This window comes from Streptomyces incanus (assembly GCF_042656345.1).
In the GTDB taxonomy this organism is placed as follows: Bacteria; Actinomycetota; Actinomycetes; order Streptomycetales; family Streptomycetaceae; genus Streptomyces; species Streptomyces incanus.
In genome coordinates this window covers 33,028-89,150 of record NZ_JBHSPC010000095.1, presented here as the reverse complement: position 1 = coordinate 89,150, position 56,123 = coordinate 33,028, and the positions used below count along the sequence as shown (strand labels likewise).

52 protein-coding genes, 1 tRNA gene and 1 pseudogene (1 of these 54 running past the window's edge) are annotated in these 56,123 nt (G+C 72.1%); 33 read left to right on the top strand and 21 right to left on the bottom strand.

Features of this window, described 5'->3' with window-relative positions; all coding sequences use genetic code 11:
* The 4 genes from tmk to ACFP2V_RS27980 form a co-directional block, all read left to right on the top strand.
* Positions 1 to 730 carry the 3' portion of a dTMP kinase gene (gene tmk, locus ACFP2V_RS27995; protein WP_381218071.1) on the top strand. It extends 2,549 nt beyond the left edge of the window, so 730 of the gene's 3,279 nt are visible here — the last part of the coding sequence; its start codon lies off the left edge, out of view; the stop codon is at positions 728 to 730.
* 253 nt (positions 731 to 983) lie between these two features.
* Positions 984 to 2,189 (top strand): DNA polymerase III subunit delta', encoded by a 1,206-nt coding sequence (locus ACFP2V_RS27990; protein WP_381218069.1) that lies wholly within the window; start codon positions 984 to 986, stop codon positions 2,187 to 2,189.
* A gap of 123 nt (positions 2,190 to 2,312) precedes the next feature.
* Entirely contained in the window at positions 2,313 to 3,908 is a 1,596-nt protein-coding gene (locus tag ACFP2V_RS27985) for an alpha/beta hydrolase (protein ID WP_381218067.1), read from the top strand.
* Between the two features lie 117 nt (positions 3,909 to 4,025).
* Positions 4,026 to 4,099, top strand: a tRNA-Thr gene (locus tag ACFP2V_RS27980).
* Between the two features lie 47 nt (positions 4,100 to 4,146).
* Here ACFP2V_RS27980 and ACFP2V_RS27975 read toward each other — a convergent pair.
* Positions 4,147 to 4,419 (bottom strand): annotated as a pseudogene (locus ACFP2V_RS27975) (tyrosine-type recombinase/integrase); the annotation flags it as partial.
* A 181-nt stretch (positions 4,420 to 4,600) separates the two neighbouring features.
* Between ACFP2V_RS27975 and ACFP2V_RS38735 the strand changes: the two are divergent.
* Positions 4,601 to 4,816 (top strand): hypothetical protein, encoded by a 216-nt coding sequence (locus ACFP2V_RS38735; protein ID WP_461088825.1) that lies wholly within the window; start codon positions 4,601 to 4,603, stop codon positions 4,814 to 4,816.
* On the opposite strand, the gene ACFP2V_RS27965 is transcribed toward ACFP2V_RS38735, so the two are convergent.
* Positions 4,798 to 6,486, bottom strand: coding sequence for a bifunctional 3'-5' exonuclease/DNA polymerase (locus tag ACFP2V_RS27965; RefSeq protein ID WP_381218065.1), 1,689 nt, complete (start codon positions 6,484 to 6,486; stop codon positions 4,798 to 4,800). The genes ACFP2V_RS38735 and ACFP2V_RS27965 overlap by 19 nt on opposite strands.
* Positions 6,487 to 6,577: 91 nt before the next feature.
* Entirely contained in the window at positions 6,578 to 7,339 is a 762-nt protein-coding gene (locus tag ACFP2V_RS27960; RefSeq protein WP_381218063.1) for a Clp protease N-terminal domain-containing protein, read from the bottom strand.
* An 86-nt stretch (positions 7,340 to 7,425) separates the two neighbouring features.
* Between ACFP2V_RS27960 and ACFP2V_RS27955 the strand changes: the two genes are divergently transcribed.
* On the top strand, positions 7,426 to 8,583 hold the full coding sequence (locus ACFP2V_RS27955) for a DUF2786 domain-containing protein (protein WP_381218061.1): 1,158 nt from the start codon (positions 7,426 to 7,428) through the stop codon (positions 8,581 to 8,583).
* A 157-nt stretch (positions 8,584 to 8,740) separates the two neighbouring features.
* On the opposite strand, the gene ACFP2V_RS27950 is transcribed toward ACFP2V_RS27955, so the two are convergent.
* Positions 8,741 to 9,274 carry a DUF4232 domain-containing protein gene (locus tag ACFP2V_RS27950; RefSeq protein WP_381218059.1) on the bottom strand — a complete coding sequence of 178 codons (534 nt, stop codon included), beginning with the start codon at positions 9,272 to 9,274 and terminating at the stop codon, positions 8,741 to 8,743.
* A gap of 101 nt (positions 9,275 to 9,375) precedes the next feature.
* Positions 9,376 to 9,942: a hypothetical protein gene (locus tag ACFP2V_RS27945; RefSeq protein WP_381218057.1), complete on the bottom strand. Its 567-nt coding sequence runs from the start codon at positions 9,940 to 9,942 to the stop codon at positions 9,376 to 9,378.
* 624 nt (positions 9,943 to 10,566) lie between these two features.
* Between ACFP2V_RS27945 and ACFP2V_RS27940 the strand changes: the two genes are divergently transcribed.
* On the top strand, positions 10,567 to 10,866 hold the full coding sequence (locus ACFP2V_RS27940) for a DUF397 domain-containing protein (RefSeq protein WP_381218055.1): 300 nt from the start codon (positions 10,567 to 10,569) through the stop codon (positions 10,864 to 10,866).
* A 117-nt stretch (positions 10,867 to 10,983) separates the two neighbouring features.
* On the opposite strand, the gene ACFP2V_RS27935 is transcribed toward ACFP2V_RS27940, so the two are convergent.
* Complete coding sequence (locus tag ACFP2V_RS27935; RefSeq protein ID WP_381218053.1) at positions 10,984 to 11,484, bottom strand: ATP-binding protein; 501 nt, start codon at positions 11,482 to 11,484, stop codon at positions 10,984 to 10,986.
* 343 nt (positions 11,485 to 11,827) lie between these two features.
* Between ACFP2V_RS27935 and ACFP2V_RS27930 the strand changes: the two genes are divergently transcribed.
* From ACFP2V_RS27930 to ACFP2V_RS27905, 6 genes are all read left to right on the top strand, one after another.
* Positions 11,828 to 12,652: a helix-turn-helix domain-containing protein gene (locus ACFP2V_RS27930; RefSeq protein ID WP_381218137.1), complete on the top strand. Its 825-nt coding sequence runs from the start codon at positions 11,828 to 11,830 to the stop codon at positions 12,650 to 12,652.
* A gap of 196 nt (positions 12,653 to 12,848) precedes the next feature.
* Positions 12,849 to 14,309, top strand: a complete 1,461-nt coding sequence (locus ACFP2V_RS27925) for an aldehyde dehydrogenase family protein (protein ID WP_381218051.1) — start codon at positions 12,849 to 12,851, stop codon at positions 14,307 to 14,309.
* Positions 14,310 to 14,432: 123 nt separating this feature from the next.
* Positions 14,433 to 14,981, top strand: coding sequence for a DinB family protein (locus tag ACFP2V_RS27920; RefSeq protein WP_381218049.1), 549 nt, complete (start codon positions 14,433 to 14,435; stop codon positions 14,979 to 14,981).
* Positions 14,982 to 15,006: 25 nt separating this feature from the next.
* Positions 15,007 to 15,648, top strand: a complete 642-nt coding sequence (locus ACFP2V_RS27915; protein WP_381218047.1) for a PadR family transcriptional regulator — start codon at positions 15,007 to 15,009, stop codon at positions 15,646 to 15,648.
* 117 nt (positions 15,649 to 15,765) lie between these two features.
* Complete coding sequence (locus tag ACFP2V_RS27910; RefSeq protein ID WP_381218045.1) at positions 15,766 to 16,782, top strand: ATP-binding cassette domain-containing protein; 1,017 nt, start codon at positions 15,766 to 15,768, stop codon at positions 16,780 to 16,782.
* 89 nt (positions 16,783 to 16,871) lie between these two features.
* A complete protein-coding gene (locus tag ACFP2V_RS27905; protein WP_381218136.1) occupies positions 16,872 to 17,600 on the top strand; it encodes an ABC transporter permease in 729 nt (242 codons plus the stop codon).
* 30 nt (positions 17,601 to 17,630) lie between these two features.
* Here ACFP2V_RS27905 and ACFP2V_RS27900 read toward each other — a convergent pair whose 3' ends face one another.
* Positions 17,631 to 19,040, bottom strand: a complete 1,410-nt coding sequence (locus ACFP2V_RS27900) for a glutamate decarboxylase (protein WP_381218043.1) — start codon at positions 19,038 to 19,040, stop codon at positions 17,631 to 17,633.
* 178 nt (positions 19,041 to 19,218) lie between these two features.
* On the bottom strand, positions 19,219 to 20,505 hold the full coding sequence (locus tag ACFP2V_RS27895; RefSeq protein ID WP_381218041.1) for an ion channel protein: 1,287 nt from the start codon (positions 20,503 to 20,505) through the stop codon (positions 19,219 to 19,221).
* A 130-nt stretch (positions 20,506 to 20,635) separates the two neighbouring features.
* Here ACFP2V_RS27895 and ACFP2V_RS27890 point away from each other — a divergent pair, with 130 nt between their 5' ends.
* Positions 20,636 to 21,406: a MerR family transcriptional regulator gene (locus tag ACFP2V_RS27890; protein WP_381218039.1), complete on the top strand. Its 771-nt coding sequence runs from the start codon at positions 20,636 to 20,638 to the stop codon at positions 21,404 to 21,406.
* Between the two features lie 61 nt (positions 21,407 to 21,467).
* Here the strand turns inward: ACFP2V_RS27890 and ACFP2V_RS27885 are convergent, their stop codons facing one another.
* The gene (locus ACFP2V_RS27885) at positions 21,468 to 21,833 is read right to left on the bottom strand and encodes a YbjQ family protein (RefSeq protein WP_381218037.1); all 366 of its coding nucleotides are present in this window, start codon (positions 21,831 to 21,833) and stop codon (positions 21,468 to 21,470) included.
* A gap of 133 nt (positions 21,834 to 21,966) precedes the next feature.
* Between ACFP2V_RS27885 and ACFP2V_RS27880 the strand changes: the two genes are divergently transcribed.
* On the top strand, positions 21,967 to 22,917 hold the full coding sequence (locus ACFP2V_RS27880; RefSeq protein ID WP_381218035.1) for a DedA family protein: 951 nt from the start codon (positions 21,967 to 21,969) through the stop codon (positions 22,915 to 22,917).
* An 84-nt stretch (positions 22,918 to 23,001) separates the two neighbouring features.
* On the opposite strand, the gene ACFP2V_RS27875 is transcribed toward ACFP2V_RS27880, so the two are convergent.
* Positions 23,002 to 24,705 carry a threonine/serine exporter family protein gene (locus tag ACFP2V_RS27875; protein ID WP_381218033.1) on the bottom strand — a complete coding sequence of 568 codons (1,704 nt, stop codon included), beginning with the start codon at positions 24,703 to 24,705 and terminating at the stop codon, positions 23,002 to 23,004.
* Positions 24,706 to 24,874: 169 nt separating this feature from the next.
* Positions 24,875 to 25,366, bottom strand: coding sequence for an inorganic diphosphatase (locus ACFP2V_RS27870; protein ID WP_042174359.1), 492 nt, complete (start codon positions 25,364 to 25,366; stop codon positions 24,875 to 24,877).
* A gap of 79 nt (positions 25,367 to 25,445) precedes the next feature.
* On the opposite strand from ACFP2V_RS27870, the gene dacB reads away from it, so the two are divergent.
* The 6 genes from dacB to folE all read left to right on the top strand — a co-directional run bounded on the left by dacB (position 25,446) and on the right by folE (position 33,262).
* Positions 25,446 to 27,080: a D-alanyl-D-alanine carboxypeptidase/D-alanyl-D-alanine endopeptidase gene (gene dacB, locus ACFP2V_RS27865; RefSeq protein WP_381218031.1), complete on the top strand. Its 1,635-nt coding sequence runs from the start codon at positions 25,446 to 25,448 to the stop codon at positions 27,078 to 27,080.
* A 67-nt stretch (positions 27,081 to 27,147) separates the two neighbouring features.
* Positions 27,148 to 28,308 carry a zinc-dependent metalloprotease gene (locus ACFP2V_RS27860; protein WP_381218029.1) on the top strand — a complete coding sequence of 387 codons (1,161 nt, stop codon included), beginning with the start codon at positions 27,148 to 27,150 and terminating at the stop codon, positions 28,306 to 28,308.
* A gap of 272 nt (positions 28,309 to 28,580) precedes the next feature.
* Positions 28,581 to 29,666 carry a tRNA lysidine(34) synthetase TilS gene (tilS, locus tag ACFP2V_RS27855; RefSeq protein ID WP_381218027.1) on the top strand — a complete coding sequence of 362 codons (1,086 nt, stop codon included), beginning with the start codon at positions 28,581 to 28,583 and terminating at the stop codon, positions 29,664 to 29,666.
* A gap of 61 nt (positions 29,667 to 29,727) precedes the next feature.
* The gene (hpt, locus tag ACFP2V_RS27850; RefSeq protein ID WP_055596571.1) at positions 29,728 to 30,288 is read left to right on the top strand and encodes a hypoxanthine phosphoribosyltransferase; all 561 of its coding nucleotides are present in this window, start codon (positions 29,728 to 29,730) and stop codon (positions 30,286 to 30,288) included.
* Positions 30,289 to 30,475: 187 nt separating this feature from the next.
* Complete coding sequence (ftsH, locus tag ACFP2V_RS27845; protein WP_381218025.1) at positions 30,476 to 32,515, top strand: ATP-dependent zinc metalloprotease FtsH; 2,040 nt, start codon at positions 30,476 to 30,478, stop codon at positions 32,513 to 32,515.
* A gap of 141 nt (positions 32,516 to 32,656) precedes the next feature.
* The gene (folE, locus tag ACFP2V_RS27840) at positions 32,657 to 33,262 is read left to right on the top strand and encodes a GTP cyclohydrolase I FolE (protein ID WP_381218023.1); all 606 of its coding nucleotides are present in this window, start codon (positions 32,657 to 32,659) and stop codon (positions 33,260 to 33,262) included.
* Between the two features lie 7 nt (positions 33,263 to 33,269).
* On the opposite strand, the gene ACFP2V_RS27835 is transcribed toward folE, so the two are convergent.
* The 5 genes from ACFP2V_RS27835 to folP form a co-directional block, all read right to left on the bottom strand.
* Positions 33,270 to 33,761, bottom strand: a complete 492-nt coding sequence (locus ACFP2V_RS27835) for a DUF3180 domain-containing protein (RefSeq protein WP_381218021.1) — start codon at positions 33,759 to 33,761, stop codon at positions 33,270 to 33,272.
* Between the two features lie 55 nt (positions 33,762 to 33,816).
* The gene (gene folK, locus ACFP2V_RS27830) at positions 33,817 to 34,428 is read right to left on the bottom strand and encodes a 2-amino-4-hydroxy-6-hydroxymethyldihydropteridine diphosphokinase (protein WP_381218019.1); all 612 of its coding nucleotides are present in this window, start codon (positions 34,426 to 34,428) and stop codon (positions 33,817 to 33,819) included.
* Positions 34,425 to 34,784, bottom strand: a complete 360-nt coding sequence (folB, locus tag ACFP2V_RS27825) for a dihydroneopterin aldolase (protein ID WP_381218017.1) — start codon at positions 34,782 to 34,784, stop codon at positions 34,425 to 34,427. Before folB ends, folK begins: the two co-directional genes overlap by 4 nt.
* A gap of 347 nt (positions 34,785 to 35,131) precedes the next feature.
* Positions 35,132 to 35,653 (bottom strand): nuclear transport factor 2 family protein, encoded by a 522-nt coding sequence (locus tag ACFP2V_RS27820; protein ID WP_381218015.1) that lies wholly within the window; start codon positions 35,651 to 35,653, stop codon positions 35,132 to 35,134.
* Complete coding sequence (folP, locus tag ACFP2V_RS27815; RefSeq protein ID WP_381218013.1) at positions 35,650 to 36,564, bottom strand: dihydropteroate synthase; 915 nt, start codon at positions 36,562 to 36,564, stop codon at positions 35,650 to 35,652. The genes ACFP2V_RS27820 and folP overlap by 4 nt, the downstream gene beginning before the upstream one ends.
* Positions 36,565 to 37,170: 606 nt before the next feature.
* On the opposite strand from folP, the gene ACFP2V_RS27810 reads away from it, so the two are divergent.
* Entirely contained in the window at positions 37,171 to 38,670 is a 1,500-nt protein-coding gene (locus ACFP2V_RS27810; RefSeq protein ID WP_381218011.1) for a hypothetical protein, read from the top strand.
* Positions 38,671 to 38,776: 106 nt separating this feature from the next.
* Here ACFP2V_RS27810 and ACFP2V_RS27805 read toward each other — a convergent pair whose 3' ends face one another.
* Positions 38,777 to 40,111 carry a PH domain-containing protein gene (locus ACFP2V_RS27805; RefSeq protein WP_381218009.1) on the bottom strand — a complete coding sequence of 445 codons (1,335 nt, stop codon included), beginning with the start codon at positions 40,109 to 40,111 and terminating at the stop codon, positions 38,777 to 38,779.
* Positions 40,108 to 40,722, bottom strand: coding sequence for a PH domain-containing protein (locus ACFP2V_RS27800; RefSeq protein ID WP_381218007.1), 615 nt, complete (start codon positions 40,720 to 40,722; stop codon positions 40,108 to 40,110). The genes ACFP2V_RS27805 and ACFP2V_RS27800 overlap by 4 nt, the downstream gene beginning before the upstream one ends.
* A 31-nt stretch (positions 40,723 to 40,753) precedes the next feature.
* On the opposite strand from ACFP2V_RS27800, the gene ACFP2V_RS27795 reads away from it, so the two are divergent.
* Entirely contained in the window at positions 40,754 to 41,905 is a 1,152-nt protein-coding gene (locus ACFP2V_RS27795) for an NADH-quinone oxidoreductase subunit D (protein WP_381218005.1), read from the top strand.
* 453 nt (positions 41,906 to 42,358) lie between these two features.
* On the opposite strand, the gene ACFP2V_RS27790 is transcribed toward ACFP2V_RS27795, so the two are convergent.
* Entirely contained in the window at positions 42,359 to 43,462 is a 1,104-nt protein-coding gene (locus ACFP2V_RS27790; protein ID WP_381218003.1) for an SAM-dependent methyltransferase, read from the bottom strand.
* Positions 43,463 to 43,617: 155 nt separating this feature from the next.
* Between ACFP2V_RS27790 and ACFP2V_RS27785 the strand changes: the two genes are divergently transcribed.
* The 3 genes from ACFP2V_RS27785 (at position 43,618) to ACFP2V_RS27775 (ending at position 46,268) form a co-directional block, all read left to right on the top strand.
* Positions 43,618 to 44,820: a sensor histidine kinase gene (locus ACFP2V_RS27785; protein ID WP_381218001.1), complete on the top strand. Its 1,203-nt coding sequence runs from the start codon at positions 43,618 to 43,620 to the stop codon at positions 44,818 to 44,820.
* A gap of 67 nt (positions 44,821 to 44,887) precedes the next feature.
* Positions 44,888 to 45,559, top strand: a complete 672-nt coding sequence (locus ACFP2V_RS27780; protein ID WP_381218135.1) for a response regulator — start codon at positions 44,888 to 44,890, stop codon at positions 45,557 to 45,559.
* Positions 45,560 to 45,608: 49 nt separating this feature from the next.
* Positions 45,609 to 46,268: an AAA family ATPase gene (locus ACFP2V_RS27775; RefSeq protein WP_381217999.1), complete on the top strand. Its 660-nt coding sequence runs from the start codon at positions 45,609 to 45,611 to the stop codon at positions 46,266 to 46,268.
* A gap of 126 nt (positions 46,269 to 46,394) precedes the next feature.
* On the opposite strand, the gene ACFP2V_RS27770 is transcribed toward ACFP2V_RS27775, so the two are convergent.
* Together ACFP2V_RS27770 and ACFP2V_RS27765 are read right to left on the bottom strand one after the other, a co-directional pair.
* On the bottom strand, positions 46,395 to 47,537 hold the full coding sequence (locus ACFP2V_RS27770) for a DUF5937 family protein (protein WP_381217997.1): 1,143 nt from the start codon (positions 47,535 to 47,537) through the stop codon (positions 46,395 to 46,397).
* Between the two features lie 166 nt (positions 47,538 to 47,703).
* On the bottom strand, positions 47,704 to 48,954 hold the full coding sequence (locus ACFP2V_RS27765) for a threonine aldolase family protein (protein ID WP_381217994.1): 1,251 nt from the start codon (positions 48,952 to 48,954) through the stop codon (positions 47,704 to 47,706).
* A 166-nt stretch (positions 48,955 to 49,120) separates the two neighbouring features.
* Here ACFP2V_RS27765 and ACFP2V_RS27760 point away from each other — a divergent pair, with 166 nt between their 5' ends.
* The 7 genes from ACFP2V_RS27760 to ACFP2V_RS27730 all read left to right on the top strand — a co-directional run bounded on the left by ACFP2V_RS27760 (position 49,121) and on the right by ACFP2V_RS27730 (position 56,084).
* Positions 49,121 to 50,116, top strand: coding sequence for a Rossmann-like and DUF2520 domain-containing protein (locus ACFP2V_RS27760; RefSeq protein WP_381217992.1), 996 nt, complete (start codon positions 49,121 to 49,123; stop codon positions 50,114 to 50,116).
* Complete coding sequence (panC, locus tag ACFP2V_RS27755; RefSeq protein WP_381217990.1) at positions 50,113 to 51,108, top strand: pantoate--beta-alanine ligase; 996 nt, start codon at positions 50,113 to 50,115, stop codon at positions 51,106 to 51,108. The genes ACFP2V_RS27760 and panC overlap by 4 nt, the downstream gene beginning before the upstream one ends.
* On the top strand, positions 51,105 to 52,898 hold the full coding sequence (locus ACFP2V_RS27750) for an L-aspartate oxidase (RefSeq protein WP_381217988.1): 1,794 nt from the start codon (positions 51,105 to 51,107) through the stop codon (positions 52,896 to 52,898). The genes panC and ACFP2V_RS27750 overlap by 4 nt, the downstream gene beginning before the upstream one ends.
* 5 nt (positions 52,899 to 52,903) lie before the next feature.
* Positions 52,904 to 53,893 (top strand): carboxylating nicotinate-nucleotide diphosphorylase, encoded by a 990-nt coding sequence (nadC, locus tag ACFP2V_RS27745; protein ID WP_381217986.1) that lies wholly within the window; start codon positions 52,904 to 52,906, stop codon positions 53,891 to 53,893.
* A gap of 9 nt (positions 53,894 to 53,902) precedes the next feature.
* Entirely contained in the window at positions 53,903 to 54,700 is a 798-nt protein-coding gene (locus tag ACFP2V_RS27740) for a type III pantothenate kinase (protein WP_381217984.1), read from the top strand.
* 437 nt (positions 54,701 to 55,137) lie between these two features.
* Entirely contained in the window at positions 55,138 to 55,821 is a 684-nt protein-coding gene (locus ACFP2V_RS27735) for a hypothetical protein (protein ID WP_381218134.1), read from the top strand.
* Between the two features lie 83 nt (positions 55,822 to 55,904).
* Positions 55,905 to 56,084 (top strand): hypothetical protein, encoded by a 180-nt coding sequence (locus tag ACFP2V_RS27730; protein ID WP_381217982.1) that lies wholly within the window; start codon positions 55,905 to 55,907, stop codon positions 56,082 to 56,084.
* Positions 56,085 to 56,123 lie beyond the last annotated feature (39 nt).

Here is a 56,123-nt window from a genome sequence, read left to right as displayed (position 1 = left end):
GGAGGCACTGCGGCGGGCCGAGGAGTCCCGACGCCTCGCGGAGCAGGCCGCGGCCGCGGCGGAGGCGGGGCCCTCCCCGGTGAGCTGGGCTGACGCGGCGCGTGGTTCGGACGCTTCGCGGGGGTCGGATGCTTCGCGGGGTTCGGACGCGTCTGGCGGTTCGGATGTGCCGCGTGGCGCGGATGCGTCTGGTGGTTCGGATGCTTCGAGCGGGTCGGCTTCGGCGGACGAGACGGCGGTGCTGCCCAGGGTGACGGGCGACGCGGCCGGAGAGGACGGGCCGGGCCCCGGCGATTCCTCGGACCGGTTCCGCAAGGGCCGGCGTGACTCCGCGCGGGGCGGGAGCGAGGGGCAGCCCGGCTGGACCAGGTCCTCCCGGCCGTCCGAGGCCGAGGCGACGACCGAGCTGCCGCAGGTGTCGGTTCCGCCGAGGGCGGCCGACGAGACCGAGGTGCTGCCGACTGTGCCGCCGCCGAGCGCCACGGAGGAGACGGCGGTGCTCCCCGCGATCACCCAGGACGACGTGGCCAGTACGCGCGAGCTGCCGCAGGTCGACCTCGAGAACATGCCGGACCGGCGCAGGCAGCGCTCGGACTGGGCCGAGGAGACCCCGCTGGACGACCTGCCGACCCTGGCGGACGAACTGCTGGGCTCGCGCGACGACGAGCGCGGCGAACCGGGTGAACCCGACGAGGGCGGCCGGGGCAAGGGCAAGGGACGGCGTCGCTGACACGAGCGGCGGTCCACCGAGGTGCCGATGCTGGGCGGGGGCGGAACGACGGCCCCCGCCCAGCATCGTTCTCCCGGGCCGGCGGGTACTGTTCCCGGGCTGGTCCCGCGGCTGGTCCAGGACTGTCAGTGGTCACCCCCACAATGGATTCGGGCAATGGATCCCGGTCATCGGAATCAGTCAATGGACAATGAGTGGCGAACGTGGCGAACGTGGCGAACGTGGCAGACATGACGGAAGGGCGGCGTGACCCATGACCGTGTGGGACGACCTCGTCGGGCAGCAGCGGGTGAGCGACCAGCTCGCCGCCGCCGCGCGGGACGCCGACGCCCTCGTCACGGCCGCGGCGGTCGGCGCCCCACCGCCGGCGGCGTCGAAGATGACCCACGCGTGGCTGTTCACCGGACCGCCCGGCGCGGGGCGCAACCAGGCGGCGCGCGCCTTCGCCGCCGCGTTGCAGTGCGTCAGCCCCGACCGCGCGCTCGGCGGGTCCCCGGGCTGTGGATTCTGCGACGGCTGCCACACCGCCCTGATCGGCACCCACGCCGACGTGAGCACGATCGCCGCCGTCGGCGCGATGATCCTGGTGCGCGACATGCGTGACACCGTCCGCAAGTCGTTCACCGCACCGGCGAACGGCCGCTGGCAGGTGATCCTCGTCGAGGACGCCGAGCGGCTGAACGAGAGTTCCGCCAACGCTGTCCTCAAGGCCGTCGAGGAGCCCGCGCCCCGCACGGTCTGGCTGCTCTGCGCCCCCTCCGTCGAGGACGTCCTGCCGACGATCCGCTCCCGCTGCCGCCACCTCAACCTGAGCACGCCCTCCGTCGACGCCGTGGCCGACCTGCTCGTACGCCGTGAGGGCATCGAGCCGGACGTCGCCGCGGCCGTGGCCCGCGCCACCCAGGGGCACGTCGACCGGGCCCGCAGGCTGGCCACCGACCCGGCCGCCCGCGAGCGCCGTGCCGCCGTACTGAAGCTGCCACTGCGCGTCGAGGACATCGGGAACGCGCTCAAGGCGGCCCAGGAACTCGTCGACGCCGCCGCGGAGGACGCCAAACAGCTGGCCGAGCAGATGGACACCAAGGAGACCGACGAGCTGAAGGCGGCACTCGGCGCGGTGCAGGGCGGCCGGCTGCCGCGCGGCACCGCGGGCGTGGTCAAGGAACTGGAGGACATGCAGAAGCGCCGCAGAACGCGTACCCAGCGGGACAGCCTCGATGTGGCCCTGACCGACCTCACCAGCTTCTACCGTGACGTCCTCGCCCTCCAGCTCGGCTCCCGCGTGGCCATCGCCAACGCGGACGCGGAGGACACCCTGGAACGTCTGGCCCGGGGCAACTCCCCCGAATCCACGCTCCGCCGCATCGAGGCCATCGCGGCCTGCCGCGACGCCCTCGACCGCAACGTGACCCCGCTCCTGGCGGTGGAGGCGATGACGATGGCCCTCAGAGCAGGCTGATCCCGAACCCGGCCTCGGACCCGAACCCGAAAACCGCATCCCGCAGCCCGGAAATCGCGACTCGCACGACGCGTGACACGCACACAGGGCACTCACTCCATTGCGCAGAGTTACGCTCGCAGCATGTACACAAGGCGCACCCTCCGCAGGACCCGTACCGGAGCCACGCTGCTCGTCGTCGCGCTCCTGGTCTCCGGCTGCTCCTCCGGGAGCACGACGAGCACCACGAGTTCCGCGAACTCGGCGGCGAAGGAGGAGAAGGCGGCGGTGCTGGCCGCCCTGCCCCGCTCCACGCCCGAGGCGCTCACGCCGTACTACGAGCAGAAGCCGACCTGGCGCGCCTGCGGAGCGCCCGGCTTCCAGTGCGCCACGCTGAAGGCCCCGCTCGACTACGCGGACCCGTCCGCCGGCGACATCCGCCTCGCCGTGTCCCGCAAGAAGGCCACGGGCCCGGGGAAGCGGCTGGGCTCCCTGCTGGTCAACCCCGGCGGACCGGGCGGGTCGGCGATCGACTACCTCCAGGCGTACGCGGGCATCGGCTATCCGAAGGAGGTGCGCGCCCGCTACGACATGGTGGCCGTGGACCCGCGGGGCGTGGCTCGCAGCGAGCCCGTCGAATGCCTGACCGGCCCCGAGATGGACGCGTACACGCAGACGGACTTCACACCGGACGACGCGAAGGAGGCGGACACGCTGGTCGCCGCCTACCGGAAGTTCGCCGAGGGCTGCGGGGCGGACGCGCCGAAGCTGCTGCGCCATGTGTCCACCATCGAGGCGGCCCGGGACATGGACATCGCGCGGGCGGCGCTGGGCGACGAGAAGCTGAACTTCGTCGGCGCCTCCTACGGGACGTTCCTCGGGGCGACGTACGCAGGGCTGTTCCCGAGCCGGACGGGCCGGCTGGTGCTGGACGGCGCGCTGGACCCCTCCCTGTCCGCGCGGCAGCTCGACATCGAGCAGACGGCGGGCTTCGACGCGGCGTTCACGGCCTTCGCGAAGGACTGCGTACGGCAGAGCGACTGCCCGCTCGGCGGCCGGAACACCAGTCCCGAAGAGGTCGGCAGGAACCTGAAGGAGTTCTTCGCCAAGACCGACGCCCAGCCGGTCCCCACCGGTGACGCCGACGGCCGTGAGCTCACCGAGTCGCTGGCCACCATCGGCGTGATCGCCGCGATGTACGACGAGGGCGCCTGGCCGCTCCTGCGCAAGGCCTTGACGGAGGCGATGAAGAAGAACGACGGCGCCGGACTCCTCGCCCTCTCCGACAGCTACTACGAACGCGACGCCAACGGTAAGTACGCCAACCTGATGTTCGCCAACGCCGCCGTGAACTGCCTGGACCTCCCGGCCGCCTTCGACTCCCCGGACCAGGTGAGGGATGCGCTCCCCGACTTCGAGAAGGCGTCCCCGGTCTTCGGCGAGGGCTTCGCCTGGGCCGCCCTGAACTGCGCGTACTGGCCGGTCGCCGCCACGGGTGAGCCCGAGCGCATCGAGGCCAAGGGCGCCGCTCCGATCGTCGTCGTCGGTACCACGCGTGACCCCGCGACCCCCTACCGCTGGGCGGAGGCCCTGGCCGACCAGCTCACCTCGGCCCGCCTCCTCACCTACGAGGGCGACGGCCACACCGCCTACGGCCGGGGCAGCGAATGCATCGACTCCACGATCAACACCTACCTCGTCGACGGCACCCCGCCCGCGGACGGAAAGCGCTGCTCATAGCGGGTACACCCATCCCGGAGGCAGGCCCCCGGCCCGCCTCCGGGGCAGGTGCGAAGCACCACTCGGAACTGTGTAGACTTACCGTCGTCGCTGATCGCACCATGGTGTCGGCAGCACGCCGCCTTAGCTCAGATGGCCAGAGCAACGCACTCGTAATGCGTAGGTCTCGGGTTCGAATCCCGAAGGCGGCTCTGTGAAAGCCTCAGGACTCACTCGCCGTGACCTGGGGCTTTTGCTTTCAGCGCATACGGCGCAGATGTCGAGCGCGGGTTGCGCGCCGATTCTCGGTCTCGGTCTCAGTTCTGGTCCCGGTCGCGGGTTTTGGCGTCGGCACGAAGGCGTCTTCCCTGCGGCGCGTCGCGTCCTTCGGCAGATGCGATCTTCCCTTCACGTACCGGCGGGTCTGGCTGATCCGGGTGTGCCGCAGGATCTCCATGATCGTGGGCATGTCGACCCCGAGTTCGTTCAGGACCGTGCCGGTGGTGTGGCGGCTTCCGTCGTGCAGGCGGCGGGATGAACGGGGAGAGCTGTGACGATCTCAGCGTCCGCCGTTCCCTCGCCGTCGCCCAGACGCGCTCGCCGCCTCCGCTCGCGGGGCCGGCCGGGACGCGGCCCTTGTCCTGCGCCGCATCGGCGCGTTCGATCCACCCGGATACGGTGCCGCCCGGCCGGCCCGCCTCGCGGGCATCGACGTGCGCCGCGCGGAGGCCGCGCCGGACCGGTTCGTCGAGGTGTCGCTGCTGGAGGGGACCGCATACGGCTGCTACGCCCCGTACGACCTGGTCCGCGACTTCGCCCGCGAACTCACCCGTGAGCCGACTCGGGGACCTGCCTCCGAACCGGCCCCCACCCTCCTCCCCGAGTCCGCCGGGGAGCCCGGCCTCCGTGGTCACTTGGCGTCCGCGTAGCACTCCACCACCGCCGTCGTGAACGGGAACCGCACCGGGGTCGGGCCGAACGTCAGCCGCCCGGCCAGCTCCGCGGCCTCCCGGATCGCCCTCACCACCGTCTCCGCCTCGTCCTCCGGACAGTGCACGATCACCTCGTCGTGCTGGAAGAAGACCAGCTCGGCCGCCATGTCCCTCACCGCCTGCCGCAGCGCGGCGAGCAGCAGCAGGGTCCAGTCGGCGGCGCTGCCCTGGACGACGAAGTTGCGGGTGAAACGGCCTCGCGCGCGGGCGTCGGTCGAGGCGTAGCCCGGTACCCACTGCCGGGCGGTATCGGATTCCTCCTCCGTGAGCGGGATGCCCGCCTCCTCCACCGCGTCGTCCGTCGTGCGGGTCGCGGGCGGACAGGTGCGGCCGAGCCAGGTCCGTACGAGCCGGCCCTCCTCGCCGGCGCGGGCGGCCTCGTCGACGTAGGCCACCGCCTTGGGGAAGCGGCGTCTGAGGGCGGCGAGGTTCTTCAGGCCGTCGCCGGACGTCTGGCCGTAGACCGCGCCGAGGACGGCGAGCTTCGCCTGCGCGCGGTCGCCGGAGAAGGCGCGGTCGGACACCGACTGGTAGAGGTCGGTCTCCCGGCCGGCCACCTCCATCAGCCCGGGGTCACGGGAGATCGCCGCGAGGACGCGCGGCTCCATCTGGTCGGCGTCGGCGACGACGAGCCGCCAGCCCGGGTCGGCGACGACCGCGCGGCGGATCACCTTGGGGATCTGCAGCGCGCCCCCGCCGTTGGTCACCCAGCGGCCGGTCACCGTCCCGCCCGCCAGGAACTCGGGCCGGAAGCGGCCGTCGCGCACCCAGTCCTGGAGCCAGGACCAGCCGTGGGCGACCCGGATGCGGTACAGCTTCTTGTACTCGATCAGCGGTTTCACCGCCGGATGGTCGAGGGACTCGAGCTCCCAGCGGCGGGTCGAGGAGACCTTGATCCCGGCCTGCGCGAACGCCTTGACGACGTCGGCGGGCAGGTCGGGCCGGACCCGGCGGCCGAAGGCGGCGGACACCTCGTCGGCGAGCTCGGCGAGTCTGCGGGGCTCGCCGCCGCCCGCGTACCGCTCGCCGAGCAGGTCATGCAGCACCGCGCGGTGCGCGTCCGCCCGCCAGGGCATCCCCGCGCGGTTCATCTCGGCGGCGACGAGCATCCCCGCCGACTCGGCGGCCACCAGCAGCCGCATCCGGTCCGGGTGCGCGGTGGCCTCGATCCGGCGCTGCTGTTCGGCGTAGACCGCGAGGAGGTCCGCCGGCGGGACGTGGGTGCCCCGGGGTTCGAAGAGGGGCGACTGCGCGCCCGGCTCGGCCGGGCGCTGCGGCGGATCGGGCGGTACGGGGCCGCCGTGGAGCCGCGCCAGGGCGGCCGCGGCCGAACGGGGCTGCCCGTACCGACCCTCGTGGCCGAGCAGGAGCGTCTCGGCGGCCTCGACGTCGTAGCACCGCTCCACTCGCACCCCCGTGGCGAGCAGGCGCGGATGGACCTCGGCGGTGGACCGCCACACCCACCGGGTGACGCCGGGACGGCTCCGCACGGCCTCGGCGGGATCCGCCTCCCGCCGCACCGGACCGGCGGGCAGCCCGTCCGTGCCGAGGGGGGCGACGTCGACGCCGCCGTCCTCGGTCAAAGAGAGTGCCCACCGGTCGGCCATGACGTGAGTGTGGCAGGGGGGTCTGACATCGGAGCCGCGACACCGGAGCCGCGACACCGGGATCCGACAGCGGGGCCGGCGACGGCCGGGATCAGTTCTCCGCCGGGGGTTCCTGCTCCTGGTCGCCCTCCTGCCGTGTCTCCACGACCTGCGCCAGCAGGTCGGCGACGTACCGCTCGGTGGTCGTCTTGTCGACGCCGAGGCCGCTGAGGACGCCCTTGCCGTTCTCGTGCTCCAGGAGGGCGAGCAGGAGGTGCTCGGTGCCGACGTAGTTGTGGCCGAGGCGGAGGGCCTCGCGGAAGGTGAGTTCCAGGACCTTCTTGGCCGCCGGGCCGTACGGCACCAGCTCGGGGGCGTCCTCGACGGCCGGCGGGAGGGCCGCGGTGGCGGCCGCGCGGACCGCGTCCAGGGTGACGCCCTGCTCGGTGATCGCCTTCGCGGCCAGGCCGCCCGGCTCGGCCAGCAGGCCGAGGACCAGGTGCTCGGGCAGGCCCTCGGCGTTGCGCGCGGCCTTGGACTCGTTGTGCGCGGCCATCACCACGGCGCGGGCGCGGGTCGTGTAGCGGTTGAAGCCCTCGTTCGGGTCGAGGGCGGCCGACTCCTTGGGCACGAAACGCTTCTGGGCCGCCTGCCGGGTGACGCCCATGCTCTTGCCGATGTCCGTCCAGGAGGCGCCCGAACGTCGGGCCTGGTCCACGAAGTGGCCGATCAGGTGGTCCGCCACGTCGCCGAGGTGCTCACCCGCGAGCACCGCGTCCTGAAGCTGCTGAAGGGGTTCCTCGTGGACCTTCTTGATGGCTGCGATGAGGTCGTCGAGACGTACGGATGACTTGATGCCGGGGTTCGTCGTCATGTGTCAACGGTAGGTTGACAGCAAGAGGGTGTCAACTGCGGGTTGACACTTGGTGGCGACTTCCCGCGGCATGACACGATCGGCCCGTGAGTACGTCCAGCACCGTCGACCGCGCCTTCCGGGCCGCCTTGTACGCCACCACCGACGACGCCCTCGACACCGGCGCGTCCCTGCTCGCCGTCGACCCGGCGGCGGGCGCCGAACTCGCCCGGCGGGGCGAGGAGTTCCTGGCGAACGCCTGGCGGCGCGGCTGGCAGCCCGCCGATGTCGTACGGATGGTCCGGCGCGAACTGGACGACGTACACCTACGACTCGTCACGGGGCTGATCCGCGCGCAGGCGCCGCACGACCGGCCCCGAGGACCACGCTGGACCGCCCAGCTCGACGCCCTCGACGAACCCGGCGCCGCACCCGCGCCCCCGTCCCGCACCGATCGCTTCTCGCACGCCACGGCCGTACTGGAGCTGTACCGGCTGCTGCTGCGCCTGCCCGTGCTCGAACCCCTCGACGAGGCGGCGGCCGAGGCTGCCGGCGTGGCGGGCCCGGACGCGCGGGACCGGCGTCCGGAGTCCCGCATGCTCGGCCGCATCCGCGCGCTGCTGGCCAAGGCGGAGGCGACCGGATTCCCGGAGGAGGCGGAGGCGCTCACCGCCAAGGCGCAGGAACTGATGGCGCGGCACAGCGTCGACGAGGCCCTGCTCGCGGTGCGGGCACACGCGGCGACGGTGCCGGGCGCGTGCCGGATCGGGGTGGAAGCGCCGTACGAGCAGATCAAGGCCGTCCTGCTCGACGCGATCGCCGACGCGAACCACTGCCGGGCGGTGTGGAACGAACCCCTCGGCTTCTCCACCGTGGTCGGCTTCGACGCCGACCTGGAAGCGGTCGAACTTCTCTACACCTCACTGCTCGTACAGGCCGGTACGGCCATGACGAAGGCGGAGGCGGCCCAGAAGGCGGGCGGACGTAAGCGGACCAAGACCTTCCGGCAGTCCTTCCTCGCGGCCTACGCCCATCGCGTGGGCGCACGTCTCGCGGCTGCCGCCGAAGGCCGGACGAGCGGGTTGAGCGACGACCTGCTCCCGGTGCTCGCCTCCCGCGACGTCGCGGTCACCGAGCGGCTGGACCGCCTGTTCCCGGAGACGACGACCACCCGGCTACGCGGGGTGAGTGACGCGGCGGGCTGGCAGGAGGGCGCGCGGGCGGCGGACAACGCCCAGGTCGAAGCCCGCCGACGGCTCGGCTGAACCGGAGTCCGCACCCTGCGACACCGCGTGGGTCGCGTGGGCCGGAGCCCGCGCGGGTGGGTGGGTTGAGGATCACCCGGCCCCGCGCGGGGCCGGCTGCGGGGCGCGGGCAGCCCCGCTCGGAGGCCGGCAGTCCGTTCGGTCACCCGTCCGCCGGTCAGTCGCCCGTCCGCTGGAAGGCGCCCACGGAGGCGTCGGCCGCGGCCTCGGTCTTTTCCTTGACCGCCACCGGGCCGTACGTCCAGGGGAAGTCCTGGGTGGCGGAGTCGCCGGGAAGGCCGATCTGCAGGGTCTTGGCGTCCAGGCTCTCGCCCGCGCCTTCCGGCCCGCGCACGTAGGTGATCGTGAAGGAAACCGATTCGCCCTCGGCCAGAGTCAGTTTCTGCGCCGTCGCGCCCTCGACCGGTGCCAGCGCGACGAGCTCGCCCCCGGCCACCAGGCTTGCCTCGGGGAAGCCGTCCAGGACGCAGGCGGCACCCTGGTTGACGAGGTTCACAGGGACCTCGCCGGTGTCACCGGCGGCCGGGGCCTCACTCGCGGGGCCGGCCTCCATGTCCACCGTCGCGCTCGAACAGGCCCCGCTCCCCTGCTTCGCGTCGTCCTTCGCCCCGTCACCACCGCCCTCGCCGCCGCAGGCGGTCAGCAGGAGGAGGGCGGTGACAGCGGTGACGGTGATCGGCATGGCGCGCATGAGGATTCCCCTGGGGTCGTGGAGCAGCCCACAGATCATCACACCCCGGGGACCCCTCCCCGTGCATCCGGAGGACCGATGTCCTCACGCGGGGGCAGGTCCTACGACCCCAGCCCCGCGGTCGGAAGACCCGACGGCAGCCGGCCGCCCTTGGCCTTCATGTACGTCTCGGTGCCGAGGGAGCCCTCCCAGGTGACCTTCAGGGTGGTCCCGCTCACCGAGTCGACCGTGCCGCTCGTCCGGTCCTCGTTGCCGTTCGCGCACTTCAGGCTGATCGTCGAGGTTCCGGCGTCCTCCTGTGTGGTGCCACTGCACACGGTGCCGCCCGTGGCGAAGAGGGCCGTCTGCTCACCGGTGAACATCAGCGCCACGGCCTTGCCGTCGGCCGTGGTGAGCCAGCTGCCCTCCAGCTCACCCGCCGGGGCGCTGCTCGTGTCCGAACCGCCCGTCCCGTCCGTCCCGCCGGTGCCGCCGCCGGTGCCGCCGTCGGGATCGGTGGTGGCCGAGGCGGACGGCTCGGCGGATGGCGTGGAGTCGTCGCCGGAGCCGCTGTCGCCGCTGCACCCGGTGAGGACGAGTGAGCCCGCCAGGCCTGTGGCCGCGACCGCGAGCCGTACGCGCCGGCGTGACACGGCGCGCCAGGAGCGCGACGCGGACGAGGTAGTCACCGAAGCCCTCACCGAAGCCCCCTCCGGAGGCGCATCCGGAGCCGCACCCCGAGGCGCCTTTGGAACCGCCCTCGAAACCGCTCCCGAGCCCGCCGGCATCCCCGTACTGCCCTGATCCACCGATGTCACCGCAAGCCCCCTACCTGTAGCCGGCCACGTCGGCCGGAACGACCGCAGACAGCTAACAGGACGTACCCGGCACCCCACCAGCCCCGGTGAGCCACCTCGCACCGCACCGTCACCGCGCGGTGACGGGGACGGCACGGTGGCGAGGACGGCACCCGCCGCACTACCACAGCGGCAGCTCGCGCGGGCGGCCGGGAAGGCCCGGAAGACGGCCCTGCTTCCCCATGGAGACCGTTGGTCGACGAAGAAAAGAGACCGCTTGCGGGACTGATGAGGGAGCGGGAGGACACACGAAGGCAACGAGGGAACAAGAGGGCCTCCGTACGCGTCTCAACCCACACGGGGTTCCGCAGGCCGGGCCGCAGGGCTGTAACTGCGGGAACACCCCGCGTGCACGTGCATCTGCCCATGCATTAGCACTTGAACAAAGCTATGATCCGGGTCAGTTGACCACTGCATCAATGGCCACACCAGCCAGTGCACAACGGGGAGCGACCTGTGGACCACGACGTGTACGACGGTGATGTGTACGACGGCGACGTGTATGGCGGTGTCGGCGCGTCCCGCGTGTTCAACGGTATGGCGGCCACCGGGCTGAACGGCGTGGCCTGGCAGAAGAGCCGGCACAGCAACTCGCAGGGTTCCTGCGTCGAGTTCGCCCGGCTGCCGGGCGGCGAGGTGGCGGTGCGCAACTCCCGTTTTCCCGAGGGGCCGGCACTCGTCTACACCCGGGCGGAGATCGAGGCGATGCTCCTCGGTATCAAGGACGGCGAGTTCGATCATTTGGTCGTCGGCTGACGAAGGCGCCCGCCGCGCCCGCCGCGCCCGCCGCGCCCGCCGCGCCCGCCGCGCCCGGCGGCCCCTGAGTCCTGCGCGACGCGCGTAGAAACGCGGCACCCCAAGGTGCCGCGTTCGTCATGCGCCGCCGGGAGGCCGTAGCAGGAACAGCGCCCAGACCACCTTGCCGCGTCCGCTCCGCATCGGCTGCCAGCCCCAGCCGTCGCTGAAGGACTCGACCAGGAGCAGCCCGCGGCCCGACTCCGCGGAGAAGTCGTCCGCGTCGCGGGTGACGGGACTGTCGTGGCTCGGGTCGCGCACCGCACACACCAGCCGTCCGGTCCACCGCATCAGATGCAGCCGCACCGGAGCTTCCTGCCCCGCCAGCCGCGGCGCGCCGGCCGGCAGGCCGTGCCGCAGGGCGTTGGTGACCAGCTCGGAGACGACCAGGCACACGTCGTCGAAGCGGTGGTCCAGGCCCCACTGGTCGCAGGTCTTCCTGGTGAACTGCCGCGCCTCACGGACCGCTTCGTGGCGGGCGGGGAGGGAGCAGGAGGCGGCGTCGGACACGGCCGCGGGGTCCAGTGGTGGAAGGCCCTGCCGTAACGGCTCGAGCATGGTCGATCCATTCGTCCCCATGCGAGGCACTCCCGGGATTCGCGGTCGTAGCGATACGGCGGTGGTGCGGAGACCATGGTTTCGGATGCGCACGGCAGATGCAAGGGCAGATGCACGTGCAGTTGACCGAAATGAGCCCTGCCGTACCGCTTGTTGGTCAATTTTTCCGCCGTATTCATGTCCCTCCTGTCACTTCCGTGGCCTACTCTCTGCTCCTCCCTGTTCGAAACCTCAGCCCTGATTCCATTTCCGTAACCGGGCGAGTACTGCTCGGAGTGTTTTAGTGGCAGACTTCGGCCCCTGGCAGACGTTGGGGAGGCTGGCGAACGTGAGCGCGGGAGAGCCGGGATCGGTGGTGCGGCGCATGCTGCTCGGATCACAACTCAGGCGACTGCGTGAGGCTCGGGGGATCACGCGCGAGGCGGCGGGCTATTCGATCCGCGCCTCCGAATCGAAGATCAGCCGGATGGAGTTGGGCCGGGTGAGCTTCAAGACCAGGGACGTCGAGGACCTGCTGACGCTGTACGGCATCGGGGACGAGCAGGAGCGCGCCTCGCTGCTCTCCCTGGCCAAGGAGGCCAATGTCGCGGGCTGGTGGCACAGTTACTCGGACGTGCTGCCCAGCTGGTTCCCCACCTATGTGGGCCTCGAGGGTGCCGCCGCGCTGCTCAGGGCGTACGAAGTGCAGTTCGTGCACGGCCTGTTGCAGACCGAGGAGTACGCGCGCGCGGTGGTCCGGCGCGGCATGCGGGGCGCGAGCGAGGCCGACGTCGAACGACGGGTGGCGCTGCGCCTGGAGCGGCAGAAGTACCTGGTCGCGGAGAACGCCCCCGAGTTCCACGTCGTGCTCGACGAGGCCGCGCTGCGCCGGCCGTACGGCGACCGCGGGGTGATGAAGGGGCAGCTCCAGCATCTGATCGAGATCTCCGAGCGGCCCAATGTCCGGCTGCAGGTCATGCCGTTCGGCCTCGGCGGCCACTCCGGCGAGTCCGGCGCGTTCACCATCCTCAGCTTCCCCGAGTCCGACCTCTCGGACGTCGTGTACATGGAGCAGCTGACGAGCGCGCTGTACCTCGACAAGGCCGAGGACGTCGCCCAGTACGAGAAGGCGCTCAAGGAGCTCCAGCAGGACAGCCCGGGCCCTTCGGAGAGCCGGGACCTTCTGCGAGGTCTCCTTCAACTCTCCTGAAACATAAGTACGATGACGCCCAATCAGTCCGTACGGCAGAGGACGAAGCCGCGCCGTGCGACCGAACCGATCGCACGACCGATCGCATGACCGGTCGCCTGCCGATCGCACGCCGATCGCCCGGCCGGTCGGGTGGTGAGGCCGATCCGGGGTGGGCCCGGTTCGGCAGCGAGGGATTGAGGGGTTGAGGGATCACATGTCGTCGTACTTCACCGACCTGGCCCAGCAGTACATCGACGGTGAGTGGCGTCCGGGCACCGGTTCCTGGGACATCATCGACTTCAATCCGTACGACGACGAGAAACTGGCGTCGATCACGATAGCCACCGTCGACGAGGTCGACGAGGCCTACCGGGCGGCGGCCCGCGTGCAGAAGCAGTGGGCGGCGACCAACCCGTACGCGCGCCGCGCGGTGCTGGAGAAGGCGCTCGAGCTGGTCGAGGAGCGCGAGGACGAGATCACCGAGGCGATCATCGCCGAACTCGGCGGGACGCGCCTGAAGGCGGCCTTCGAGCTCCACCTCGCCAAGGAGTTCCTGCGCGAGTCGGTGCACCTGGCGCTGCGCCCCGAGGGCCGGATCATCCCCTCGCCGGTGGACGGCAAGGAGAACCGCGTCTACCGCGTGCCCGTCGGCGTCGTCGGTGTGATCAGCCCGTTCAACTTCCCGTTCCTGCTGTCGCTGAAGTCGGTCGCCCCGGCGCTCGCGCTCGGCAACGGCGTGGTGCTCAAGCCGCACCAGAACACCCCGATCGTCGGCGGGGCGCTGATCGCGAAGATCTTCGAGGACGCGGGTCTGCCCGGCGGTCTGCTGAACGTCGTCATCACGGACATCGCGGAGATCGGCGACGCCTTCCTCGAGCACCCGGTCCCGAAGGTCATCTCCTTCACCGGTTCCGACGCGGTCGGCCGCCATGTGGCCACCGTCTGCGCACGCCTCTTCAAGCGCTCGGTCCTCGAACTCGGCGGCAACAGCGCGCTGGTGGTCCTCGACGACGCCGACGTCGACTACGCGGTCGACGCGGCCGTGTTCAGCCGGTACGTCCACCAGGGCCAGGTCTGCATGGCCGCGAACCGGGTGCTGGTGGACCGCGCGGTGGCCGACGAGTTCACCGAGAAGTTCGTCGCCAAGGTCAAGTCCCTCAAGGCGGGCGACCCGCGCGATCCCGGGACCGTCATCGGCCCGGTGATCAACTCCCAGCAGGCGGACTCGCTGGCCGGTGTCGTGGAGCAGGCGCTCGCCGAGGGCGCGACCGCCCTGGTGCGCGGCACCCGGACCGACAACCTGGTCGAGCCGTCCGTGCTCACCGGCCTCCCCGCCGACTCCGCCCTGCTCCGGCAGGAGGTCTTCGGCCCGGTCGTCTTCCTCGTCCCGTTCGACGGCGAGGAGGAGGCCGTACGCCTCGTCAACGACACCCCGTACGGCCTGAGCGGCGCGGTGCACACCGGGGACGTCGAGCGCGGGGTCACCTTCGCCAAGCAGATCGACACCGGCATGTTCCACGTGAACGACGGCACCGTGCACGACGAGCCGATCGTCCCCTTCGGCGGCGAGAAGAACTCCGGCAGCGGTCGGCTGAACGGCGAGGCGATGCTGGACGCCTTCACCACGATGAAGTGGATCTCGGTGCAGCACGGCCGCAGCAGGTTCCCCTTCTGAGCCGCCCCTTCTGACTCGCTCCTCCTCCCGGGCCCTTGCGGACAGCACCTGACCGCGAGGGCCCGTAGCGTCGTCGGTGTCAGGGAAACCGGGGCGAAGCCTCACCGACGAAAGGCGGCCGTCATGGTCACTCACGTTCCCGCGGAGACCCGGGGCGACGAACGCGGGGCGCTGCTGGCCTTCATCGAGGAGCAGCGTGGGGGCATCCGCCGGTCGGTGCTCGGCCTCACCGACGAGCAGGCCGCGTCGCGGCCCAGCGCGAGCGAGCTGTCCCTGGCCGGGTTGCTCAAGCACGTCGCCGAGGTCGAGCAGGGCTGGATCGCCCGGGCCAAGGGCGAGCCGCCGGCCGTCCACCGGGACGAGTCGAACTGGCACGAGTGCTTCCGGCTGGTCGGCGAGGAAACCGTGGAGTCCTTTCTCGCGTACTACGAGAAGGTGGCCACCGGGACGGAGTCGTTCATCCGCGCGGTGCCCAGCCTCGACGACACCTTCCTGCTGGCGAAGACGTCCTGGAACCCGAAGGACGAGTGGCTCTCGATGCGCTGGCTGTGTCTCCACCTGATCCGCGAGACCGCCCGGCACGCCGGCCACGCCGACATCATCCGCGAGTCCCTGGACGGCGCCACGGCGTTCGAACTGGTGGCGAAGGAGCGGGGCAGCTCCTGGGAGTGACCGCCCGCGGCCTACGCTGGAGCCCATGTCAGCGATCCGTCTCCTCGTGCTCGGCGCGGTGCGCCAGCACGGGCGGGCCCACGGCTACCAGGTGCGCAACGACCTGGAGTTCTGGGGCGCGCACGAGTGGTCCAACGCCAAGCCCGGCTCGATCTACCACGCCCTGAAACAGATGGCGAAGCAAGGGCTGCTGCACGCGCACGAGATCGCGCCCTCGACGGCCGGGGGTCCGCCGCGCGTCGAGTACGAGATCACCGCGGCGGGCGACGACGCGTATTTCACGCTGCTGCGCGAGGCCCTCGTCGCCTACGACCAGAAGATGGACGTGAAGTCGGCGGCCATCGGCTTCGTCGTCGACCTACCGAGGCAGGAGGCGACGGCGCTGCTGAAGGAGCGGATCCGGCGCATCGAGGAGTGGCGGGCCGCGGTCACCGAGCACTACGTGCCCGAGGGCGGCCCCGAGCCGCTGGGCCACATCGGCGAGATCATGAACCTCTGGGTGCACACGGCCGACGCGGAGGCCGAGTGGACCAGGGGTCTGATCGGACGGATCGAGGCCGGCTCCTACACCTTCGCCGGGGAGGGCGAGCCGTTCGTCGGCATCCTGGCCGAGGACCAGGAGAACCCGTACGCGACGGGGGAGCGCCACCCGGGGGACGACCGCTGAGGCGCCCGCGCGCCGATCGGGCGTCCGCCCTCGTGCGTTAATCAAGTTTGACTAATGACTGGGCCGTGCTTACCGTGACCTGCGTAGTCAAGTTTGACTAGCGAGAGGGTCATCCCCATGGCCGACGCGGCGATCACCGTCGAGGACGCACGGAAGACGTACGGCGGAACGAGAGGCGGCAGGAGCGGTGGGAGCGGCAGGCCCGCACTGGACGGGCTCGACCTCACGGTCGGGCGCGGCACGGTGCACGCGGTACTCGGCCCGAACGGCGCGGGCAAGACCACCCTGGTCCGGATCCTGGCCACCCTGCTGCGGCCCGACGCGGGCCGGATCGAGGTCGCGGGCCACGACGTGGTGCGGGAGGCGTACGCCGTGCGCCTGCGCATCGGCCTCCTGGGCCAGCACGCGGCGCTCGACGAGGAACTCGGCGGCCGGCAGAACCTCGAACTGTTCGGCCGCCTGTACCACCTGGGCGCGCGGCGGGCACGCGCGCGTGCCGACGAACTCCTGGCGCGCTTCGGCCTCGCCGACACCGGCCGCAAGGCGGTGGGGCAGTACAGCGGGGGCATGCGCCGCCGCCTGGACCTGGCCGCCTCCCTGATCACCGAACCGGAGGTGCTCTTCCTGGACGAACCGACCACCGGCCTCGACCCCCGCGGCCGCGCGGAGGTGTGGGACTCGGTCCGCTCCCTGGTCGGCGGCGGTACGACCGTCCTGCTCACCACCCAGTACCTGGAGGAGGCCGACCAGCTCGCCGACCATATCTCGGTGGTGGACGCCGGCCGGGGCATCGCCGACGGCACGGCGGACGAACTCAAGGCGGCCGCCGGCGGCGACCGCATCGACGTCGTCCTGCGCGACGCCGGGCAGCTGGGCGCGGCCGTCGCCCTGCTGCCCGTACCGGAGGACGAGATCACCGTGGACACCGACCGCAGGCTGCTCAGCGCCCCGGTGACCGACCGCATGGCGGCCCTGGCCGGGGTCGTCCGCGTCCTGGAGGAGGCGGGCATCCGGGCCGAGGACATCGCCCTGCGCAGGCCCACGCTCGACGAGGTGTTCCTGCGGCTCACCGGACCCGACGACGACCGGGCCGAGGAACTCGTAGGACGTACCCGAGGAGGCAGGTCCGCATGACCACCCACGCGCCGCTCACACACTCGACGGCCGCCCGCGCGCGGACCGGCCGCGTACGGACCGCCCACGCCCTGGCCGACTCCTGGACCATGACCCGCCGCGAACTCTCCCGCTGGCGGCGGCAGCCGGTCGCGGTGGTGGTCGGCCTGGTCTTCCCGGTGATGCTGCTGATGATGTTCGGCTACCTGGTCGGTGGCGGCCGGGGAGTCAGCGGCGACTACCTCGGCTACCTGGTCCCCGGCATGCTCGCGCTCACCATGGCCTTCGGCCTGGAGGGCACCATGGTCGCCGTCACCCAGGACCTCAACAAGGGCGTCGTCGACCGGTTCCGCTCGATGCCCATGGCCAACGGCGCGTTCCTGGTGGGCCGTTCCGCCGCCGACATGCTCCAGTCGGCGCTCGGCCTCGCGGTACTCCTGGCCGTCGCCGCCGCGCTCGGCTGGCGTGCCGACGGCGGCCCGGCCGGCTTCCTGGGCGCCGTCGGCCTGCTCCTGCTGTTCCGTTTCGCCATGCTGTGGATCGGCATCCACCTCGCCCTGGTGGCAGGGAAGCCCGAACTGGTGCAGGCGGTGCAGATCCTGGTCTGGCCGGTCGGCTTCCTGTCCAACGCCTTCGCGGCGCCCGAGTCCATGCCGGACTGGCTCGGCACGGTCGTCCAGTGGAATCCGATGTCGCAGACGGCCACAGCCGTGCGCGAGCTCTTCGGCAGCCCCGGCGGGGAACCGGGGCACGTGTGGGCCGCCGTCGCCTGGCCCCTGGCCCTGCTCGCGGTGTTCTTCCCGCTGGCGGTACGGAGGTTCGCGCGGCTGAGCCGTTAGCCGGCTCCGGTGGTCCGGAGCCGGGTCCGCTCAGTGGTGGAAGCCGGTGGCCGCGTTCCTGTCGTGGGTGAGGGGATGCGGCTGCCGGCGCAGCTCCGGGAGGAGCCGGGCCAGGTCCTCGGCGAACAGGTCGGCGAGGTCCTCGGAGAAGCCGTTGCGGCACACCACCCGCAGCACCGACAGGTCCTGACGGTTGGCCGGGAAGGCGTACGCGGGCACCAGCCAGCCGTACTCCCGCATCCGCCGGGACACGTCGAAGACGTCGAACGCCGTCACCCCGGGCGCGGTGGTGAAGGCGAACACCGGCAGTTCGTCGCCCCGGGTCAGCAGCCGGAAGTCGTCGAGCTCCCCGATCCGTCCGGCCAGCCCGCCGGCCACGTCCCGCGCGGCCTGCTGCACCGCGCGGTAGCCGTCGCGGCCCAGCCGCAGGAACGTGTAGTACTGCGCCACCACCTGGGCGCCCGGCCGGGAGAAGTTCAGGGCGAACGTCGGCATCTCGCCGCCCAGGTAGTTCACCCGGAAGACCAGTTCCTCGGGCAGCATGTCCGCGTCCCGCCAGAGTGCCCAGCCGACGCCCGGGTAGACCAGGCCGTATTTGTGCCCCGAGGTGTTGATCGACGTCACGCGCGGAAGGCGGAAGTCCCACACCAGCTCCTCGTCGAGGAAGGGCGCGATCATCGCGCCGGACGCCCCGTCGACGTGCACCGGGACGTCGAGGCCGGTGCGTTCCTGGAGCTCGTCCAGCGCCGCGCACAGGTCCGCGATCGGCTCGTACGATCCGTCGAAGGTGGAGCCCATGATGCCGACCACCCCGATGGTGTTCTCGTCGCACCTCTCGGCGGCGGCCCGCGGGTCGAGATGGAACCGGTCGCCCTCCATGGGCACCTGGCGGGCCTCCACCTCCCAGAAGGCGCAGAACTTCTCCCAGCAGACCTGGACGTTGACACCCATGACGAGGTTCGGCCGGGCGTCCTTCGACGGGTACCGATCGGCGTTGCGCCGCGCCCAGCGGTGCTTGAACGCCATCCCGGCGAGCATGCACGCCTCGCTCGACCCCGTCGTCGAACAGCCCACGGCCGCGGACGGGTCGGGCGCGTGCCACAGGTCCGCGAGCATCGACACACAGCGCCGCTCCAGCTCGGCGGTGCGCGGGTACTCGTCCTTGTCGATCATGTTCTTGTCCCGGCACTCCGCCATCAGGTGACCGGCCTCCGGCTCCATCCAGGTGGTGACGAAGGTGGCCAGGTTCAGCCGCGCGTTGCCGTCCAGCATCAGCTCGTCGTGCACCAGCTGATACGCCGTCGTGGGCGCCATCGGCGCGTCGGGCATCCGGTGCTTGGGCGGTGCCTCGGTCATGTCCCCGATGGGGTTGGCCGGGCCCAGGAAGGGATTGACGGACAGGGGGCGCTCATCGTGTCGGGGAGCATGGTGCAGCGGCATGGAGACCTCCAGGAGTTCGTACGGGAGCTTGGACGGGTGGGGGCCACGAGGGAGTACGAGGAGGGGGACCACAGGGAGCACAGGGGCCACAGGGGCCACAGGGGCCACAGGGGCCACAGGAGCCATAGGGAACGAGGGGAAGCCATTGCCGGGCCGGGGCGCACAGGCGGCCGGGCGCTCACCGGACCGGTGTCCCGTCCGCCCGCAGCTGCATCTGAGGACGTCCCGTCACCACCAGCCAGGCCGGCAGCGACGCGATGCACAGGAGCGCGAGGATGCCCGGCGAGGAGACCAGGACCGCGGCGACGAACAGGCTCAACCAGCCCTGCCGGGTGATGGCCAGCAGCACCCCCAGCACCCCCGCCGACACACCCACCGCCGGATGCACACCGGGCACCAGGGCGTGGGCGCACAGCCCGAGCGCGGTGCCGACGAACACGGCCGGGAAGATCCGCCCGCCCCGGAACCCGCAGGACGCGGCGACGAGTAGGGCGGCCAGCTTCACCACCGTCATGGTGGCGAACTGGCCCGCCGACCAGCCCTCGGGGTCGGCCGCCAGCTCCGCGATCTCGTTGAGCCCCTTGAACAGCGTCAGATGCCCGCCCAGAGCCGCCAGCGCGCCCAGCACCACCCCACCGGCCGGAAGTATCAGCATGGGATGCCGCAGCCGCCGGAAGGCCCCGTGGACGTAGGGGAAGGCGTGGACGGCGCACATGCCGAGCAGCGCGCCCACCGAGGCGACCGTGAGCGCCGACAGCAGGTCCGCCCAGCCGGGACGGCCGAACGGCGGCAGGTGCAGGTCGAAGCTCGGCTGCGATACCAGGGAGGCGGTGAGCGCACCGGCCCCCGCGGCGGCCAGCGGCGCGAAGAGGCTGTCCCAGAGCTGTCCCTTGATCCGCTGCCCCGCCAGTGCTTCGGAGATGACGAGCGCGGCGGCCACCGGTGTACCGAAGAGCGCGCCGACCGTCGCCGCCTCTGCCAACGCCACCCAGCCACGCTCCGGGGCCCGGGGGAACGCCCTGGTGCCCAGCAGGACCGCCAGGGAGACATGCACGGCGATGATCGGGTTCTCGGGCCCGAGGCTCGGTCCGCCGGCCAGCATCAGGGCGGTGGCCAGCAGCAGCCCCGGCAGCACCGCGGGCGGCAGCACGGGGGCGTCGAGGCCGGTGGTCGCCGGATCGGGGCCGGCGTGGCCCGGCATCTTCCACACCACCAGACCGACTGCGATCCCGGTGGCGACGAGCATCACGAACATCCACAGTACGGAGTACCTGCCGACCCCGAGCGCGTCCGGCAGGTCCTGCCACAGCACGTCCTGGAGCTGCTCTGCCGCCAGGCTCACGCCCACCAGCAGCAGGCTCGCCGCCACCCCCACGATCAGCGCGGGGACGACGGACGGCAGCAGGCCGCGTGCCCGGCGTGCCGGGGCGGCAGAGGGCTCCTGCTGCGCGCTGTCCTGGGTCACGCGCACACGATAGACGGGCCAAGTGGGCAAATAATGACGAAACGGTCATGGTGTCACGAGTGGGAAACCGGCTTGCACCTCACGTGGCGTGAGGTCCCAGGGTGGAGGGCGTACCGAGAAGGGAGCGGAAGTGAGTCATTCCGTGGGACAGGTGGCCGGCTTCGCCGGGGTCACGGTGCGCACCCTGCACCACTACGACGACATCGGCCTGCTCGCTCCGAGCGAGCGCAGCCACGCGGGTCACCGGCGTTACACCGACGCCGACCTCGACCGGCTGCAGCAGATCCTGTTCTACCGGGAGCTCGGCTTCCCGCTCGACGAGGTCGCCGCCCTGCTCGACGAGCAGGCCACCGGAAAAGCGGACCCGCGCGCGCACCTGCGCCGGCAGCACGACCTGCTGACCGCCCGGATCGAGAGGCTGCAGAGGATGGCGGCGGCCGTGGAGCACGCCATGGAGGCACACACGATGGGGATCGGTCTGACGCCCGAGGAACGGTTCGAGGTGTTCGGGGACTTCGACCCGGACCAGTACGAGGACGAGGTCCAGGAGCGCTGGGGCGCCACCGACGCCCACCGGCAGTCCCGGCAGCGGACCGCGTCCTACACCAAGGACGACTGGAAGCGCGTCACCGAGGAGTTCGACTCCCTCCACCTGCGCATGGCCGAGCTGATGTCCGCCGGCACCCCGGCCGACTCCGCGGAGGCCATGGACACGGCGGAGGAGCACCGGCTGTTCATCACGGGCGCGTACTACGACTGCGGGCACGAGATGCACACCTGCCTGGGCGAGATGTACGTCACCGACCCGCGCTTCACGCGGACGTACGAGAACATCCGCCCCGGCCTGGCGGTCTACCTGCGCGACGCGATCGTCGCCAACGCGGCCCGGCACGGCGGCTGAGCCCGGACCGCGCGGAGACCGCCCCGATCCCTTCCCGGGGACCGGGCGGCGTACCGCGCGGTCAATCGCGTACGAGCACCACCGCGGTGCCGTACGCGCACACCTCGGTGCCCACGTCCGCGGCGTCCGTGACGTCGAAGCGGAACGCCAGCACGCCGTTGGCGCCCCGCGCGCGTGCCTGCTCGATCAAGCGCTCCATGGCCTGGTTGCGGGTCTGTACGAGCGTCTTGGTCAGCCCTTTGAGCTCGCCGCCGACCATCGACTTCAGGCCCGCGCCGATCTGGCTGCCGATGTGGCGGGACCGGACGGTCAGCCCGAAGACCTCTCCGATCACCTCCTGCACCCTGTGCCCCGGGACGTCGTTCGTCGTGACCACCAGGACGTCGGTCCCGGGGCCCTGTCCACCGCCGTACTCCTCGATGCCCATGGCCCCAGCTTCGCCGGGGAGGGGGCACGGTGCAATCCTGGGTACGCCCGTGGAACCTGGGCCGGGACGGCTGCGTTGATAGCTTTGGCAGCCAGCCTCGCCCGCCCCCTCAAGCAGCAGGAGCCACACTCCCGTGACCACCCTTGCGCTCGGCCCCGAGTGGCTGAGCCCGAACTATCTGATCGAGACCTTCAGCCTTCCCGGCATCCTGCTGATCGTCTTCGCCGAGTCCGGATTCTTCGCGTTCCTGCCCGGCGACTCCCTGCTGTTCACAGCGGGCCTCTTCGTGGCGGAGGGCAGCTACATCAGCCAGCCGCTGTGGCTGGTGTGCACACTGATAGTGATCGCCGCCGTCCTGGGCGATCAAGTCGGTTACATGATCGGCAAGGTCTTCGGCCCGAAGCTCTTCAGCCGCCCCAACTCCAAGCTCTTCAAACAGGAGAACCTGGAGAAGGCCCACGAGTTCATGGAGAAGTACGGCCCCAAGGCGATCGTCCTGGCCCGCTTCGTGCCGATCGTGCGCACCTTCGCCCCCATCACGGCCGGTGCCGGCCGGATGAAGTACCGCACCTTCCTCACGTACAACCTCATCGGCGGCATGGCCTGGGGCACGGGCGTCACGCTCGCCGGCTACTGGCTCGGCCAGATCGGCTTCATCAAGAGCAACGTCGAGTCGATCCTCATCCTGATCGTCCTCCTCTCGGTGGTCCCGATCATCGTCGAGTACCTGCGGGAGCGCGGCAAGAAGAAGCGCGGTGCAGACGAGAACGCGGACGCTCCGCAGCAGGGCGAGTACGACACGTACGACCGGCAGGCCCCCCCGTACGCCCAGCCGGCCATGGACGACGCCACCACCCAGCTCCGCCGCATCGCCCCGGACGGACCGCGGCCCCAGCAGCCGTACGGCGACCAGGGTCACCCGCAGCAGCGGCCCCAGCAGCCGTACGGCAACGACCAGGGTGGTTACGACCAGGGTGGCTACGACCAGTACCACGGGGGGCAGCACCCCCAGGGGCAGGGCGGCCAAGGGCAGGCCCAGGGCCCGGACCCCCGCCGGCAGCAGCCCTACAACCAGGGCTACTGAACCGCCGCACCGAACCCGTCCCCGGGGCGCGCGACACCCGCGCACCCCGGGGATTCGTGTATCCGGGGGCCGGACGGTCCCGCCTCAGAAACCGCGCGTTCGCTTCGCGGCCCTGCGCTTCTCGGCGGAGCCGATCCGCAGGAACAGCCGGGAGATCTCCGAACCGAGGTTCACCCCGATCGCGATGGCCATGGCGAGCGCCACGGCCTTCGAGAGGGACACCAGACCCGCGTCCACCTCGTTCTGGGCGATCGCCAGCAGACCGAAGTACGTGGCGGAACCGGGCAGCAGGGGCCCGATCGCCGCCGTGATGTACGGCAGCGCCGAGGCGAACCGGTACCGCGACAGCAGCTGCCCGAAGAGTCCCACCAGGCCCGCCGCCGCGGCCGTGGAGGCCACCGGGGAGAGATCGCCCGCGTAGGCCATCGCGCCGTACACCACCCAGGCGACGCCGCCGTTGAGGGTGACCAGGAGCACCGTGGACCGCTCCTGCTGGAGCAGCACCGCGAAGGCCAGCGACAGCCCGAGCGACGCGGCGATCTGCCACAGCGGCCGCTCGGCCAGGACGAGCGCCGCGTCCGGGCTCAGCTTGGCGCCCAGCTGCACGCCGAAGTAGAGCACCACCAGCACGCCGATCACGATGCCCGTGAAGAAGTACAGGACCTCCAGGAGCCGCGCGGCCGCGGTGATGTAGAAGCCCGTCAGGCCGTCCTGCACGCCCGCCACCAGGGCCCGCCCCGGCAGCAGGGCGAACAGGCCGCCGGTGATCACCGCGGACGCCTTCACGTCCGCGTGCGCCAGCGTCAGCGCGACGCCGATCGCGGCCGGCGGCATCGCGGCCATCGTGAACTGGTAGAACTCCGGCAGCCCCCGGTCGGCGCACTTCCACGCCAGCCGGTCGCCGAGCATCGCGCCCAGCGCCGCGGCGACGAACACCAGGGCGCCGCCGCCGACCAGCACCGACGCCGAGCCCGCCAGCAGTCCGCTGGCCGCGTTCAGCACCCAGGTGGGGTAGGGGTGCCGGTTGCGGCGGATCTCCGCGAGCCGCCGGTAGGACTCCTCCAGGGAGATGTGCGTCTCGTCGTCGCTGAGGTCGTCCACCAGCTGATACACGGCCGCGAGACGGGTGTAGTCGGTGCCCCGGCGGCGCACCGTGCGCGACGCGGTCACCGGGTCCTCCACCAGCGACGGCTGGTGGGAGATCGACAGCAGGGTGAAGGTGACGGTCGGCTCGCACCGGTCCAGGCCGTAGGAGCGGCAGACGGCGAACATCGCCCCCTCCACGTCCTCCGCGCCCTCGCCGCCCGCCAGCAGCAGCTCCCCGATACGCAGCGTCAGGTCGAGCACGCGTGGCACGGCGGGCCCGGCGTCGTCGTGCCGGTGCACCTGCTCCGGTGCCGGCCGCTCGGTCACCGGCATGCGCAGCATGGTGCGCATGCGGTCCTGCCAGGGCACGTCCCGGTGCAGGGAGACGGCCGAGGTCCCGCGCGGCGGGGTGAATGCCGACAGAGCCTGCCTGGCGTCGTACGTGCTCGGCGGGTTGAACGCCGAGCCCTCCGTCTCGGCGGGCTGGTGCGGAGCCGCCTCCAGGCCCTGGGGCAGGGCGAACTCGGACGTCGTCTCCGACTCCGTGGGGGCTCTCTGGGCCTTTGCGAGCGCCAGCCCCTCCGGAACGGCGAACTCCGACGTCGTCGACTCCGTATCCACCGAAGCCGTCAGTCCGACCGGAGCGCTGAAGGCGCTCCTCGCCTCATCCGACTGGGGCTTGCGGTCCTCCGCGTCCGTCACCTTCTCTGCGCTCCCTGTCCGAGACGTCCGTTTGTACCTGTACCCCCGTCTGTACCTGCGCCCCCGTCGGGGCCCGGCCGGCAGCCCCAGGGCTCAGTATGCGCACGGACAGCGGAACGGGCCGCACGCATATGCGTGCGGCCCGTTCCACGTCTCGTGCGAAGGGGGCTCAGTGGCCGCCCGTCTCCTTGAAACGCTTGTAGGACCGCTCGATCTCGATCTCGGCGTCCGTCCGGCCGACCCAGTTGGCGCCCTCGACCGACTTGCCCGGCTCGAGGTCCTTGTAGACCTCGAAGAAGTGCTGGATCTCCAGACGGTCGAACTCCGACACGTGGTGGATGTCCCGCAGGTGCTCCACGCGCGGGTCCGTCGACGGGACGCACAGCAGCTTGTCGTCGCCGCCGGCCTCGTCCGTCATCCGGAACATGCCGATCGCGCGGCAGCGGATCAGGCAGCCCGGGAACGTCGGCTCGTCGAGAATGACCAGCGCGTCCAGCGGGTCGCCGTCCTCGCCGAGAGTGTTCTCGACGAAGCCGTAGTCGGTCGGGTAGGCGGTCGAGGTGAAGAGCCGACGGTCCAAACGGATCCGACCCGTCTCGTGGTCCACCTCGTACTTGTTCCGCGAACCCTTCGGGATCTCGATCGTGACGTCGAACTCCACCGGACGCTCCTCCATGATCAGCACATAGTTCTGGTGGTTAAGTGTCCCTCACGCAGGTGTGTGATCGCGAAAGGGGCTGGTGGTCGTGCCGGAGCTGAGGCCTTGGCGGGCCGCGAGACCGCATGTGGCACGGTTCGCGGGCGCCGTACGCCCCCGTCTGGCACGGGTCGCGGCGGCTGTCCGGCCGCGGCTGGCGCGGTTGCGGCCGAGTCGTCCCGTGAAGGTCGCCACGGCCGCCGGGCCCCGGATCACGCGGTCGGTGGCCTGGCCGGGAACCTGGTCGAGGACCTGGCGGTTCACCGTGGTCGCGGCCACCGCCGGGACGATGCTGGCCGCAGGAGCGGTGACCGCCGCCGGTCCCTGGGACTCCACCGGTCAGCGTACGGCCGAGCAGGACCGGGCCGTGGCCATGGAGGCCACGCGTGGCACAGATCACGGTGGCACCCGCGGCAACGCCGGTACACCGCCCCGCGGTCCTCGTACGGCCCCCAGCGCCCCCTCCGTACTCACCGGCCTCGGCGGCGGCGCCACCACCGTGAAGTCGGCGCCCGGCGGCAAGGCCCTCGCGGCCGCCCTCGCCCCGCTGCTGAAGTCCCCGGCGTTCGGCGACCTCTCCGCCTCCGTGGTCGACGTGTCCACCGGCAGGAGTGTGTACGGCGACGACTCCGACGACGCCCTCACCCCCGCCTCCACCACGAAGATCGCCACCGCCGCCGCCGTCCTCACCGCGCTCGGCCCCGACCACCGCCTGACCACCCGCGCCACCTTCGAACCCGACACGAAAGAAGTCATCCTCGTCGGCGGCGGCGACCCCACCCTCACCGCCCGGAAGAAGAATCCCACCGGCTCGGCGAGCCTGCAGGACCTCGCCGGGCGCACCGCCGCAGCCCTCGCCGAACGCGGCGTGCGCGAGGTGACCCTGTCGTACGACACCACCCTCTACGCGGGCGGCGAACGGCACCCGATCGGCGTCAACCCCAATCTCGCCCTCATCACCCCCCTGATGGCCGACGAGGCCCGCAGCGGCGACTCCACCAGCGGCCCCGCGACTCGCATCGACGACCCCGCGGCCGACGCTGCGCGCCAGTTCGGCGCGTTCCTGCAGGAGCACGGCGTCAAGGCCACGCCCCCCGGCCCGTCGAAGTCCACGACCCGCGCCGGCACCCTCGCCACGGTCTCCTCGCCCCCGCTCACCACCCTGGTCGAACGGATGCTCACCAACAGCGACAACGACCTCGCCGAGGCCCTCGCCCGCCAGACCGCGATCGCGACCGGCGAACGGGCCGACTTCGCGGGCGCCTCCGCCGCCGTCCGCGCCCAGCTCCAGAAGCTCGGGGTCCCGCTGAAGGGGGCCGTGTTCAAGGACGGCAGCGGCCTCGACCGCGGCAACCGGCTCACCGTCGGCCTGCTCACCGCGCTGCTCGTCAAGTCCGGCGACCCGGCCCACCCGGAACTGCGCCCGGTCCTCACCGGCCTGCCCGTCGCCGGCTTCACCGGCACCCTCGCCGGCCGCTACGCCGACGGCGCGGCCGGCGTCGTACGGGCCAAGACGGGCACCCTCACCGGCGTCAACGCCCTGGCGGGCACCGTCGTCGACCGGGAGGGCCGGCTGCTCGCCTTCGCCTTCCTGGCGACCGGCACCACCGACCCGACGGCCGCCCAGGCAGCCCTGGACAAGGCGGCCACGGCCCTGGCGGCGTGCGGCTGCCGGTGACCTCCGGCCGCCTGCCGGCTGCCTCGCAGCCCTGCCCCGCGCCGCGCTCCTCACGTACCGTTGCAGCATGACGAGTTTCGGTGGTGCTGCCTCTTCCGGGATGGTCGACTGGGATCTCGCGGTCACGACCGCGACCCGGCTCATGCGGCCGGGCCCCGATGTGAGCCGTGACGAGGCCAGGGCCGTCGTCACCGAACTGCGGGAGCACGCGAAGGCGTCCGAGACGCACGTCCGGGGCTTCACCCGGCTGGGCACCGACGAGATGCACGACACCCCCGTCCTCGTCGTCGACCGTCCCGGCTGGGTCCGGGCCAACGTCGCCGGCTTCCGTGAACTGCTCAAGCCGCTCCTCGACAAGATGCAGGAGCGGCGCGGCACTTCGCCCGGCGGGGTCCTCCTCGGCACCGTCGGCGGCAAGGTCACCGGCGTCGAGGTCGGCATGCTGCTGTCCTTCCTGGCCTCCCGCGTCCTCGGCCAGTACGAGACCTTCGCCCCCGCCGCCCGCGACCTGCCGGCCGGCGGCCCGTCCGGCCCGTCCGGCGCGCCGAACGGCGGAGGCAGGCTGCTGCTCGTCGCCCCCAACATCGTCCACGTGGAACGCGAACTCGACGTGGACCCGCACGACTTCCGGCTGTGGGTGTGCCTGCACGAGGAGACGCACCGCACCCAGTTCTCCGCCGTGCCCTGGCTGCGCGACCACATGCAGGGCGAGATCCAGTCGTTCCTGGGGGAGACCGACGTCGATCCCATGACCGTCCTGGAACGGGTCCGCGAGGCCGTCCAGTCCTTCACCGGCGGCCGGCCCGAGGGCGAGGAGGACGAGGAGGACGGGCGCTCCCTCGTCGAGCTCGTGCAGACCCCCGCCCAGCGGGAGATCCTCGGCCGGCTCACGGCCGTGATGTCCCTGCTGGAGGGGCATGCCGACTTCGTGATGGACGGCGTCGGGCCCGAGATCGTGCCGAGCGTCGCCGAGATCCGCGAGAAGTTCCAGCAGCGCCGCGCGAGGGGCGCCTCCCGCCTGGACCTGGCCCTGCGCAAACTGCTCGGCCTGGACGCCAAGCTCCGCCAGTACCGCGACGGCGAACGCTTCGTCCGCGCGGTGGTCGAGGAGGTCGGCATGGACGGCTTCAACCGGGTGTGGACCTCGCCCAACACCCTCCCCACCAAGGCGGAGATCGCCAAGCCCGCGGAGTGGATCACCCGCGTGCACCGCAAACCCGAGGTGTGAACCGAGCGTGCGCCGCGTGTGCACCCGAACGCCGGGCGTACGCCGCGCGGGTACGGGACGGCACGACGCCCGGCAACGGGGCTGCAAACGGGGCTATATGGGACGACGCGAAGTGAATCCGGCGGACGGGTCCTCAATCACCCGTCCGAGGGACCGTGAGCGAAGAGTAGGCGTGCAATGCTCGGAGAGCGGCCCTTCTCTGTCACCATCTACACACTCTGAGTGACCGATCCCGGGCTCACCCCCCGAAAACTTCATGAAGGGAACCGGACATGGGTCCCCATCCTGCGGTCGCGGCGATACGCCTGGCGGTCCGCCGCGTACTCCACGACATCCTCGACGAATGCACCCGAAACCCCGACGAACGCCCCCGAAACCCCGGCGAACACAGTCGGCCCCCCGCCGGGCCCGGCCGTATCCCCGAGGCCCCGCGCGAGCGTGAACCAGCCCCGCTCGTGCTCGTGGCCTGCTCCGGCGGCGCCGACTCCATGGCGCTCGCCTCCGCCCTCGCCTTCGAGGCTCCCCGCCTCGGCGTGCGCGCGGGCGGTGTCACCGTCGACCACGGCCTCCAGGCCGGATCCGACCTGCGGGCCGCCGAAGTGACCCTGCGCCTGCGCGGCCTGGGCCTCGACCCCGTCGAGGCCGTCGCCGTCACCGTCGGCCGCGACGGCGGCCCCGAGGCCGCCGCCCGCGATGCCCGCTATGCCGCCCTCGACGCCGCCGCCGAACGGCACGGGGCCGCCGCCGTCCTGCTCGGCCACACCCGCGACGACCAGGCCGAGACCGTCCTGCTGGGGCTCGCCCGCGGCTCCGGCATCCGCTCCCTGTCCGGAATGGCCGCGGTCTCGGGGGCCGCCGGCCGCTATCGCAGGCCCTTCCTGCGGCTCGACCGGCAGACGGCCCGCAAAGCGTGCATGGCCCAGTCCCTCTCCGTCTGGGACGATCCGCACAACACCGACCCCGCCTACACCCGGTCCCGGCTGCGCCACGAGGGTCTGCCCGCCCTGGAGAAGGCCCTCGGCAAGGGCGTGGTCGAGGCACTCGCCCGGACGGCCCAGCTCTCCCGCGACGACGCCGACGCCCTCGACGCCTGGGCCGGCCGGGCCGAGGCCGGTGTCCGCGACCCCGACGGCCGTCTGGAGTGCGCGGGGCTGCACGCTCTTCCGCCCGCCGTGCGCCGCCGTGTGCTGCGCCGCGCGGCCATCGACGCGGGAGCCCCGGCCGGTTCGCTGTTCGCCCGGCACATCGAGGAGGTCGACCGGCTGATCACCGGCTGGCGCGGTCAGGGGGCCATCAATCTCCCCGGCCGGGTCGTGGCCCGTCGCCAGGGTGGCAGACTGGTGATTCGGCAAGGCTGAAAAACGTATCCTCGGCAGAGTCGCGGACGGTACGGGACAGCCGGTGGGACGACCGAAAGTGATGCGGGTGGACGCGAAAGACATGGGTGCCGACCTCGAGAAGGTGCTCATCACCAAGGAAGAGATCGACGCCAAGCTGGCTGAGCTGGCCGCGAAGATCGACGCGGAGTACGCGGACAAGGAACTGCTGATCGTCGGTGTTCTCAAGGGCGCGGTGATGGTCATGGCCGACCTCGCGCGGGCGCTGTCCACCCCGGTCACGATGGACTGGATGGCCGTGTCCTCGTACGGGGCGGGCACCCAGTCCTCCGGTGTGGTGCGGATCCTCAAGGACCTCGACACCGACATCAAGGGCAAGCACGTCCTGATCGTCGAGGACATCATCGACTCCGGCCTGACCCTGTCGTGGCTGATCTCCAACCTCGGCTCGCGCGAGCCTGCCTCCCTCAAGGTGTGCACGCTGCTGCGCAAGCCCGAGGCCGCCAAGGTCAACATCGACGTGGAATGGGTCGGTTTCGACATCCCCAACGAATTCGTCGTCGGCTACGGCCTCGACTACGCCGAGAAGTACCGCAACCTCCCGTTCGTGGGTACGCTCGCGCCTCACGTCTACGGCGGCTGAGCAACCGCGGCCGCAGCGCCGTATGTGATCGGGAACCCCGGCGGCGTCCGCGCCGTTGAAGCATGCGTGGACGCGAACGCCGGCTGTCCCTCGCCACCTCGGGGGGCAATGCTGGGGTACCGTCCGAAGAACAGTCTTTATCAAACTCACTATGGCAGGAGGGACGGGGCGGCACCGCTCCGTATGGATGGACGTGAAGCGATACTTCCGTGGGCCGGTCATGTGGATCGTGCTGGCCGTCCTCGCCGTGGTCGTGTTGATGCAGGTCGTCGGCTCTTCCGGCGGCTACAAGACGGTGGACACCGGCGAGGTCGTCCAGGCGATCAACCAGAACAAAGTCGAGTCGGCCAAGCTGACCACCGGCGATGAGCAGATCATCAAGGTCCAGCTCAAGAGCGGCCAAAAGGTCGAGGACAGCTCGAAGATCCAGGCGAGCTACATCGGTGACCAGGGTGTCACCATCGCCAACACGCTGCAGGACAAGTTCCAGAACAAGCAGATCCCGGACGGCTACACGGTCTCGCCGTCGAAGCAGAACCCGTTCGTGAGCATTCTGCTGTCGCTGCTGCCCTTCGTCCTCATCGTCGTGGTCTTCCTGTTCCTGATGAACCAGATGCAGGGCGGCGGCTCCCGCGTCATGCAGTTCGGTAAGTCCAAGGCGAAGCTCATCACCAAGGACACGCCGAAGACGACGTTCTCCGACGTCGCCGGATCGGACGAGGCGGTCGAGGAACTCCACGAGATCAAGGAGTTCCTGCAGGAGCCCGCGAAGTTCCAGGCCGTCGGGGCGAAGATCCCCAAGGGTGTGCTGCTGTACGGTCCGCCCGGTACCGGTAAGACCCTGCTCGCGCGCGCCGTCGCGGGCGAGGCCGGCGTTCCCTTCTACTCGATCTCCGGTTCCGACTTCGTCGAGATGTTCGTCGGTGTCGGTGCCTCCCGGGTCCGTGACCTGTTCGAGCAGGCCAAGGCCAATGCCCCGGCGATCGTCTTCGTCGACGAGATCGACGCGGTCGGCCGCCATCGCGGCGCCGGCCTCGGCGGTGGTCACGACGAGCGCGAGCAGACCCTGAACCAGCTCCTCGTCGAGATGGACGGCTTCGACGTGAAGGGCGGCGTGATCCTCATCGCCGCCACGAACCGGCCCGACATCCTCGACCCGGCTCTGCTGCGTCCCGGCCGCTTCGACCGTCAGATCGCGGTCGACCGCCCGGACATGCAGGGCAGGCTGGAGATCCTCAAGGTCCACCAGAAGGGCAAGCCGGTCGCTCCGGACGTCGACCTGTCGGCCGTCGCCCGCCGCACCCCCGGCATGACGGGTGCCGACCTGGCCAACGTGCTGAACGAGGCCGCGCTCCTGACCGCGCGCAGCGATCAGAAGCTGATCGACAATCACATGCTGGACGAGGCGATCGACCGAGTGGTCGCGGGCCCGCAGAAGCGGAGCCGGATCATGTCGGACAAGGAGAAGAAGATCACCGCGTACCACGAGGGCGGACACGCCCTGGTCGCGGCGGCCTCACCGAACGCCGACCCCGTCCACAAGATCACGATCCTGTCGAGAGGCCGTGCCCTCGGTTACACGATGGTGCTGCCGGACGAGGACAGGTACTCCACCACGCGCAACGAGATGCTGGACCAGCTGGCCTACATGCTGGGCGGCCGCGCGGCCGAGGAGCTCGTCTTCCACGACCCGACCACCGGTGCGGCCAACGACATCGAGAAGGCCACCGGTCTGGCCCGTGCGATGGTCACGCAGTACGGCATGACCGAGCGTCTCGGCGCGATCAAGTTCGGCGGCGACAACTCCGAGCCGTTCCTCGGACGTGAGATGGCTCACCAGCGCGACTACTCGGAAGAGATCGCCGCGCTGGTCGACGAAGAGGTCAAGAAGCTCATCGAGACCGCGCACAACGAGGCGTGGGAGATCCTGGTCGAGAACCGCGACGTGCTCGACAACCTGGTCCTCGCGCTCCTCGAGCGGGAGACGCTGGGCAAGGAGGAGATCGCCGAGGTCTTCGCGTCGATCGTCAAGCGCCCGCCCAGGCCCGCCTGGACCGGGTCCTCCCGTCGTACGCCGTCCACCCGCCCGCCGGTGCTCTCCCCCAAGGAGCTGGCACTGACGAACGGGGTGAACGGCGCGACGCCGGCCATCTCCACCGCGAAGAGCACCGCCGCGGAATCCGTCCCGGCGCCCGAGCCGGCCCCGGAGGACCGCCCCGAGAGCTGACCGGCTCTCCGGGGGACCCACTGGTCCCCGAATGGATGCCGCGCCCCCCAGGTTCTAGCCTGGGGGGCGCGGATTTTTGTGTATCCGCAGTTGAGAGTGCGTGTGTCCGACACGCGCGTAGGCACAGGAACGAGGCATCACATGACCGACCCCGTGACGCTGGACGGCGAGGCCACCATCGGCGAGTTCGACGAGAAGCGCGCCGAGAACGCCGTACGCGAACTGCTGATCGCGGTTGGCGAGGACCCGGACAGGGAGGGCCTGCAGGAGACGCCGGCCCGGGTGGCGCGGGCGTACAAGGAGATATTCGCCGGCCTGTGGCAGAAGCCCGAGGACGTGCTCACGACGACGTTCGACATCGGTCACGACGAGATGGTGCTCGTGAAGGACATCGAGGTGTACTCGACCTGCGAGCATCATCTGGTGCCGTTCCGCGGTGTGGCCCATGTCGGGTACATCCCGGCCACCAGCGGAAAGATCACGGGGCTGTCCAAGTTGGCCCGGCTCGTGGACGTCTACGCCCGGCGCCCGCAGGTGCAGGAACGACTCACCACCCAGATCGCGGACTCCCTGATGGAGATTCTGGAGCCGCGCGGGGTGATCGTGGTGATCGAGTGCGAGCACATGTGCATGTCGATGCGGGGTATCCGCAAGCCCGGCGCGAAGACCCTCACGTCGGCCGTGCGCGGGCAGCTGCGGGACGCGGCGACGCGCAACGAGGCGATGAGCCTGATCATGGCCCGCTGAGCGGGCGTCAGGCCGCCGGGGCCGTGCCTCTGCCGTCGTGGTCGTCGTCGTCCTCCGGCAGCTTGCAGACGCGCTCCAGGAAGAGGGCCGCCGCTATGACGCCGATTCCCGCCAGGACCGAGGCCCCCGCGTAGATGGCCTGGTCGCGGCGGGCGGGGATGTCGAGGGACTCCAGGAGGGAGACGCCCGTGCCGCCGTACATCCCGGCGACGAGGGCGGCGACCAGGGCACTGGCCTGTCCGAAGACGACCGCGCGGGCCGCCATCATCGGGTCGACGCCCTTGGCCCCGGGGCGGCGCTCGCGCTGGTCCTTGAGGCGGGCGCGCAGGGAGAGCGCCGTGGCCGTGAGGACCACGGCGATCAGGGCGAGGACGACGGGCGCCGCCAGCGGAACGCTCGGCAGGGTGCCGAGGGAGTTCCAGAGGCGGGCGCCGGCCCAGGACAGGACTCCGGCCACGACGAAGACGCCGGCCAGCTCCCTGATGCGCAGCTCTCTCACGGTGTCCCTTCGGTTCCCCCGGTGCCCCGGTACGCGGTCCTGTCGACCTTAACGGCTACTCGGGCAGCCGGAGTTCCAGGTCGCCGCGGGACGTGACGCCCTCCCGGGCGACCGTGCCCAGCAGGGCGGCGACGGGTCCGCGTCCGGGGAGTTCGGCCTCGGGGTCGATGTCGTGCCAGGGGACCAGCACGAAGGCGCGTTCGTGGGCGCGGGGGTGGGGGAGGGTCAGCCGCGGGTCGTCGGAGCGAAGGTCCGCGTAGGAGACGATGTCCACGTCCAGGGTGCGCGGGCCCCAGCGCTCGTCGCGCACCCGGTGAAAGGCCTCCTCGACCGCGTGGGCCCGCTCCAGCAGGGAGGACGGGGGCAGGGTGGTCTTCAGGACCACGACCGCGTTGAAGTACGAGGGCTGGCTGCCGGGCTCGACGCCCCACGGCTCCGTCTCGTACACGGGCGAAACCGCCTTGACCCGGATGCCGGGGGTGTCCTCCAGGGCGTCGACGGCCCCCTGGAGGGTCTCCAGCCGGTTGCCGAGGTTGGCGCCCAGGGAGACGACGGCCCGCTTCGGGTTGTGCAGGGTGCTGTCGGCGGCGTCCACCCGCTCGACCACGGAGGCGGGGACGGGCTGAACGGTCGGGTCGGTGTGGCCCTGGGTGGACGGCCTGGTCATGCGCGGCTCCGGATGATGGTGATGGTCACGTCGTCGAAGGGCACGGTGATCGGTGCGTCCGGCTTGTGGACGCAGACCTCGACCTCCTGGACCACGTCGTGCTTGAGGCAGACCTGCGCGATGCGCTCGGCGAGCGTCTCGATGAGGTTGACGGGCTCGCCCCGGACGACCGCCACGACCTCCTCCGCCACGATGCCGTAGTGCACGGTCTTCGTCAGATCGTCGTCGGCCGCGGCCGGCCGGATGTCCAGGCCGAGAACCAGGTCCACGATGAAGGTCTGGCCCTCTTCGCGTTCCTTGGGGAACACACCGTGGTGCCCACGGGCCTTCAGGCCGTGCAGCGCGACACGATCCACACGAATCCACTCCTGCAGTCGTCGGTCCGGCCGGTGCCGTGTGCGGACGGCACCCTTGCCTCGGTCGAATTTACCCGCGGGTACCGGCAGGGCGGACCCCGAGGTGGGCGGGTCCGGTCCGTGCCGGGAGATTTCACCGTGCGTTTCCCCAGGAGGGCCTGGGGTTCACGGACAGGTAGCAGCCCCTACCCGCACGGAGGTGATGCCAACCACTTCCCGGGCGAGGAAGGGGAAGGGCGGGGTCCGGCCGGGTCCTGTGATCACCCGGGTCCGGTCGGTCGGCCGGGTCCGGTCGGTCAGATGGCCGGGTCCGGTCCGGTGGCCGGCCCGGCGGTCGGCCTGTTCGCTCAGGAGGGGTGCTCGGTGTCGTCGGGGACCTCGGAATCCTCGCTCTCGTCGTTCTCGGCGAGGACGGGGGAGGCGTGGTGGGACCAGAGCTTCCAGCCCGAGGGAGTCCGCCGGTACACGTTGGTGGCGACGACCAGCTGGCCGAGCAGGGGGCCGAGTTCCTCGCCGGCCTCCGGGGCGGGGCCACCGCTGAGGATGTTCTCGGTGCAGGTCACGACGGCGGTGTCGCCGGTGACGGAGACGTGCACGTCGGTGAGGAAAAATTGGATGTAGTCGGTGTTCGCCATGATCAGGGCGTACGACCGGAGCACCTCGCCGCGTCCCGTGAGCACCGGCCAGCCGGGGTGCACGCAGGAGATCACGCCGGCGTCCGCCGGGTCGTGGTAGGTCTCGTCGACGCCCAGGTCGGCCGGGGTCAGCCAGAGCGACGAGACCTCTTCGAAATCGCCCTGCTCGAGCGCCTCGTAGAAGGCGGCGTTGGTGGCTTCGACCTGCTCGACATCGGTGTGCGGGGCGCTCACCGGGTTCCCTCGGCATCGTGCGCGCCGGGTACGGAGGGCGTGCCGTCCGGGGTACGCGCCAACTCGACGGCGTGGGCGACCCGTACGGCGTCCGCGGTGGCGCGCACCTCGTGCACGCGGACCGCCCAGGCGCCGCCCTGGGCGGCGAGGGCGGAGACGGCGGCGGTGGCCGCGTCGCGTTCCCGGGCGGGCGGGGGCGCGCCGTCGGGGCCGGCCAGGACGTGACCGAGGAACCTCTTGCGGGACGCGGCCACGAGCAGCGGGTGGCCGAGCGCCCGGAGGCGGTCGAGACGGGCGAGGAGGGCGAGGTCGTGGCCGGCTCCCTTGGAGAAACCGAGCCCGGGGTCGACGATCACGTGGTCGGCGGCGATGCCGCCCTCCAGCACGGCATCCACGCGCGCGCGGAGTTCGTCGACGACCTCGGTGACGACGTCGTCGTACGTGCCTTTCACGTTGCCGCCCTCCAGCAGGCCGCGCCAGTGCATGACGACGAAGGGGGCGCCGGCGTCGGCGACCACGGGGATCATGCCGGGGTCGGAGAGACCGCCGCTCACGTCGTTGACGAGCGCGGCGCCCGCCGCGAGGGACTGCTCGGCGACGGAGGCGCGCATGGTGTCGACGGAGATCGTGACGCCCTCGGAGGCGAGGCCCCGGACCACGGGGATGACGCGTTTGAGTTCCTCGGCCTCGTCGACACGCGTGGCACCGGGGCGGGTGGACTCGCCGCCGACGTCGATCAGGTCGGCGCCCTGGGAGACCAGGTCGAGGCCGTGCTTGACGGCGGTCGTCGTGTCGAACCAGCGGCCACCGTCGGAGAAGGAGTCGGGCGTCACGTTCACGACGCCCATGACCGCACAGCGGCCCCAGTGGGGAAGGCCCGGGACGTGAAGGTGTCCGCTCCTGTTGCTCATATGTTCAGCGTAGGCCCAGGGCGGGGCCGGGAAGCACCTGGATCCGGGGACGCGGCCGGAAGCCGGTTCAGGGGATCTCGTGACCCGGGTCCAGGGTCCAGGGTCCGGGAGCCGGGAGCCGGGAGCCGGACTGCGACCCGGTATTTCCGGCGAGCGTGAGATGGCCGGTGGGCGTATCCGGATTTCGCCGATCATCCCGGAAAACAGCGGGGACGGGATGGGGCGGGATGGGGGCGCCTTGGGATGCGACTCGGGCACGACTTCCTTACCCGGGAGTGGGCGTTTCGGGCGGAAGCCCGGATGGATCAGCGGGTGCCGGAGGAGTGGTGCGGGACGGGCCCGGGCCCGGTTCAGGACGGGCTCGTTACCGGTGCGGGAGACGATCCGGTGCGGGGCGGGGGTGTAACGGAACCGCTTCCCGCCCAGAAAATGATCTTGATAATTGCGGCGCGGGTCTATTCACGGTTCGGCGGAGTTCCCTGATGCCCTGTGAAAGCCTCGGTGTGGCTTTGTTTTTACGGGGCGGGGCTCCACCATTCGCCTACGCGCGGTAAGTTTCTGGCCATGCCACGTGGACGTCACCGTCATTCCCCGCCCCTGCACAGGATGTTGCCCCCGTCGGCGATCGCAGGCGTCTCGCTCGTCTGCGCCTTGGGGCCCTGGGTGTTCACCCAACCGATGACGCTTCGCCTCCTGGCCGCTGCCGCGGCGGCCGTGGCGATCCTCGGTGCGGTCGTCATGCGGCACTGGGACGCCCAGGCCGGCAGGCAGGTCGCCGACCTCGCGCGCGCGCGTGCCAGTGACGAGTGGCGTTTCGAGGAACGGGTCGCCGAACTGGAGTCCGACCTCGAGGAATCGCGTGAACTGCGCGTCAAGCTGGAGCAGCGGCTGCGTGCCAAGCGCACGGAGCTGGCCGGGCTGCGCAATGAGCACGCGGCACTGCTCAGGCGGTACGCCGCGGCGGAGACCGGCCGGGCGACGGTCCTGGAGGAGCGCCGGGTGCTCGAGATCGAAGCGGCGGTTCCGGCGCGCGCGTTGACGGCGGGACCGTCGGCCGCCGAGTCCGGTGCCGGGCCCGACGACAAGGCGACGGTGCCGGCGGCCAGGACCGAGGGCGAAACCGCGCCCGAGTCCGAGGCGCCCGAGTCCGAGGCGATCGCGGACGGCGGGGAGGAGACCGGGCGGCCCGCGGCTCCCCAGGTCTTCTCGCCGGAGGGGCCCGCGCTGTTCCTGCGGGCCAACGCGGCGCTGGCACGGCTCGCCGGCAACGGCGAGGGTGACGACCGCCCCGCGCGGGACGTCACTGACGTGACCGACGTGACTGACGTGACCGACGTGACTGACGTGACCGACGTGACCGACACGACCGACGTGACGGACACGACCGACGTGACGGACGTGACCGACGCGGAGGCCGCGGAGACGACGGCCGACGATGCGCCGACCGACGCCGGCACCCCCCGGAGCGGCCACTCGGCGAAGCACGGTGACTCCGCGTCCGTGAGGGACGACACCCGGCCCGGAAACACCGCCGGGTCCCCTCGGAGCGACGGCACCCCCGAGGACGACGGCCCCGAGCCCCCCAGGACGAGGAAGCCGCAGCAACCGCAGGAGGGCGAGGCTGAGGGGCGGTCCGAGGCGGTTGCCGGGCACGGGCACGAGACCACCTCCTCCGGCTCGGACGCCGGCACCACGTCCGAGCCTCCGGCCCAGTCCGCCCAGTCCGCCCAGTCCGCCCAGTCCGCCCTGCCTGCCCCGCCCGGCAGTTTTGTGCGGCGGCCCGCCGGGCACTTCACCGTGCCGACCGCGGTCGCGGTGGTGCCGCCGACGGAGCCTGTGCGGCGCCCGGTGTCCGACGGCACCTTCGACTTCTTCGGTACGCAGAATGAGGCGGAGGCCGCCGGCGTGGCCGAGGAGGAAACGCCGGCCCCGCACAGGGCCGAGTCCGAGCCGGAGTCCGAGCCGGCCGGCGACGCGCGGGGCGTCGGCCAGGTCATCGACCTGACGGCACACGACGAGCCGGAGCCGGCAGACGCAGACGCAGAGGCAGACGAAGAGGCGGAGTCCGAGGCCGGCACGAAGGGACTGCGCAGCGCGGTCTCCTGACGGCACAGAGAGCGCACGGCAGACCGGCCGCACGCGAACGGGGTCCCACACAGGAGACGTGCGGGACCCCGTTCGCGTGTCCAGGCCGGGGCGCCGGGCGGCCGGGTCAGGCCATCCACCGGTCCGGGCGGGCGTCCCGGCGGCCGGTCCGGGACCGTTCCGCCTGGGCCCGCAGCAGCTCCGCCGCCTCGTCGGCGTCCCGGAGCCGGGCCACCACGGACTTGTTGGCCCCCGTGTCCACATGGACGTCCGCGACGCCCCGGGCGCGCTGCCAGGGCCCCTGGACCAGCCGTACGCTCTGCACCTTGGCGTGCGGCACCAGCGCGACGGTCCGGGACAGCCGGCCGTGCCGCGCGGCGAACACGGTGCCGGTGACGGCGAGTCCGTAGCCGCGCCACCACACCGGCACGCACCACCGCGCGCGCCGCGGCGGCCGGGACAGCTCCGCGTGCGACGGCACGCCGACGCCGGGCAGCACCCGCGCGACGACGGATTCGGCGATCTCGCGCGGAGCGACCGGCAGCAGCAGGGAGTTGGACGAGCCCGCCACGTCGAGCTCCACCCGCACCCAGCCCCGGCGCCGCCACAGCAGCGGCTCCACGATCCGCACGGTCTGTACCCGCCCCGGCGGTACCGTCTCGTGCGCCCGGTCGAGGAGACCGTGGTCGATCCGCAGCCCGTCGGGCGACTCGCCCAGGGTCCAGTCGTACTCGGTGACGAACCGGCCGACGCTGCTCGCGCCCGCCGCGCCGATCATCGGAACGGCGGCGGCGAGGAGCGTCCACAGGCTGTGGGTGGTCATCCACAGCAGCGGCAGCGCGACGACGGCGAGGATCAGCCAGACCCAGTTCGCGCCGGTCAGCACGAGGGAGAGGGCGAGGACGCCGGGCGGCACGCGCAACAACTGCCGGGACGGAGCCTCACCCACCTCGTGCGCCGTCTCGGGTGCGAAACCGGCCGCCCGCGCGAGCAGTTCGGCACGCAGCGCGCGGGCGTCGTCGGCCCCGAGGAAGGCCAGCTCGTCCTTCTTGTCGGTCCCGATGACGTCGAGTTTGAGCTTGGACACGCCCGCGACCCGCGCGAGCAGCGGCTGGGTGACGTCGATGGCCTGGATCCGCTCCAGCCGGATGTGCGCGGTACGCCGGAACAACAGCCCGGTGCGGATGCGCAGTTCGCTGTCGGTCACCGCGAAGTGGGTGAACCACCACGTCAGGAAGCCGTAGAGGGCGGCGGCCGGAATGAGGACGCCGAGGCCGATCAGCAGCGTGGTCGTCGTCAGCCGGGTCAGCTGGCGCTGCGCCTGGTCCGGGTCGTGCAGCGCCCACCCGATGATGACCGCGACGGGCGCCCACGCCCGCCTGAGCGGCGTGACGGGATGCAGCCGGCGCTCGCTCACGGGCCGCCGCTCGCGTACGGCCTCGGGAGCCTGTGGGGCGGTCACAGCCCCGCCGATCGGGCCTCGCCCAGCTCCGTGAGCCGGTCACGCAGTCGTTCCGCCTCGGCCGGTACGAGACCGGGGATGGTGGCGTCGGTCGCCGCGGCCGCCGTGTGCAACTGCACGCTGGCCAGACCGAAGTGCCGTTCGACGGGCCCGGACGTCACCTCGACCAGCTGCATCCGCCCGTACGGCACGATCGTCTCCCGACGCCACAGGACGCCCCGGCTGATCAGCAGGTCGTCGGAGCGCTCGGCGTACCGCCAGGAGCGCCAGTTGCGTTCCAGCATCACCCATCCCCAGGCCAGCAGGGCCAGCGGCGGCAGGGCGAAGGCGGCCCAACGGGGCCCGGCCAGCAGGCCCGGGACCAGCCCGGCGGCCAGCGTGAGCAGCCCCAGCCACACCACCAGCATCAGCCGGCGCACCTTCAGCAGCCCCGGCGGCAGCGCGATCCACTTCGGCTCGGCACCGGGGGCCGACGGCGCGCCGGAAGGGACCACCGGCTCCACCACTTCCGTCGTCGCGGCCGGTCCCGCCGTCGTCCCGGTGGTCGCCGTCGCCTCAGCGGGCCGTTCCGGTCCCGCTGTACCCGTGTCGTGCGGGTTCCCCGTCTCCATGGCCCCAGCGTACGTAGGGGAGACTGTATTCATGACTCCTACGACGGAGACCATGGTCGGCATCGGCGGCGCCGCGGAGAGCACCGACATGGTGCTCAACATCGGGCCCCAGCATCCGTCCACGCACGGTGTGCTGCGGCTGAAGCTCGTCCTGGACGGCGAGCTCATCACCAGCGCGGAGCCCGTGATCGGCTACATGCACCGGGGCGCGGAGAAGCTGTTCGAGGCGCGGGACTACCGGCAGATCATCATGCTGGCCAACCGCCACGACTGGCTGTCGGCGTTCTCCAACGAACTGGGCGTGGTCCTCGCCGTGGAGCGGATGCTCGGCATGGAGGTCCCCGAGCGCGCGGTGTGGCTGCGCACGCTGCTCGCGGAACTGAACCGGGTGCTCAACCACCTGATGTTCCTCGGTTCCTATCCGCTGGAACTCGGTGGCATCACACCGGTGTTCTACGCCTTCACGGAGCGCGAGGAGCTCCAGCACGTCATGGAGGAGGTCTCCGGCGGGCGCATGCACTACATGTTCAACCGCGTGGGCGGTCTCAAGGAGGACCTTCCGGCGGGATGGACCACACGCGCGCGTACCGCCGTCGCCGACGTGCGTTCCCGCATGGACCGCTTCGACGACCTGGTGCTCGGCAACGAGATCTTCCGCGGCCGCACGCGCGGTGTCGGCGTCCTCTCCCCGGCGGCCGTGCACGCGTACGGGGTGAGCGGGCCGATCGCCCGTGCCTCCGGCGTCGATCTCGACCTGCGCCGCGACGAGCCGTATCTCGCGTACGGCGAGCTGGCGGACGTTCTGAAGGTGGTGACCCGCGAGGAGGGCGACTGCCTCGCCCGCTTCGAATGCCTCCTGGAGCAGACGTACCACGCCCTCGACCTCGCCGAGGCCTGCCTCGACCGGCTTGCCGACCTGCCCCCGGGCCCCGTCAACCAGCGGCTCCCGAAGGTGCTCAAGGCGCCCGAGGGGCACACCTACGCGTGGACCGAGAACCCGCTCGGCATCAACGGGTACTACCTAGTCAGCAAGGGCGAGAAGACGCCGTACCGGCTGAAGCTGCGCTCGGCGTCGTACAACAACATCCAGGCGCTCACCGAACTGCTGCCGGGGACGCTGGTCTCGGACATGGTGGCGATCCTGGGGTCGATGTTCTTCGTGGTGGGGGACATCGACAAGTAGGGCAGGAGGGCAGGAGGGCGTGTGTCTCCGCCGGGAAGTTCCGGGCTCTGGCCCGCCTTCGATGGTGACGCATCGTGGCCGTGGTTGCTGACGGTGGAGCACGCAGGCCGGAGGGATGCTCGCGGCTGCCGGGCGGAACTCCCTTCTCCGGACGCAGCCGCCGCCCTCTCCATGAGCTGCGGGATCCGGGCCCCACCGGACGTGACGCACGGTTACCGCCGAAGGTGGGCCAGAGCCAAGTTCCGGCCCCGCCGAAGCGGTGAGAAGTGGCTCCGCCGGGTGTGCGAGCGGCGGGCCGGTGGGTGGTCCGCGCACCAGCGCGACCGGCGAGAAGAGGCCGTCGGGGGCCCGGGTACCCGGTCGTCCGACCGGTCGCGGGGTGGGGCCGCTTCTGCCCCTCCCCCCGGGGCCGGCGAACCCCGTTCAAGACAGGAGTGGACGCGGGGAGCCGTCTCAGACGGCGTCCGCGAGCACGTCCGGGATCCCGACCGGCTGCAGCAGCCATCCGAAGTCGCCGAGCCCGCCCGGCGCGACGAGCTCGGCGGCCTCCGAGGCGGCGGCCAGGGCCCGTACGTAACCCGTGGGGTCGGCGGACGCGAGGGCGAGCGGGGGGCGCGAGCCGGTGAGGCCCAGGGCCCGCAGGGCGGCCCGCTGGGGGAGCAGACGGGCGCCGGGGAGCGCGCAGGCCGCCGCGCAGGCGTCCAGGGCGACGTGCGCGGTGATGTCGCACGACCCGTCCGGTACGGGCGTCGTCCCGCGCCCCTTCCGGAAGCCCGTGAGCGTCCCGAACGGCGGGCGCGCGGTCGCCGTGTGCGCGTAGTCCACCGCGACCGCGAGTCCTCGCGTGAGCGTCCCGACCGCTGACGCCCAGGCCAGATCCCGGGGCAGCCCGATCTCCGCCCGCAGTCCCACCGCGCTCATGGCCTTCGGGGCGGCCTCCCCCTCCGTCGCGGCCTCGCCGTCGTCCGTCACGGGTTGCTCACCTGTGAGGGGCCACCACCGTGCCAGCCACTCCGCCTCCGGGCCCGTGACCGGCGGCCCGAGCCGTTCCGTTCCGTCGTCGCCCACCAGGACCAGCCGAGGGACGCCCTCCGGGCCGACCTCGGCGACCTCCAGGGGCACGTTGTCCAGCCACTCGTTGGCGAACAGCAGCCCCGTGGTCCGCTCCGGGGGCTCGGCCCGCCACTCGATCCGTCGGTCGAGACCGCCGGGACGGCCGGCGAGTTCGACGGCGTACGCACGCGTGCGTGCCGCCACGTCGGCGGGCAGCGCGGCGAGCACACCGGCGGCCAGTTCGCCCCGGCCCGCCGCCATGTCCACGAAGTCGAGCACCGTGGGCCGGCCCAGCGTCTCGTCGACCCGGCACAGCAGACGCGCCACGGCCCCCGCGAACAGCGGTGAGGCGTGCACCGACGTACGGAAGTGCCCGGCGGGGCCCTCCGGCCCGCGGTAGAACCCGGCCGGCCCGTACAGGGCCGCCCGGGTCGCCGCCCGCCACCCGCGCGGGCCGCCTTCCGCCCCTGCCGTCACCGGTTCCCCCCGCTCGTCGTCGCCCATGTCACCGATGCCGCCGGCCCGCTGCCGCCGTCGTCACCGGCCCAGGTTACGTGCGGGGACACGCCGGGCCTCCACCTTGCGGAGTACGCGTGCGGACCGGGGATCGGCCCTCCGGTTGACCCCCGCACGCATTTCGCTTCCCTACGCTGGGTTACGTGCAGCACCTCTATGATTTTCTCCGCAGGCACCCGGCATGGGTCGACGGCTTCTGGGCCGTGGCCCTGTTCGGGATTTCGATGTCCAGCGGAGCGACCGTCGAGGAGGCCGAGGGGACCGGATCGGTAGCCGTGACCGTCCCGGTCATGCTGCTGCTGTCGCTGGTCGTCGCGCTGCGCCGCCGGATGCCGGAGCGGATGCTGGTCCTGGCCGTCGTGGTGGGCCTCCTCCAGGTGGTCCTGGATGTGGCGACGATGCCCGCCGACTTCGCCCTGCTGGTGATCGTCTACACGGTCGCGGCGGTCGGCGCCCGCTGGGCCTCCCGTCTCGCGCTGGGCACCGGCCTGTGCGCGGCGCCGGTGGCGCAGGCGCGCTGGCCGCTCGACAACGTGAGCGTGGCGGTCAACATCGCCCTGGTGGTGTTCCTGACCGTGCCCTTCGTCCTCGCCTGGGTGCTCGGCGACTCCATCCGCACCCGGCGTGCCTACTTCGCGCAGCTCGAGGAGCGTGCCGCGCGGCTCGAGAAGGAGCGCGAGGCACAGTCGAAGGTCGCGGTCGCCGCTGAGCGCGCCCGCATCGCGCGTGAGCTGCACGACGTCGTCGCGCACAACGTGTCGGTGATGGTGGTGCAGGCCGACGGCGCCGCCTACGTCCTCGACACGGCGCCCGACCAGGCCAAGAAGGCACTGGAGACGATCTCCTCCACCGGCCGCCAGGCGCTCGCCGAGATGCGCCGTCTGCTCGGCGTGCTGCGCACCGGCGAGCACCAGGAGGCCGGGGAGTACGTGCCGCAGCCCGACGTGCGGCAGATCGAGGACCTCGTCGAGCAGTGCCGGGAATCCGGGCTGCCGGTGGACTTCAAGGTCGAGGGCACCCCGCGTCCACTGCCCAGCGGCCTCGAGCTCACCGCGTACCGCATCGTGCAGGAGGCGCTCACCAACACCCGCAAGCACGGCGGGCCCAACACGGGCGCCAGCGTGCGCCTGGTGTACTTCGACGACGGTCTCGGCCTGCTCGTCGAGGACGACGGCAAGGGCGCCCCGCACGAGCTGTACGAGGAGGGCGGGTTCGACGGCCAGGGGCACGGACTGATCGGCATGCGCGAGCGGGTCGGTATGGTCGGCGGCACCCTGGACGCGGGCCCGAGGCCGGGCGGAGGGTTCCGCATCAGCGTCCTGTTGCCCCTCAAACCCGCTCATTGACGCCTGAACGCTTGTGCACGCCCTTTATTGACACCTGTAACACCTTCTGGAGATGGAAGAGGCCCCGATGGCGATCCGCGTGATGCTCGTCGACGACCAGGTGCTGCTGCGCACCGGGTTCCGGATGGTGCTCGCCGCCCAGCCGGACATGGAGGTCGTGGCGGAGGCGGGCGACGGCGTGGAGGCCCTCCAGGTGCTGCGGTCCACCGCGGTCGACGTGGTGCTCATGGACGTCCGGATGCCGAAGCTGGACGGGGTGGAGACGACCCGCCGGATCTGCGCGGACACCGACCCGCCGAAGGTGCTGATCCTGACCACCTTCGACCTCGACGAGTACGCCTTCTCCGGGCTGAAGGCCGGCGCCTCCGGCTTCATGCTCAAGGACGTGCCGCCCGGCGAACTGCTCACCGCGATCCGCGCGGTGCACAGCGGCGACGCCGTGGTCGCCCCGTCCACCACCCGCCGGCTCCTGGACCGCTTCGCACCCATGCTGCCGAGCACCACCAGGCAGCCCCAGCACAAGGAGCTGGAGCGGCTCACCGAGCGGGAACGGGAGGTCATGATGCTGGTCGCACAGGGCCTGTCCAACGGTGAGATCGCGGCCCGCCTGGTGCTGTCGGAGGCGACCGTGAAGACCCACGTGGGACGCATCCTGACCAAGCTGGGACTGCGGGACCGGGTGCAGGTGGTGGTCCTCGCCTACGAGACGGGACTGGTACGGGCCGGCGGACAGGGCTGACCTTGCGCACAGGGCTGACCGGGCGTCCCCGCGTCGGTAAGGTCTGCGCATGCTGCTGTGGATCAACGGTCCCTTCGGGGGCGGCAAGACGCAGACCGCACACGAGATACGGCGCCGGTTGCCCGGCAGCGTCATCTGCGACCCCGAGCACCTCGGCTTCGGCCTGCACCGGATGCTCCCGCCGGAACTCCGGGGAGCCCGCGGCCGGAGGCCGCTGATAGACGACTTCCAGGACCTGGCCTCCTGGCGGCAGGGTGTCGTCGAGGTCCTCGACCTCGCGCTGACCCGGCACGACGGCGTCGTGATCGCGCCCATGACGGTCACGGACCCGGACTGCTTCGCCGAGACCGTCGGCCGGCTGGGAGAACTCGGCCACGACGTACGCCACTTCACCCTTCTCGCCGAACGCGGGACGGTGCTGCGGCGATTGCGCGAACGCGGCTTCGGGCGCCTCCTGAAGTACGCCGGCGGGAAGAACGCGGGCCTGCGCGGGGAGAGCTGGGCCGTGCGGCGGCTCGACCACTGCCTGGAGCGGCTGGGCGAGCCGGAGTTCGCCGAGCACCTGTGGACCGACCACACGACCGTCCCGAAGACGGCGGACCGCATCGCCGTCCTGGCCGGACTGACCCTGCGCCCCAACAACGAGGGCCCGCTGCGGACCCGGCTGCGGCAGGCGGGCGTCGGCATCCGCCACATCCGCTTCGACTGACCCGCGTCGTCACCTCCGCTTCGACCGGTCCGCACATCCGGTCCGCACACCCGGTTCCTACGGCCGGTCCGCACACCCGGTTCCTACGGCCGGTCCGCACCGGACGGCCCGGGTCCGGGGCTGCGGTCAGCGCAGAATGCCCTCCAGGAAGTCGCTGCCGAGTCGGGCCACGACCGTCACGTCCAGCTGGTGCAGTACGTACCGGCCGCGGCGGCGCGTGGTGAGCAGGCCCGCCTTCTTCAGCACGCCCAGGTGCCGGGATATCTCCGGGGCCGTCATGCCGTGCACCTGGGCCAGCTCACCCGTGGTGTACGCGCTGCGCGCGAGGTGACGGCACAACCGCATACGGACGGGGTGGGACAATGCAGTCATCCGCAGGGCCAGCTGATCGACCGTCGGCGGCGCCGCGAGCTCGGGGGAGCCGATCGGATAGTGCAGCACCGGCTGCCAGCCGTACCGGTGCAGGACCATCAGGTGCGGCCGGCCCAGACTCGTCGGGATCAGCAGCAGGCCGTCGGCGGCCGTGGCCGTACGGGTGTCACCGAGTTTGTCGACCGTGATCACGCCGGCGTCCAGGTCGACGGTGACCGCGGGGGACACCGCGGCCAGTGCCTCGGCCAGTCCTTTGTGCCGCAGCAGGTCCGTCTTGAGCCGGGTGTCGGCGGCGAGCTGATGGCGCAGCCGGGACCAGGTCCCGGCGAAGAACGCCTCGTCGCAGTCCTGGAAGAACTCCCGCAGCCAGGCCCGGATCCGGGGCGGGTCGGCCAGCAGCCCTTCCGCGAACCGCACCTGCCGGGGCCCCCGCGCGGCGGCCAGCTCCAGCGCCCGGTGGCGCATCCTCGCGTCGGTGAGCGGGCCGGGGCCCGGCTTGTCGTAGGGGAACGCGCAGGTGAACTCCAAGGCGGCGGCCACGAACTGCTCGTCCGACAGTTTGTCCAGCAGCTCCAGCTCCTCGGCGAGATCCGTGCCGGGGAGCGCACCGCCGGGGACGCCCGCGCATGCCAAAAACAGGTCCGAGAACGTCATACGCCACAGGAAGTCGGCCTCGCACATCCGGTCCGCCAGATGCGGGTCCAGGCGCGCGGTCACGCCCGTCACCCAGCTCTGGAGCCCGGGGTGATGGGCCGGCTCGGACAGTGCGTGCAGCGCCATGCCGAGCTCGGCCAGCGGGGACGGCACGACGGCGATCCGCTTCCAGGCCTCCGACTCCGCTCGAGCAGGGGACACCCCCGTCGCCCACAGTCCCGAGACGTCGATGCGCACACTCATGCCCTCATGGTGCACTGCGCCGCTGACAGCGCCGCCCCGATTGACGGCCGCCGTCAATCGGGGCGGCGAGCGGGAGCCCCTGCCCCTGCGACGTCCCTCAGCCCCTGCGACGCCCTCAGTCCCTGCGCCGGCCTCTACGCCTCTACGCCTCTACGCCTCTACGCCTCTACGCCTTCGCTCCCGGGAGCCGCCGTACGAAGTCCGCGGCCGCGGCCCGTACGTCGTCGGCCGTCCACTCCAGGCCCGCCGCCCGCACGTACACCTCGGTGAGGGCCAGACCCGGTCCCTTCGGATCCCAGTGGTTGGCGAACAGCGCGGCCCCCGTCTCCTCGGCCGCCCGGACGGCCGCCTCGGCCAGGACGTCGGCCTCGTACGGCAGCCACACCTGGAAGTCGTGGGTGTGCGGCACCTCGGGGTGGACGCGCGCCCACGGCACCCCGGCCTCCGCCAGCCCCTCGCGCAGGGCGGTGGCCACCACGCGCGCGTGGGTGACGTACTCGGGCAGCCGGGGCAGCTCACGCTCCAGACCGATCAGCGCCGACAGGGCGGTCGGGAACTGCTGGAAGACATTGCCTCCGTACCGGTGCCGCCAGGCCTTGGCCTCCTCCACCAGCGTCGCCGGGCCGGCGAGCGCCGCGCCGCCGAAGCCGTCGAGGGACTTGTAGAACGACACGTAGACGCTGTCCGCCAGGGCGGCGATCTCCTCCAGCGGACGGCCGAAGTGCACCGTGCACTCCCACAGCCGGGCCCCGTCGAAGTGGACCACGGCCTCGCGTTCCCGCGCGGCGTCCACCACCCCGGTCAGCTCCTCCCAGGTGGGCAGCACGAAACCGGCGTCCCGGAGGGGGAGTTCCAGCATCAGCGCGCCGAAGGGCTCATCGAAGTCCCGCACCTCGGCGGCGGTCGGTATCCGGGGCTCGCCGGTCACCCGCACCGGACGCAGGCCGCTGACCCGGCTGAACGCGTTCCGCTCATGGACCTCGGGGTGGCTGAGCCCGTGCAGCGCGACCACCGGGCTGCCGGTACGGCCCGCCCAGCAGCGCAGGGCCACCTGCTGGGCCATCGTCCCGGTCGGGAAGAACGCGGCGGCCTCGGTGCCCAGGAGTCCGGCGACCCGTTCCTCCAGCGCCTCGACGACGCCGTTGCCGTAGATGTCGGCCGTCTCGTCCAGGTCGTACACGCTCGCCGCCGCGTCCAGCAGGGCCAGCCGCTCCCGGAGAGGCCCGAGAAAGCCGAGGCGCGCGAGCGCGCGCGGGGCGCTGCGCCAGGCGGCGATCCGCCGCGCGCGGAGTTTTCGCCCCCGTTCCTGATCCGCCCCCTGATCCGCCCCCTGATCCGGCTCCCGGTCCGGGCCCGGTTCCGCCCCGGTCTGCCGCCCGTCCTGTGTCGCAGTGCCGTTCTCCGCCGTATCACCCATGCCCGGGATCATCCCGCGTACGGAGGCGCGCGGGCACCCGGATTTTCCCTGCGGCACCCACACCCTGTGGACCACTGTGCGCCGGGGAGCCGGCCGCGTTTCGCGTTAACATGACGAAAAATCGTCCGGTACCCCGAGCGGACTGGAACGGGAAGGCCGTCGTCGCGTGAACACAAGCCCACAGCCAGATCCCAGGGACCGCCCCGCGCGGCTCAGCGTCGGTGTGGTCGGCGCCGGGCGCGTCGGACCGGCCCTGGCCGCGTCCCTGCAGCTCGCCGGACACCGTCCGGTGGCCGTGTCCGCCGTCTCGGCCGCCTCCCTCAGGCGCGCCGAGCAGCTGCTCCCCGACGTGCCGGTGGTCGCGCCCGCCGAGGTGCTGGAACGGGCCGAACTGGTGCTGCTGACCGTCCCGGACGACGCGCTGCCCGAGCTGGTGGCCGGGCTCGCCGAGACGGGTGCGGTACGGCCGGGACAGCTCCTCGTGCACACCTCCGGGCGGTACGGCGCGAAGGTGCTGGACCCCGCCCTGCGGGCCGGCGCGCTGCCGCTGGCCCTGCACCCGGCGATGACGTTCACCGGCACCCCCGTGGACGTGCAGCGGCTCGCCGGATGCTCCTTCGGCGTCACCGCGCCCGAGGAGCTGCGGCTGGCCGCCGAGGCACTCGTGATCGAGATGGGCGGCGAACCGGAGTGGATCGCCGAGGAGAGCCGCCCGCTCTACCACGCGGCCCTCGCCCTGGGCGCCAACCATCTGGTCACCCTGGTCGCCCAGTCCCTGGAGCTGCTGCGCACCGCCGGGGTCGAGGCCCCCGACCGGATGCTCGGCCCCCTGCTCGGCGCCGCCCTGGACAACGCCCTGCGCTCCGGCGACGCGGCCCTCACCGGCCCCGTCGCGCGCGGTGACGCCGGCACCGTCTCCGCACATGTCACCGAGCTGCGCCGGCACGCCCCGCAGACCGTCGCCGGCTATCTGGCGATGGCCCGCGCGACCGCCGACCGCGCCCTCGCCCACGGCCTGCTGAAGCCGGAGCTCGCCGAGGACCTCCTCGGGGTACTCGCCGACGGGACGACGAGTCCCGGCGGTCAAGGAAACCGAGGCGACCGAGGCAATCCGGGTGACCAAGGCAATCAAGGCGGCGAAGGCGAAGGGGACCCCCGATGACCACCACCCTGCTGCGCACCGCGGCCGATCTGCACGCACGCGCGCGTACGGGCCGCCGAGCCGTCGTGATGACCATGGGCGCCCTGCACGAGGGCCACGCCGCCCTGATCCGCGTCGCGCGCGAACTCGCGGGTGCCGAGGGCGAGGTCGTGGTCACCGTCTTCGTCAACCCGCTGCAGTTCGGCGAGGGCGAGGACCTCGACCGGTATCCGCGCACCCTGGACGCCGACCTCGAGGTCGCCGGGCAGGCGGGCGCCGACGTGGTCTTCGCCCCGTCGGTCGACGAGGTCTACCCGGGCGGCGAGCCCCAGGTCCGCATCAGTGCCGGCTCCATGGGCGAACGCCTGGAGGGCGCCGCCCGCCCCGGTCACTTCGACGGCATGCTCACCGTCGTCGCCAAACTGCTGCACCTCACCCGCCCCGACATCGCCCTGTACGGCCAGAAGGACGCGCAGCAGCTCGCCCTGATCCGCCGCATGGTCCGCGACCTGAACTTCGGTGTCGACATCGTCGGCGTCCCCACCGTCCGCGAGCCCGACGGACTGGCCCTGTCCAGCCGCAACCGCTATCTCTCCGCCGCGGAGCGGCGCACCGCCCTCGCCCTGTCCGGCGCCCTGTTCGCCGGCCGGGACCGGCACGCGGCGCAGGAGGCGCTGCGCGCGCGGGCCCGCGAAGTGCCCGCCACGCACGCACGCGTCGAGGCGCTGAACGCGCTCGGGGAGTCCCGCGCGGCGGCCGACGCGCACGCCGTCGCCACGGCGGGCGGGCTCGAGGCCGTCCGCGTCGCCGCCCGCCAGGTCCTCGACGGGGCCGCCCGCTTCACCCCGCCGCTCACGCTGGACTACCTGGCCCTGGTCGACCCCTCGGACTTCACCGAGGTCGGCGACGACTTCACCGGCGAGGCCGTGCTCGCCGTGGCCGCCCGGGTCGGCACGACCCGCCTGATCGACAACGTCCCCCTGACCTTCGGCACCCTCGGAGCCGCCTCGTGACCAGCACCGGCATACGACTGCACGCTCCCGCGCCCGGGTGGTCCATCGAGGCGGACGTCGTGGTCGTCGGCTCCGGCGTGGCCGGGCTGACCACCGCGCTGCGCTGCGAGGCCGCCGGACTGGCCACCGTCGTCGTCACCAAGGCCCGGCTCGACGACGGCTCCACCCGCTGGGCCCAGGGCGGCATCGCCGCGGCCCTCGGCGACGGCGACACCCCCGAGCAGCACCGGGACGACACCCTGGTCGCCGGCGCGGGCCTGTGCGACGAGGAGGCGGTTCGCATCCTCGTCACCGAGGGCCCCGACGCCGTACGCCGTCTCATCGACACCGGCGCCCACTTCGACGAGTCCGAAGAGGGCAGCCTGGAACTCACCCGAGAGGGCGGCCACCACCGCCGGCGCATCGCGCACGCGGGTGGGGACGCCACCGGCGCGGAGATCTCCCGCGCGCTCGTGGAGGCCGTACGCGCGGTCAGGAGGAGTGAGCGCGAGACGCTCTCGGGCAAGGGAGGCGGTGGGCGACGGGCGGGGCTGCGCACGATCGAGAACGCGCTCGTCCTGGACCTGCTGACGGACGCCGAGGGCCGCAGCGCGGGCGTGACCCTGCACGTCATGGGGGAGGGCCAGCACGACGGCGTGGGGGCCGTGCACGCCCCCGCGGTGGTGCTCGCGACCGGTGGCATGGGCCAGGTCTTCAGCGCGACCACGAACCCCTCCGTCTCGACCGGCGACGGGGTGGCACTGGCCCTCCGCGCGGGCGCCGAGGTCAGCGACCTCGAGTTCGTGCAGTTCCATCCGACCGTCCTGTTCCTCGGCCCGGACGCGGAGGGCCAGCAGCCCCTGGTCTCCGAGGCGGTCCGCGGCGAGGGTGCCCACTTGGTCGACGCCGACGGCGTGCGCTTCATGGTGGGACAGCACGAGCTCGCCGAGCTCGCCCCGCGGGACATCGTCGCCAAGGGCATCATGCGCCGGATGCGGGAGCTGGACGCCGAGCACATGTACCTCGACGCCCGGCACTTCGGCGCCGACATGTGGGAGCACCGCTTCCCGACGATCCTCGCCGCCTGCCGCGCCCACGGCATCGACCCGGTCACCGAGCCCGTCCCGGTCGCCCCCGCCGCCCACTACGCCTCCGGCGGCGTCCGCACCGACTTCCACGGCCGCACCACCGTCCCCGGCCTCTACGCCTGCGGGGAGGTCGCCTGCACCGGCGTGCACGGAGCCAACCGGCTCGCCTCCAACTCGCTCCTGGAGGGACTGGTCTACGCCGAGCGCATCGCCGCCGACATCGCCGGGAGCCGGGCCGGGAACGCCCTCCACGCGCGTACGCCGCAGCCCCTCCCTCCCGCCGAGCGCCCCGGACACCCCCTCCTCCCCGCGGAGGCCCGTTTCACCATCCAGCGGATCATGACCAGGGGAGCCGGGGTCCTGCGCTCCGCGGCCTCCCTCGAGCAGGCCGCCGACGCGCTCCAGCGGCTGCACGCCGACGCCCGCGACGCCCTCGACGAGCAGGGCAAGACCGCCGAGCCCGGCGTCGACACCTGGGAGGCGACCAACCTCCTGTGCGTCGCCCGCGTCCTGGTCGCCGCCGCGCTCCGGCGCGAGGAGACCCGGGGCTGCCACTGGCGCGAGGACCGGCCCGAGCGCGACGACACCGCCTGGCGCCGCCACATCGTCGTACGGCTGAATCCGGACCGCACGCTGGCGACGCACACCACCGACACCACAGACTTCCCCCCGACCATCCCCGACGCCCCGAACCTCCCGCCCCAGGCCTCCCAGGAGCAGTGACAGCAGTGACCACCCCAGACCTTCCCCTCACCCCGTCCGGTGGCTGCGGCGACGGCTGCGCCTGCGGCGCGGACAGCGACGAGAGCTATGACGAGACCTACCTGGAGTGCGGCCTCGACCCCGCGCTCGCCCAGCTCCTGGCCGACGCCGGTCTGGACCCGGTGGAGGTCGAGGACATCGCCAACGTCGCCATCCAGGAGGACCTCGCCCACGGCGTGGACGTGACGACGGTCGCGACCATCCCCGAGGACGCCGTCGCCACCGCCGACTTCACCGCGCGGGAAGCGGGCGTCGCAGCGGGCCTCAGGATCACCGAGGCGGTCGTCTCGGTGGTCTGCACGGCGGAGTTCGAGGTCGAACGGCACGTGGAGGACGGCGACCGGGTGGAAGCCGGCGACAAGCTCCTCTCCGTCACCACCCGCACCCGCGACCTCCTCACGGCGGAACGCAGCGCCCTGAACCTCCTGTGCCGCCTCTCGGGCATCGCGACGGCCACGCGCGCGTGGGCCGACGTTCTGGACGGCACGAAGGCCAAGGTCCGCGACACCCGCAAGACCACCCCGGGCCTGCGCTCCCTGGAGAAGTTCGCCGTGCGCTGCGGCGGCGGCGTCAACCACCGCATGTCGCTCTCCGACGCCGCCCTGGTCAAGGACAACCACGTCGTCGCCGCGGGTGGCGTCGCCCAGGCCTTCCAGGCCGTCCGGGAACGCTTCCCCGACGTACCGATCGAGGTCGAGGTCGACACCCTGCACCAGCTCCGCGAGGTCGTGGACGCGGGCGCCGACCTGATCCTGCTGGACAACTTCACCCCCGGCGAGTGCGAGGAGGCGGTGGCTCTCGTCGCCGGCCGCGCCACCCTGGAGGCATCCGGCCGGCTCACCCTCGACAACGCCGCGGCGTACGCCGACACGGGGGTCGACTACCTCGCCGTGGGCGCCCTCACCCACTCCTCGCCGATCCTGGACATCGGCCTGGACCTGCGAGCGGCGGAATAGGGGCCGGCCATGCTGCTGACGATCGACGTGGGCAACACACACACCACCCTGGGCCTGTTCGACGGCGAGGACATCGTCGAACACTGGCGGATCTCCACGGACGCGCGCCGCACCGCCGACGAGCTCGCCGTTCTCCTCCAGGGCCTCATGGGCATGCACCCCCTGCTCGGCGACGAACTGGGCGACGGCATCGACGGCATCGCCATCTGCGCGACCGTTCCCTCCGTCCTGCACGAACTCCGTGAGGTGACCCGCCGCTACTACGGCGACGTCCCCGCGGTCCTGGTCGAGCCGGGCGTCAAGACCGGCGTGCCGATCCTCACCGACAACCCCAAGGAGGTCGGCGCGGACCGCATCATCAACGCGGTCGCCGCCGTCGACCTCTACGGCGGGCCGGCCATCGTCGTCGACTTCGGCACCGCCACCACCTTCGACGCGGTCAGCGCGCGCGGGGAGTACATCGGCGGCGTCATCGCCCCCGGCATCGAGATCTCCGTCGAGGCGCTCGGCGTCCGCGGCGCGCAGCTCCGCAAGATCGAGGTGGCCCGGCCCCGGAGCGTGATCGGCAAGAACACGGTCGAGGCGATGCAGTCCGGCATCGTCTACGGCTTCGCCGGCCAGGTCGACGGCGTCGTCCGCCGGATGGCCCGCGAGCTCTCCGACGACCCCGAGGAGGTGACCGTCATCGCGACCGGCGGACTCGCGCCGACGGTCCTGGGCGAGAGCACGGTCATCGACGAACACGAGCCCTGGCTCACCCTGATCGGCCTGCGCCTGGTCTACGAACGGAACGTGTCGCGGATGTAGCGCGTCCCGGATGTGGCGCTCCCGGCCGTACGGGGGCTGCCCGGCCCGCACACCTCGTGGAGCGGGCCGGGCCCCCTCGCGGAGCGGATGCTGTCGGTCGGTTCCCCCGGCGGTTCCGGGCCCCGCGAGCCCGCACTCCGTTGCCCCGGGTGTTCCGGCCACAGTCGTGACGCATCCCCGGAAAGTGCCACGGCTGCGGATCCAGGATGCGGATCCAGGCTGCGGGCCCGACGGATTCGCCGACCGCGTCCGGAGCGGGACCGGGCGGCCCTCGTCGAGCGGCACCGGCTCCTCACCGAATCGACCCGCTCGGGCGGACCCCCACCCGGGTGGACCCGTGCGCCGTACCCGCACACCACACCCTTGCGTTATGCGTTGTTTGTCTGATTAGCGCGTATCGTCGCCGCATGCCCACGCCCTACGGATCCCGCGGCGGCATGGCGTTCGGCGCGGAGGAGCTGCGTGTGCTCCGCCGTGCCCTCGCCCTCGCCCTGCACCCCACGCCCGCCTCGGCCGAAGACGTCCAGGACTGCCGCCGCCTCGCCGAGTCCCTCGACGAGGCGGCGCGGGAGAGCGCCCGCCTGCGCGCCTTCCTGGTGGCCGACCTCGGCCGCTACCGCGCCGCCCTTCCCGGCACCGTCGCCGGCTACCTCGCGCTTCTGGAGGAGGCGCTGGGCGCCGGCTACCGCCCCGACGTCGACGACCTCGCCGCCCTCCGGGCGCTGCGCGGCAATCCCACCGCCGCCGCCCTCCTGGGCCGCTGCCGGCTCCTGGCCGAGCAGGACGTACGTGCCCGCCTCGCCGGCCGCACGGTTCGCGCACCCGGCGACTCCGCACCCGGCGTCCCGTCCGCCGGTCCGCTGTCCAAGGGCCCCCTGTCCAAGGGCCCCCTGTCCGTCGTCCCCGTCTCCCGCACCCACCTCCTCGCCCTGCCGGGCGGCCGGGCCGCCGAGGGCCCCGAGGAGGAGCCGGCACGCAAGCCGTCCGCCCCCCGGCCCGAACCCACCGCCCCCGCTCCCGGCACCCCGAAGCCCGGCCGTCCCGTTCCCACCCCGGGCGAGGTCTTCCCTCGTCGCAAACCCACCCCGCCCCCGCAGGGCCGGCGACTCGCCGCGGGCTGAAGCGCCGCCGCACGCCCACCCCGCCTGCCGTACACCCGCCCCCGCCCGGCCCTCCGCCGGGCCGTCCCGGCTACCCTGGACCCATGGACTACGTCTCCGCGCTCCTGCCCCCGGCCGTCATGGCCGTCCTCTTCATCGGCGTGATCCGGGTGATCGTGAAGTCCCAGGGCGGCGCCAACAAGGCCAAGGAGGACGCCGCCGTGGACGCGGCCCTCGCCGGCGCGGAGACCACCCACCAGGCCACCGCCAAGACCGACGCCTGACCCTCCCGCCGTCCGGCCGGCCTCGGGCGGCACGAGAGA

What these genes read in the sequence shown, in the direction of transcription:
- ACFP2V_RS27990 (WP_381218069.1), top strand. Translation starts at nt 984, where the DNA reads ATGACCGTGTGGGACGACCTCGTCGGGCAGCAGCGGGTGAGCGACCAG.
- ACFP2V_RS27985 (WP_381218067.1), top strand. Translation starts at nt 2,313, where the DNA reads ATGTACACAAGGCGCACCCTCCGCAGGACCCGTACCGGAGCCACGCTG.
- ACFP2V_RS27965 (WP_381218065.1), bottom strand. Translation starts at nt 6,486, where the DNA reads ATGGCCGACCGGTGGGCACTCTCTTTGACCGAGGACGGCGGCGTCGAC.
- ACFP2V_RS27960 (WP_381218063.1), bottom strand. Translation starts at nt 7,339, where the DNA reads ATGACGACGAACCCCGGCATCAAGTCATCCGTACGTCTCGACGACCTC.
- ACFP2V_RS27950 (WP_381218059.1), bottom strand. Translation starts at nt 9,274, where the DNA reads ATGCGCGCCATGCCGATCACCGTCACCGCTGTCACCGCCCTCCTCCTG.
- ACFP2V_RS27935 (WP_381218053.1), bottom strand. Translation starts at nt 11,484, where the DNA reads ATGGGGACGAATGGATCGACCATGCTCGAGCCGTTACGGCAGGGCCTT.
- ACFP2V_RS27930 (WP_381218137.1), top strand. Translation starts at nt 11,828, where the DNA reads ATGCTGCTCGGATCACAACTCAGGCGACTGCGTGAGGCTCGGGGGATC.
- ACFP2V_RS27925 (WP_381218051.1), top strand. Translation starts at nt 12,849, where the DNA reads ATGTCGTCGTACTTCACCGACCTGGCCCAGCAGTACATCGACGGTGAG.
- ACFP2V_RS27920 (WP_381218049.1), top strand. Translation starts at nt 14,433, where the DNA reads ATGGTCACTCACGTTCCCGCGGAGACCCGGGGCGACGAACGCGGGGCG.
- ACFP2V_RS27915 (WP_381218047.1), top strand. Translation starts at nt 15,007, where the DNA reads ATGTCAGCGATCCGTCTCCTCGTGCTCGGCGCGGTGCGCCAGCACGGG.
- ACFP2V_RS27910 (WP_381218045.1), top strand. Translation starts at nt 15,766, where the DNA reads ATGGCCGACGCGGCGATCACCGTCGAGGACGCACGGAAGACGTACGGC.
- ACFP2V_RS27905 (WP_381218136.1), top strand. Translation starts at nt 16,872, where the DNA reads ATGACCCGCCGCGAACTCTCCCGCTGGCGGCGGCAGCCGGTCGCGGTG.
- ACFP2V_RS27900 (WP_381218043.1), bottom strand. Translation starts at nt 19,040, where the DNA reads ATGCCGCTGCACCATGCTCCCCGACACGATGAGCGCCCCCTGTCCGTC.
- ACFP2V_RS27885 (WP_381218037.1), bottom strand. Translation starts at nt 21,833, where the DNA reads ATGGGCATCGAGGAGTACGGCGGTGGACAGGGCCCCGGGACCGACGTC.
- ACFP2V_RS27860 (WP_381218029.1), top strand. Translation starts at nt 27,148, where the DNA reads ATGACGAGTTTCGGTGGTGCTGCCTCTTCCGGGATGGTCGACTGGGAT.
- tilS (WP_381218027.1), top strand. Translation starts at nt 28,581, where the DNA reads ATGGGTCCCCATCCTGCGGTCGCGGCGATACGCCTGGCGGTCCGCCGC.
- hpt (WP_055596571.1), top strand. Translation starts at nt 29,728, where the DNA reads ATGCGGGTGGACGCGAAAGACATGGGTGCCGACCTCGAGAAGGTGCTC.
- ftsH (WP_381218025.1), top strand. Translation starts at nt 30,476, where the DNA reads ATGGACGTGAAGCGATACTTCCGTGGGCCGGTCATGTGGATCGTGCTG.
- folE (WP_381218023.1), top strand. Translation starts at nt 32,657, where the DNA reads ATGACCGACCCCGTGACGCTGGACGGCGAGGCCACCATCGGCGAGTTC.
- folK (WP_381218019.1), bottom strand. Translation starts at nt 34,428, where the DNA reads ATGACCAGGCCGTCCACCCAGGGCCACACCGACCCGACCGTTCAGCCC.
- folP (WP_381218013.1), bottom strand. Translation starts at nt 36,564, where the DNA reads ATGAGCAACAGGAGCGGACACCTTCACGTCCCGGGCCTTCCCCACTGG.
- ACFP2V_RS27810 (WP_381218011.1), top strand. Translation starts at nt 37,171, where the DNA reads ATGTTGCCCCCGTCGGCGATCGCAGGCGTCTCGCTCGTCTGCGCCTTG.
- ACFP2V_RS27800 (WP_381218007.1), bottom strand. Translation starts at nt 40,722, where the DNA reads ATGGAGACGGGGAACCCGCACGACACGGGTACAGCGGGACCGGAACGG.
- ACFP2V_RS27795 (WP_381218005.1), top strand. Translation starts at nt 40,754, where the DNA reads ATGACTCCTACGACGGAGACCATGGTCGGCATCGGCGGCGCCGCGGAG.
- ACFP2V_RS27790 (WP_381218003.1), bottom strand. Translation starts at nt 43,462, where the DNA reads ATGGGCGACGACGAGCGGGGGGAACCGGTGACGGCAGGGGCGGAAGGC.
- ACFP2V_RS27780 (WP_381218135.1), top strand. Translation starts at nt 44,888, where the DNA reads ATGGCGATCCGCGTGATGCTCGTCGACGACCAGGTGCTGCTGCGCACC.
- ACFP2V_RS27775 (WP_381217999.1), top strand. Translation starts at nt 45,609, where the DNA reads ATGCTGCTGTGGATCAACGGTCCCTTCGGGGGCGGCAAGACGCAGACC.
- ACFP2V_RS27770 (WP_381217997.1), bottom strand. Translation starts at nt 47,537, where the DNA reads ATGAGTGTGCGCATCGACGTCTCGGGACTGTGGGCGACGGGGGTGTCC.
- ACFP2V_RS27765 (WP_381217994.1), bottom strand. Translation starts at nt 48,954, where the DNA reads ATGGGTGATACGGCGGAGAACGGCACTGCGACACAGGACGGGCGGCAG.
- panC (WP_381217990.1), top strand. Translation starts at nt 50,113, where the DNA reads ATGACCACCACCCTGCTGCGCACCGCGGCCGATCTGCACGCACGCGCG.
- ACFP2V_RS27740 (WP_381217984.1), top strand. Translation starts at nt 53,903, where the DNA reads ATGCTGCTGACGATCGACGTGGGCAACACACACACCACCCTGGGCCTG.
- ACFP2V_RS27735 (WP_381218134.1), top strand. Translation starts at nt 55,138, where the DNA reads ATGGCGTTCGGCGCGGAGGAGCTGCGTGTGCTCCGCCGTGCCCTCGCC.
- ACFP2V_RS27730 (WP_381217982.1), top strand. Translation starts at nt 55,905, where the DNA reads ATGGACTACGTCTCCGCGCTCCTGCCCCCGGCCGTCATGGCCGTCCTC.